The 57206-nt window shown below is 74.9% G+C and carries 57 protein-coding genes (2 of these 57 running past the window's edge); 42 read left to right on the top strand and 15 right to left on the bottom strand.

Annotation, left to right across the window (positions count from 1 at the left end; all coding sequences use genetic code 11):
* A protein-coding gene (locus EV188_RS09325) for an acetyl-CoA C-acetyltransferase (RefSeq protein WP_133825945.1) crosses the window boundary here: on the bottom strand, nt 1-904 show its 5' portion. Its footprint begins 413 nt before the window's first position; 904 of the gene's 1317 nt are visible here — the first part of the coding sequence; the start codon lies at nt 902-904; the stop codon falls past the left edge of the window.
* 112 nt (nt 905-1016) lie between these two features.
* Between EV188_RS09325 and EV188_RS09320 the strand changes: the two genes are divergently transcribed.
* The 3 genes from EV188_RS09320 to EV188_RS31485 all read left to right on the top strand — a co-directional run bounded on the left by EV188_RS09320 (nt 1017) and on the right by EV188_RS31485 (nt 4581).
* Nucleotides 1017-1721 carry a TetR family transcriptional regulator gene (locus EV188_RS09320; protein WP_133825944.1) on the top strand — a complete coding sequence of 235 codons (705 nt, stop codon included), beginning with the start codon at nt 1017-1019 and terminating at the stop codon, nt 1719-1721.
* Nucleotides 1722-1763: 42 nt separating this feature from the next.
* Nucleotides 1764-3764, top strand: coding sequence for an acyl-CoA dehydrogenase family protein (locus EV188_RS09315; RefSeq protein ID WP_133825943.1), 2001 nt, complete (start codon nt 1764-1766; stop codon nt 3762-3764).
* Nucleotides 3765-4020: 256 nt separating this feature from the next.
* Nucleotides 4021-4581: a DUF4190 domain-containing protein gene (locus EV188_RS31485; protein WP_166659799.1), complete on the top strand. Its 561-nt coding sequence runs from the start codon at nt 4021-4023 to the stop codon at nt 4579-4581.
* Between the two features lie 334 nt (nt 4582-4915).
* On the opposite strand, the gene EV188_RS09305 is transcribed toward EV188_RS31485, so the two are convergent.
* Nucleotides 4916-6118, bottom strand: a complete 1203-nt coding sequence (locus EV188_RS09305; protein WP_133825941.1) for a phosphodiester glycosidase family protein — start codon at nt 6116-6118, stop codon at nt 4916-4918.
* Nucleotides 6119-6382: 264 nt separating this feature from the next.
* Here EV188_RS09305 and EV188_RS09300 point away from each other — a divergent pair, with 264 nt between their 5' ends.
* The 6 genes from EV188_RS09300 to EV188_RS09275 all read left to right on the top strand — a co-directional run bounded on the left by EV188_RS09300 (nt 6383) and on the right by EV188_RS09275 (nt 11101).
* Nucleotides 6383-7462: a TerC family protein gene (locus tag EV188_RS09300; RefSeq protein ID WP_133825940.1), complete on the top strand. Its 1080-nt coding sequence runs from the start codon at nt 6383-6385 to the stop codon at nt 7460-7462.
* Nucleotides 7463-7471: 9 nt separating this feature from the next.
* Nucleotides 7472-7942: a DUF309 domain-containing protein gene (locus EV188_RS09295; RefSeq protein ID WP_133825939.1), complete on the top strand. Its 471-nt coding sequence runs from the start codon at nt 7472-7474 to the stop codon at nt 7940-7942.
* A 77-nt stretch (nt 7943-8019) separates the two neighbouring features.
* Nucleotides 8020-8604 carry a type 1 glutamine amidotransferase domain-containing protein gene (locus tag EV188_RS09290; RefSeq protein WP_133825938.1) on the top strand — a complete coding sequence of 195 codons (585 nt, stop codon included), beginning with the start codon at nt 8020-8022 and terminating at the stop codon, nt 8602-8604.
* A gap of 7 nt (nt 8605-8611) precedes the next feature.
* Nucleotides 8612-9931, top strand: coding sequence for a lyase family protein (locus tag EV188_RS09285; RefSeq protein WP_243741574.1), 1320 nt, complete (start codon nt 8612-8614; stop codon nt 9929-9931).
* Nucleotides 9928-10326 carry a 4-carboxymuconolactone decarboxylase gene (pcaC, locus tag EV188_RS09280; protein ID WP_133825937.1) on the top strand — a complete coding sequence of 133 codons (399 nt, stop codon included), beginning with the start codon at nt 9928-9930 and terminating at the stop codon, nt 10324-10326. Before EV188_RS09285 ends, pcaC begins: the two co-directional genes overlap by 4 nt.
* Nucleotides 10327-10414: 88 nt before the next feature.
* Nucleotides 10415-11101 (top strand): hypothetical protein, encoded by a 687-nt coding sequence (locus tag EV188_RS09275; RefSeq protein WP_133825936.1) that lies wholly within the window; start codon nt 10415-10417, stop codon nt 11099-11101.
* A gap of 18 nt (nt 11102-11119) precedes the next feature.
* Here EV188_RS09275 and EV188_RS09270 read toward each other — a convergent pair whose 3' ends face one another.
* A complete protein-coding gene (locus EV188_RS09270; protein WP_133825935.1) occupies nt 11120-11638 on the bottom strand; it encodes an FBP domain-containing protein in 519 nt (172 codons plus the stop codon).
* A 99-nt stretch (nt 11639-11737) separates the two neighbouring features.
* Here EV188_RS09270 and EV188_RS09265 point away from each other — a divergent pair, with 99 nt between their 5' ends.
* Both EV188_RS09265 and EV188_RS09260 read left to right on the top strand, forming a co-directional pair.
* Nucleotides 11738-13765 (top strand): MFS transporter, encoded by a 2028-nt coding sequence (locus tag EV188_RS09265; RefSeq protein ID WP_243741573.1) that lies wholly within the window; start codon nt 11738-11740, stop codon nt 13763-13765.
* Between the two features lie 91 nt (nt 13766-13856).
* On the top strand, nt 13857-14915 hold the full coding sequence (locus EV188_RS09260) for a DUF1275 family protein (protein ID WP_133825934.1): 1059 nt from the start codon (nt 13857-13859) through the stop codon (nt 14913-14915).
* A gap of 10 nt (nt 14916-14925) precedes the next feature.
* Here EV188_RS09260 and EV188_RS09255 read toward each other — a convergent pair whose 3' ends face one another.
* Together EV188_RS09255 and EV188_RS09250 are read right to left on the bottom strand one after the other, a co-directional pair.
* Nucleotides 14926-15765, bottom strand: a complete 840-nt coding sequence (locus EV188_RS09255; protein WP_243741572.1) for a YceI family protein — start codon at nt 15763-15765, stop codon at nt 14926-14928.
* On the bottom strand, nt 15762-16736 hold the full coding sequence (locus EV188_RS09250) for an MSCRAMM family protein (RefSeq protein ID WP_166659798.1): 975 nt from the start codon (nt 16734-16736) through the stop codon (nt 15762-15764). Before EV188_RS09250 ends, EV188_RS09255 begins: the two co-directional genes overlap by 4 nt.
* Nucleotides 16737-16924: 188 nt before the next feature.
* On the opposite strand from EV188_RS09250, the gene EV188_RS09245 reads away from it, so the two are divergent.
* A complete protein-coding gene (locus tag EV188_RS09245) occupies nt 16925-18169 on the top strand; it encodes an acyl-CoA dehydrogenase family protein (protein WP_133825932.1) in 1245 nt (414 codons plus the stop codon).
* A gap of 3 nt (nt 18170-18172) precedes the next feature.
* Nucleotides 18173-19078 carry a DMT family transporter gene (locus EV188_RS09240; protein WP_133825931.1) on the top strand — a complete coding sequence of 302 codons (906 nt, stop codon included), beginning with the start codon at nt 18173-18175 and terminating at the stop codon, nt 19076-19078.
* On the opposite strand, the gene EV188_RS09235 is transcribed toward EV188_RS09240, so the two are convergent.
* The 4 genes from EV188_RS09235 to EV188_RS09220 are packed head-to-tail and all read right to left on the bottom strand — an operon-like array spanning nt 19050 to nt 21108.
* On the bottom strand, nt 19050-19370 hold the full coding sequence (locus EV188_RS09235) for a DUF202 domain-containing protein (protein ID WP_133825930.1): 321 nt from the start codon (nt 19368-19370) through the stop codon (nt 19050-19052). The two genes, EV188_RS09240 and EV188_RS09235, sit on opposite strands and share 29 nt — an antisense overlap.
* Nucleotides 19367-19747: a YidH family protein gene (locus EV188_RS09230; RefSeq protein WP_133825929.1), complete on the bottom strand. Its 381-nt coding sequence runs from the start codon at nt 19745-19747 to the stop codon at nt 19367-19369. Before EV188_RS09230 ends, EV188_RS09235 begins: the two co-directional genes overlap by 4 nt.
* A gap of 38 nt (nt 19748-19785) precedes the next feature.
* Nucleotides 19786-19968: a hypothetical protein gene (locus EV188_RS09225; protein ID WP_133825928.1), complete on the bottom strand. Its 183-nt coding sequence runs from the start codon at nt 19966-19968 to the stop codon at nt 19786-19788.
* Nucleotides 19969-20022: 54 nt separating this feature from the next.
* On the bottom strand, nt 20023-21108 hold the full coding sequence (locus tag EV188_RS09220; protein ID WP_243741571.1) for a sulfite oxidase: 1086 nt from the start codon (nt 21106-21108) through the stop codon (nt 20023-20025).
* A 228-nt stretch (nt 21109-21336) separates the two neighbouring features.
* Between EV188_RS09220 and EV188_RS31480 the strand changes: the two genes are divergently transcribed.
* Nucleotides 21337-21507, top strand: coding sequence for a hypothetical protein (locus EV188_RS31480; RefSeq protein ID WP_166659797.1), 171 nt, complete (start codon nt 21337-21339; stop codon nt 21505-21507).
* Between the two features lie 316 nt (nt 21508-21823).
* Here the strand turns inward: EV188_RS31480 and EV188_RS09215 are convergent, their stop codons facing one another.
* The gene (locus EV188_RS09215; protein WP_133825927.1) at nt 21824-22189 is read right to left on the bottom strand and encodes a hypothetical protein; all 366 of its coding nucleotides are present in this window, start codon (nt 22187-22189) and stop codon (nt 21824-21826) included.
* Here EV188_RS09215 and EV188_RS09210 point away from each other — a divergent pair.
* Together EV188_RS09210 and EV188_RS09205 are read left to right on the top strand one after the other, a co-directional pair.
* Nucleotides 22164-23051 carry a hypothetical protein gene (locus tag EV188_RS09210; protein ID WP_133825926.1) on the top strand — a complete coding sequence of 296 codons (888 nt, stop codon included), beginning with the start codon at nt 22164-22166 and terminating at the stop codon, nt 23049-23051. The genes EV188_RS09215 and EV188_RS09210 overlap by 26 nt on opposite strands.
* Nucleotides 23052-23053: 2 nt before the next feature.
* The gene (locus EV188_RS09205; RefSeq protein ID WP_133825925.1) at nt 23054-23683 is read left to right on the top strand and encodes a flavin reductase family protein; all 630 of its coding nucleotides are present in this window, start codon (nt 23054-23056) and stop codon (nt 23681-23683) included.
* Here EV188_RS09205 and EV188_RS09200 read toward each other — a convergent pair.
* Nucleotides 23653-24081 carry an acyl-CoA thioesterase gene (locus EV188_RS09200; protein WP_133825924.1) on the bottom strand — a complete coding sequence of 143 codons (429 nt, stop codon included), beginning with the start codon at nt 24079-24081 and terminating at the stop codon, nt 23653-23655. The two genes, EV188_RS09205 and EV188_RS09200, sit on opposite strands and share 31 nt — an antisense overlap.
* A gap of 51 nt (nt 24082-24132) precedes the next feature.
* Here EV188_RS09200 and EV188_RS09195 point away from each other — a divergent pair, with 51 nt between their 5' ends.
* Genes EV188_RS09195 through EV188_RS09185 form a run of 3 tightly spaced genes read left to right on the top strand, consistent with a single transcriptional unit; the run spans nt 24133 to nt 26876 of the window.
* Nucleotides 24133-25188 carry an LLM class F420-dependent oxidoreductase gene (locus EV188_RS09195; RefSeq protein ID WP_166659796.1) on the top strand — a complete coding sequence of 352 codons (1056 nt, stop codon included), beginning with the start codon at nt 24133-24135 and terminating at the stop codon, nt 25186-25188.
* A gap of 9 nt (nt 25189-25197) precedes the next feature.
* Nucleotides 25198-25650 (top strand): MaoC family dehydratase, encoded by a 453-nt coding sequence (locus EV188_RS09190; protein ID WP_133825923.1) that lies wholly within the window; start codon nt 25198-25200, stop codon nt 25648-25650.
* A gap of 14 nt (nt 25651-25664) precedes the next feature.
* Nucleotides 25665-26876, top strand: a complete 1212-nt coding sequence (locus tag EV188_RS09185; protein ID WP_133825922.1) for an acetyl-CoA C-acetyltransferase — start codon at nt 25665-25667, stop codon at nt 26874-26876.
* A 43-nt stretch (nt 26877-26919) separates the two neighbouring features.
* Here EV188_RS09185 and EV188_RS09180 read toward each other — a convergent pair whose 3' ends face one another.
* Nucleotides 26920-27786 carry a hypothetical protein gene (locus EV188_RS09180; protein ID WP_243741570.1) on the bottom strand — a complete coding sequence of 289 codons (867 nt, stop codon included), beginning with the start codon at nt 27784-27786 and terminating at the stop codon, nt 26920-26922.
* Nucleotides 27787-27972: 186 nt separating this feature from the next.
* Nucleotides 27973-28752, bottom strand: a complete 780-nt coding sequence (locus EV188_RS09175) for an enoyl-CoA hydratase/isomerase family protein (protein ID WP_243741569.1) — start codon at nt 28750-28752, stop codon at nt 27973-27975.
* Nucleotides 28753-29045: 293 nt separating this feature from the next.
* Here EV188_RS09175 and EV188_RS09170 point away from each other — a divergent pair, with 293 nt between their 5' ends.
* Complete coding sequence (locus tag EV188_RS09170) at nt 29046-29567, top strand: MarR family winged helix-turn-helix transcriptional regulator (protein WP_133825919.1); 522 nt, start codon at nt 29046-29048, stop codon at nt 29565-29567.
* Nucleotides 29564-32155 (top strand): MFS transporter, encoded by a 2592-nt coding sequence (locus tag EV188_RS09165; RefSeq protein ID WP_133825918.1) that lies wholly within the window; start codon nt 29564-29566, stop codon nt 32153-32155. The genes EV188_RS09170 and EV188_RS09165 overlap by 4 nt, the downstream gene beginning before the upstream one ends.
* 48 nt (nt 32156-32203) lie before the next feature.
* Here EV188_RS09165 and EV188_RS09160 read toward each other — a convergent pair whose 3' ends face one another.
* Entirely contained in the window at nt 32204-32704 is a 501-nt protein-coding gene (locus EV188_RS09160) for an inorganic diphosphatase (protein ID WP_133826332.1), read from the bottom strand.
* A gap of 198 nt (nt 32705-32902) precedes the next feature.
* Between EV188_RS09160 and dacB the strand changes: the two genes are divergently transcribed.
* From dacB to EV188_RS09055, 21 genes are all read left to right on the top strand, one after another.
* Nucleotides 32903-34369: a D-alanyl-D-alanine carboxypeptidase/D-alanyl-D-alanine endopeptidase gene (gene dacB, locus EV188_RS09155; RefSeq protein ID WP_133825917.1), complete on the top strand. Its 1467-nt coding sequence runs from the start codon at nt 32903-32905 to the stop codon at nt 34367-34369.
* 59 nt (nt 34370-34428) lie between these two features.
* Nucleotides 34429-35505, top strand: a complete 1077-nt coding sequence (locus EV188_RS09150; protein WP_133825916.1) for a zinc-dependent metalloprotease — start codon at nt 34429-34431, stop codon at nt 35503-35505.
* 8 nt (nt 35506-35513) lie between these two features.
* Nucleotides 35514-36599 (top strand): tRNA lysidine(34) synthetase TilS, encoded by a 1086-nt coding sequence (gene tilS / locus EV188_RS09145; RefSeq protein WP_166659795.1) that lies wholly within the window; start codon nt 35514-35516, stop codon nt 36597-36599.
* A 14-nt stretch (nt 36600-36613) separates the two neighbouring features.
* Nucleotides 36614-37159, top strand: coding sequence for a hypoxanthine phosphoribosyltransferase (hpt, locus tag EV188_RS09140; protein ID WP_133825914.1), 546 nt, complete (start codon nt 36614-36616; stop codon nt 37157-37159).
* 78 nt (nt 37160-37237) lie between these two features.
* Entirely contained in the window at nt 37238-38959 is a 1722-nt protein-coding gene (locus EV188_RS09135) for an efflux RND transporter periplasmic adaptor subunit (RefSeq protein ID WP_133825913.1), read from the top strand.
* The gene (locus EV188_RS09130; protein WP_133825912.1) at nt 38956-39687 is read left to right on the top strand and encodes an ABC transporter ATP-binding protein; all 732 of its coding nucleotides are present in this window, start codon (nt 38956-38958) and stop codon (nt 39685-39687) included. The genes EV188_RS09135 and EV188_RS09130 overlap by 4 nt, the downstream gene beginning before the upstream one ends.
* Complete coding sequence (locus EV188_RS09125; protein WP_133825911.1) at nt 39684-40892, top strand: ABC transporter permease; 1209 nt, start codon at nt 39684-39686, stop codon at nt 40890-40892. The genes EV188_RS09130 and EV188_RS09125 overlap by 4 nt, the downstream gene beginning before the upstream one ends.
* A 22-nt stretch (nt 40893-40914) precedes the next feature.
* On the top strand, nt 40915-41499 hold the full coding sequence (locus EV188_RS09120; RefSeq protein ID WP_133825910.1) for a hypothetical protein: 585 nt from the start codon (nt 40915-40917) through the stop codon (nt 41497-41499).
* Between the two features lie 19 nt (nt 41500-41518).
* The gene (locus EV188_RS09115; RefSeq protein WP_133825909.1) at nt 41519-43090 is read left to right on the top strand and encodes a helicase HerA-like domain-containing protein; all 1572 of its coding nucleotides are present in this window, start codon (nt 41519-41521) and stop codon (nt 43088-43090) included.
* 155 nt (nt 43091-43245) lie between these two features.
* Nucleotides 43246-45846: an ATP-dependent zinc metalloprotease FtsH gene (gene ftsH / locus EV188_RS09110; protein WP_133825908.1), complete on the top strand. Its 2601-nt coding sequence runs from the start codon at nt 43246-43248 to the stop codon at nt 45844-45846.
* Between the two features lie 151 nt (nt 45847-45997).
* On the top strand, nt 45998-46594 hold the full coding sequence (gene folE, locus EV188_RS09105; RefSeq protein WP_243741615.1) for a GTP cyclohydrolase I FolE: 597 nt from the start codon (nt 45998-46000) through the stop codon (nt 46592-46594).
* Nucleotides 46595-46661: 67 nt separating this feature from the next.
* Entirely contained in the window at nt 46662-47480 is an 819-nt protein-coding gene (gene folP, locus EV188_RS09100) for a dihydropteroate synthase (RefSeq protein ID WP_133826330.1), read from the top strand.
* The gene (gene folB, locus EV188_RS09095; RefSeq protein ID WP_133825907.1) at nt 47477-47845 is read left to right on the top strand and encodes a dihydroneopterin aldolase; all 369 of its coding nucleotides are present in this window, start codon (nt 47477-47479) and stop codon (nt 47843-47845) included. Before folP ends, folB begins: the two co-directional genes overlap by 4 nt.
* Nucleotides 47842-48348 (top strand): 2-amino-4-hydroxy-6-hydroxymethyldihydropteridine diphosphokinase, encoded by a 507-nt coding sequence (gene folK, locus EV188_RS09090; protein WP_133825906.1) that lies wholly within the window; start codon nt 47842-47844, stop codon nt 48346-48348. Before folB ends, folK begins: the two co-directional genes overlap by 4 nt.
* Nucleotides 48345-48827 (top strand): DUF3180 domain-containing protein, encoded by a 483-nt coding sequence (locus EV188_RS09085; protein WP_133825905.1) that lies wholly within the window; start codon nt 48345-48347, stop codon nt 48825-48827. Before folK ends, EV188_RS09085 begins: the two co-directional genes overlap by 4 nt.
* Nucleotides 48828-48904: 77 nt before the next feature.
* Nucleotides 48905-49765 carry a DUF6779 domain-containing protein gene (locus tag EV188_RS09080; RefSeq protein WP_133825904.1) on the top strand — a complete coding sequence of 287 codons (861 nt, stop codon included), beginning with the start codon at nt 48905-48907 and terminating at the stop codon, nt 49763-49765.
* A 150-nt stretch (nt 49766-49915) separates the two neighbouring features.
* On the top strand, nt 49916-51196 hold the full coding sequence (locus EV188_RS09075; protein ID WP_133825903.1) for a PrsW family intramembrane metalloprotease: 1281 nt from the start codon (nt 49916-49918) through the stop codon (nt 51194-51196).
* 395 nt (nt 51197-51591) lie between these two features.
* Entirely contained in the window at nt 51592-52470 is an 879-nt protein-coding gene (locus EV188_RS09070) for a Rossmann-like and DUF2520 domain-containing protein (RefSeq protein WP_243741614.1), read from the top strand.
* Between the two features lie 14 nt (nt 52471-52484).
* On the top strand, nt 52485-53384 hold the full coding sequence (panC, locus tag EV188_RS09065; RefSeq protein WP_133826329.1) for a pantoate--beta-alanine ligase: 900 nt from the start codon (nt 52485-52487) through the stop codon (nt 53382-53384).
* A gap of 13 nt (nt 53385-53397) precedes the next feature.
* Nucleotides 53398-53967 (top strand): aspartate 1-decarboxylase, encoded by a 570-nt coding sequence (gene panD, locus EV188_RS09060; protein ID WP_424922921.1) that lies wholly within the window; start codon nt 53398-53400, stop codon nt 53965-53967.
* 25 nt (nt 53968-53992) lie between these two features.
* Nucleotides 53993-54817, top strand: coding sequence for a type III pantothenate kinase (locus EV188_RS09055; protein WP_133825900.1), 825 nt, complete (start codon nt 53993-53995; stop codon nt 54815-54817).
* Between the two features lie 7 nt (nt 54818-54824).
* Here EV188_RS09055 and EV188_RS09050 read toward each other — a convergent pair whose 3' ends face one another.
* Nucleotides 54825-57206, bottom strand: partial view of a Pls/PosA family non-ribosomal peptide synthetase gene (locus EV188_RS09050; protein WP_133825899.1) — the 3' portion only. Its footprint extends 1518 nt past the window's final position; only the last 2382 of its 3900 coding nucleotides appear in the window; the start codon falls outside the window, past its right edge; the stop codon is at nt 54825-54827.

Raw genomic sequence — 57206 nt, 5'->3', positions numbered from 1 at the left:
CGGTCTCGGCGTCGACGAAGTGGGCGAGCACGGGCAGGTTGCGCTCGGCGGCCCATTCGTCGCTGGCGAGCAGGACCGTCGCGGCGCCGTCGGTGAGCGGCGTGGAGTTGGCCGCCGTCATCGTGGCCTCGGTGTCGGGGTAGCCGGCCGGCCTGAACACCGGCTTGAGCTTCGCCAGGCCCTCGAGGGTCGAGTCGGCGCGCAGGTTGTTGTCCTTGGTGAGCCCCAGGTAGGGCGTCAGCAGGTCGTCGAAGAACCCGCGGTCGTAGGCGGCGGCCAGGTGCTGGTGGCTCGCGACCGTGATCTCGTCCTGCGCGGTGCGGCTGATGCCCCACGCGGCGGCGGTCTGGGCGGCGTGCTCGCCCATCGACATGCCGGTGCGCGGCTCCTTGTTGGCCGGGATCTCGGGGACGATCTGCCCGGGTCGCAGCCCCGCGAGGGCCTTGACGACGCCCGCGGTGGACTTCGCCCGGTTGGCGGCGAGCAGCACGCGGCGCAGGTCGTCGTTGACCTCGATCGGCGCGTCGCTGGTGGTGTCGACCCCCGAGGCGACGCCGCTCTCGATCTGCCCGAGGGCGATCTTGTTGGCGACCTGGAGCGTCGTCTGCAGGCTGGTGCCGCAGGCCTGCTGCAGGTCGTAGGTCGGTGTCGCGGCCGAGAGGCGGCTGCCGAGGACGGCCTCGCGGGTGAGGTTGAAGTCGCGGCTGTGCTTGAGCACCGCGCCGGACGCGACCTCGCCGAGGCGCTCGCCGGCCAGCCCGAACCGCGCGACGAGACCGTCGAGCGCGGCGGTGAGCATGTCCTGGTTCGAGGCCCGGGCGTACGCGCCGTTCGAGCGGGCGAAGGGGATGCGGTTGGCGCCGACGATGGCGGCGCGGCGCGGGGACGATGGTGCGGAGGGCACGATTCCTCCCGGAGGTATCCGGAGCTGTTCGCAGGGGTGCGGCGCGGTCACGGCGGCGTGACGCTCGCCGTGCGGCCGTAGTTACCCGAAAGTATCAGGTACCGTCGGTAACGTGAGCCGTCGTTCCACGCATCACCCCGAGAGCGGGCGTGACAGTGAGCGCGACGCGTCACGTCCGCGGCGCGACCGTCGGTCCAGCCGCTGGGACGAGCATCGCCGGGCCCGGCGCCAGGAGCTCACCGCCGCCACGATCGTGGCCATCCGCGCGCACGGGGCCGAGGTCGGCATGAGCCAGGTCGCCGCGCAGGCCCGCACCAGCAAGACCGTCGTGTATCGGCACTTCGCCGACAAGAACGACCTCTACCTCGCCGTCTGCGACTGGGTGGCGGCCGTGCTCGTCGGCCAGCTCCAGACCGCCATGCGCGACGCCACCGAGAACCCCCGCCAGACGCTGGTGTCCGGCATCGACGCCTATCTCGGGCTCATCGAGGCCGACCCCGAGGTCTACCGCTACGTCATGCGCCCCCCGAAGCTCGACCGCCCCGAGGGCGAAGACCCTGTCAGCGATCTCTGCACGGTCATCGGCGACCACATCGCGGAGATCATCTCCACCGAGCTGCGCCGCCAGAACCGCGACGCCACGCCGGCCCAGACCTGGGGCCACGCCCTCGTCGGCATGGTCCGTGCCGCGGGCGACCAGTGGCTCGCCGCCCGTCCCGACCTCGAGCGCGAGACCCTCGCGGGCCAGCTCGCGGACCTCGCCTGGTCGGGTCTCTCGCGCACCGTCACACCTTCGGCCGCGTCATCGGCCTCCTGACGGGGCACTCGGTGATCACGTACCGCCATCCGGAGGACTCTCGTGAGCACCCCATCGTCCACCGACGTCACGCCGGCCACCGTCGCCGCCGTCCAGCTGGCCCTCGACGGCCGCTGGCACGCGCTGCGTGACGAGGTCCGCGCCCGCGACGACTTCGCGCACCTGCGCGTCGACCCCGACACCGGCGTCGAGTCCTACCGCGCCGCGGTCGGCGAGATGCTCGTGCGCCTCGCCGACGAGGGCCACGCCGTGCACGGCTTCCCGGTGGCCGTCGGCGGACGCGGTGACATCGGCGGGTCGGTGGTCTCGTTCGAGATGCTGGCCTACGCCGACCTGTCGCTGCAGGTGAAGAGCGGGGTCCAGTGGGGCCTGTTCGGCGGCGCGATCCAGGCGCTGGGCAACGCCGAGCAGCACGCCCGCTACCTGCCCGGGGTCATGGACCTGTCGCTGCCCGGCTGCTTCGCGATGACCGAGACCGGCCACGGCTCGGACGTGCAGTCGGTGCACACCACGGCCACCTACGACGCCGCCACCGGCGAGCTCGTCATCGACACCCCGACCGAGTCGGCCCGCAAGGACTACATCGGCGGCGCCGCCCGCGACGCGCGGATGGCGGCGGTGTTCGTGCAGCTCTACAGCGGCGGCGAACGCCACGGGGTGCACGCGGTGCTGGTGCCGGTGCGCTCCGACGACGGCGAGGTGCTGCCGGGCGTCGAGATCGTCGACGACGGCCACAAGGAGGGCCTCAACGGCGTCGACAACGGGCGCCTGTCGTTCCACGGCGTCCGCGTCCCGCGCGAGAACCTGCTCGACCGCTACGGCACGGTCGCCGAGGACGGGACGTACTCGAGCTCGATCGAGAGCGAGAACCGGCGCTTCTTCACGATGCTGGGCGCGCTCGTGCGCGGGCGGGTCAGCGTGTCGGGCAGCGCGGTCGGGGCGGCGGCGCTGGCCCAGACGATCGCCGTGCGGTACGGCGAGGCGCGCCGGCAGTTCGCGGCGCCGGGCAGCGACGAGGAGATCACGGTCCTCGACTACCTCGCCCACCAGCGCAAACTGCTGCCCGGGCTCGCGCGCACCTACGCGATGCGGTTCGCGCAGAACGAGCTCGTCGAGATGCTCCACGACGTCCAGACCACCCGCGAGGCCGGCGGCGACGTCGACGAGAAGCGCCAGCGCGAGCTCGAGTCGCGGGCGGCGGGCACCAAGGCGCTCACGACCTGGCACGCCACCGCGACCATCCAGGCCTGCCGCGAGGCGTGCGGCGGGCAGGGCTACCTCTCGGAGAACCGGCTGGGTCAGCTGCGCGCCGACACCGACGTGTTCACGACCTTCGAGGGCGACAACACGGTCCTGCTCCAGCTCGTCGCCAAGGGACTGATCTCGGGCTACGCCGACGACTTCGGCCACCTCGACACCCTGGGCACCGTGCGCTTCGTCGCCGACCAGGTGCTCGACACCGTCGCCGAGCGCACCTCCCTGCGCCAGCTCGCCGAGCGCCTGCGCGCCGTGGCCCCCGGGCGCGACGAGGAGGACGTGCGCGACCGGTCGTGGCAGGTCAAGCTCCTCGACGACCGCGAGGAGCACACGCTCGACGGGCTCGTGCGCCGCCTGCGCCCGGCCCGCGACAAGGGGATCAGCCCCGAGCGCCAGTTCGCGATCTTCAACGGCGCCCAGGACCACCTCCTGCGCGCCGCGCGGTCCCACCTCGACGGCCTGGTGCTCGACGCGTTCGTGCGCGCGATCGACGCGTGCACCGACCCGTCGGCGCGGGCTCTGCTGGGAAAGGTCTGCGACCTCTACGCCCTGTCGCTGATCGAGGAGGACAAGGGCTGGTTCCTCGAGCACGGGCGGATCTCGGCGACGCGGTCCAAGGCGATCACGGCCGAGGTCAACCGGCTGTGCCTCGAACTGCGTCCGCACGCCCGCGCGCTCGTCGATGCGTTCGGGATCCCGGAAGCGTGGATCGGGGCGCCGATCGCGACCGGCGCCGAGCAGCGCCGCCAGGACGAGGCCCGCGCCCACGCCGCGTCCCTGGCCTGACCCGAGTACGAGCGGACCGCACCTCGCGGTGCGAGCGATGCGGCATCGCTGGCGTCTGACGCCAGGATCGCCACATGCTCGCTCGCGCGACACGCCGGCGGGGTGGATCAGCCTGGCGGCCACGCTCGCACTGGACGTCAGGAAATCCACCCGCTCGATTCGCCCGCTTCGGTGGACTCCGACGGGAACGGGTACCGGTGGCACGATGGCCGCCCCGGCGCGGGTCGGGCCGAATTCAGGGCGAGAGGACGTCGATGTGAGCACTCCGGGCGACGGGTACGGCCAGGGCCAGCAGGGCTACGGGCAACAGGGTGGCTACGGGCAGCAGCCGTACGGCGAGCCGAGCTACGCAGGGCCGGGCGGCCAGACGCCGGGCTGGGGTCAGCCGTCGGTCCCGACGAAGCCGCGCAACGGCATGGGCGTCGCCGCGCTGATCTTCGGCATCCTGGCGCTGCTGACGTGCTGGTGGCTGCCGGTCGTCGGCGGCCTGCTGGGCATCGTCGCGATCATCCTCGGCGTCGTCGGCCGGGGTCGTGCGAAGCGGCTCGAGGCGAACAACAAGGGCATGGCGACGACGGGCCTCGTGCTCGGCATCATCACCCTGATCCTCAACATCATCCTGAGCATCCTGGTGTTCGTCGCCGGGGTCGCCTTCCTCAACTTCGGCGGCGGGGCGTCGGTCCAGCAGTTCCAGGACTGCCTCTCCCAGGCCTCCAACCAGCCCAACCCCGCGGCCGTGCAGCAGGCCGTCGAGCAGTGCGGGCAGCAGTTCAACCAGCAGCTCCCCGGCACCCAGCCCGAGGGCGAGGGCGGCTGAGCCACCCCGGACGACGAACGGCCCCGCACCCATCGGGTGCGGGGCCGTTGTGCGTCAGGTGTCCGAACCGGGCGATGAGCCGCCTCGCGGCGCGTGGCACACCAGGGCTTCAGCCGAACGATCGTCCCTGGCGGCTCTTATTAATGAGACCCGGGGGCACATGGCGCCCGGTCCGGACGCCCCATTGAACCCCATGACGGCGCCGTGTGTTCCCGCGGGCGGAGACGATTCGTCCGGGCTGGCCGCGACGCGGCGTGACGGCGCGCAGAACGACAGCCGGCGAGCTGGGGGCTTTCCTGACGTTGAACGCGGGCGTGGCCGCCAGGCTTGCAGGTCAGCGGGGGAGGACGGCGAGGGAGTCGGTCACGGCGCGCAAGGGGTCGGCGGCGGGGTCGTTGACGATCGTGAGGCCCTCGTCACGCCCGCGCCGGACCATGGTCGTCGAGCCGCCGCCGTCGAGGGACGCGGCGACGGGCGCGCCGAGGTCGGTCAGCAGGCGGGCCAGCTCGGCCAGCGTGACGCCGATGCTCGCGTCCTGCCGCCCGTCGACCGTGACCAGCCACAGCCGCGAGCCGTCGCTCGACATTCCTACCGCGGTGCGCGGTGCGCGCTCGGTGTCCTGCAGGCCGGGCAGGACGTCACCGCCCCGGGCCAGCGGCAGCGCGCCGAGCGCCACGCGCAGCGGCGGGGACCCCACCGCGCCGAGCCCGTACGACAGGCGCACGGACATGCCGACCGTCAGCCCCCGCAACGACGCCGCGCCCCGATCCCGGCCGACCAGCGCCACCGTCCCGTCCGGCAGCCGCCCCGCGCCCGGCGGCCCCACGGCGACGACCTCCCCGCGCGCCACCCGCACCTCGAGCGTGTCCGCGCTGCACGGGGCGTCGGGGTCGGTGTCGGACCCGCACGTCGTCGGACCCCGCGGCGCGTCGCCCCACGCCGGGTCGAACACCCCGACGCCGTCCACGGGCACCGCGTAGCCGTCGAGGCCCGCGAGCGGCACCGTCCGGTCACGCGCCACCACCGACCCCCGGAACGCCACCCGCGCCAGGTGCGCCCGCCCCTCCCCGTCGAGGCCCACGACCGTGTCCGGTCCCTGGCCGGGCGGCGCCGGCGGCGACGGGCGGCGGCCCACCGGCACCCCGGACGTCCGCGCCGCCCCGTCGACGATCTCGGCCCCGACCGGCGCCCCGGTCCCGCCCTCGTCGAAGAACCCGCCGTTGACCGCCGCGATCGCCCCGGCCCGCCCGGCCAGCTCGGGCACCGTCGCGACGGCGGGCACGACCGGCGGGGTCAGCAGGTCGACGCGCACGGCCGGGGAGGTGAGGTCGACCTCGACGACGTCACCGCGCAGGGGACCGCCGCGCGGGTCGGACAGCGTCGTCGTGAACTCGCGGTAGGTCGTGCCCGGCAGGTCGGCGGCGGCGCCGCGGGGGACGAGGAGCTCGTCCAGTACCCGCCCGTCGGGGGAGGCGGAGGCGGCGGCCCGGCGCCCAGCGTCAGTCCGGCCACGACGGCGAGGGCCAGCGCGAACCACCGCGAACCCACCCGCGCCTCCCGTCACCCCGGACGGTCCGGCGGTCGGCGACGACACTGGACGCGGCGGCGCCGGGGCCGGACCACGACACTCAGAGGGCGGGTCGGCACCGCTCGGACGGGTGACGACCTGAGAGAAAGCGACATCAGGGAACGAAGCAGTCAGGCGTCGGTATCGTCACAGCGGGGAACCTCGGCGGTGACGAACACGTTGGCCGTCCGCGAGCTCTTGGTAAAGCGACGGCAAAGTGGTGGAGGAGCAGGCGTGACGGTCCCGTTCTGGGCATGGGCGGCCACGATCGGCGGCATCATCGTGCTCGTCGGCGTCGACATCTGGCACGCGCGGTCGCCGCACGAGGTCAGTTTCCGCGAGGCCACCCTCTGGTCGGTCATCTACGTCGTCGTCGCCGTGGTGTTCGGCGGGATCCTGCTGTTCACGATGGGCACGCAGGCCGGCACCGAGTACTTCGCCGGGTACCTGGTCGAGAAGAGCCTCTCGGTCGACAACCTGTTCATCTTCGCGGTGATCCTGGGCCAGTTCGCGGTGCCCAAGCGCCACCAGCAGAAGGTGCTGCTCTGGGGCGTCATCGGCGCCCTGGTGATGCGCGCGATCTTCATCGCGATCGGCGCCGCGGTGATCTCCGCGTTCGCGTTCGTCTTCGTCATCTTCGGCGCGTTCCTGATCTACACGGCGTACACGCTGATCCGGTCGCACAACGACGAGCCCAAGGACATGCACGACAATCGCGCGGTCAAGCTGGTCCGCCGGTTCGTGACCGTGCACGAGGAGGCCGGCGACCACGAGGGCTACAAGGACGACGGCAGGCTGCAGGCGCGCGTGAACGGCAAGTGGGGCGTCACCCCGCTGTTCATCGTCGTGGCCGTGATCCTGTCGGTCGACCTGGTGTTCGCGCTCGACTCGATCCCCGCGATCTTCGGCATCACGCAGAACGCCTACATCGTGTTCACGGCCAACGCGTTCGCGCTGCTGGGTCTGCGGGCCCTGTACTTCCTGCTCGTGGGCCTGCTCGACCGCCTCGTGCACCTGTCCTACGGCCTGGCGTTCATCCTGGCCTTCATCGGCGTCAAGCTGATCCTGCTCTACCTGCACGAGGACGTGTCCACGTCCATCCCGGAGATCCCGACCTGGCTCTCGCTGGTGGTCATCGTGGTCACGCTGGCGGTCGTCACCGTCACGAGCCTGCGGTCCACCCGGAAGAAGGCCGAGGCCGCGGGGACGTCCGAGGAGCCCGCACAGGTCGAGTCCGGGCAGGAGCCGGAGAAGACCGACGACGCCGGCGGCGACGCGCAGAGCAGCGAGCAGGAGTCCCGCTCCTCGTCCTAGGGTCGGGGCATGGCCCCAGATCGCGACCGGGACCGGGACCCCGAGGGCCGCGCCCGCAACGCGCGGCCCCGCGACGCGAGCGGACGCCCGTTGCCCTACGGGGCGACGGGCGTCGAGCGCGCCGACGAGGAGGACGAGGAGCTCTCCGCCGACGAGGTGTTCGAGCGCGCACAGGCGTTCCTCGACGAGGACCGGCCCTTCGACGCCCACGACGTCCTCGAGGGCGCGTGGAAGGCGGCGCCGGACGACGAGCGCCTGCTCTGGAAGGGCCTCGCGCAGCTCGCGGTCGGCCTGACCCACGAGCAGCGCGGCAACCCGCGCGGTGCGTCGTCGCTGCTGCGCCGGGGCGCCGAGACCGCCGCGCAGGCGCCGGAGGCGGCGTCGCGGCACCGCGTCGACCTGGACGCGCTGGCCGGCTGGGCCGCGGCCCGCGAGGCGTCCGGCCCGGAGGCGCCGGGCCTCGTGCTGCGGCGGCGCTGACCGTTTCGGGTCACCCGGCCGTCGGCAACCCGATGCGCGACACGGACTGGTGCCGACGCATCGAGGAGGAACCCGGCATGGCCGGCGCACTGAACGGACAGCGGATCGCGATCATCGCGACGAACGGTGTCGAGCAGGCGGAGCTCGAGCAGCCCCGCCAGGCGGTCGATCGGGCAGGCGCGCGTTCCACGCTCGTGTCGCTGTCGACCGACGCGATCCAGGCGATGAACTCGGACATCGACAAGGGCGACACGTTCACGCCCGACGCCGCGATCGGCGACGTCTCCGCCGACGACTACGACGCGCTGATCCTGCCCGGCGGCACGATCAACGCCGACCAGCTGCGCCAGAGCGGTGACGTCGTGGCGTTCGTGCAGGCGATCTTCGCGGCCGGCAAGCCGGTGGGCGCCATCTGCCACGCGCCGTGGACGCTGGTCGAGGCCGACCTCGTGCGCGGCCGCACGCTGACGTCGTACCCGAGCCTGCGCACCGACATCCGCAACGCCGGCGGCACCGCCGTCGACGAGGAGGTCGTGGTCGATCGCGGGCTCGTGACCAGCCGGAACCCGAACGACCTCGACGCGTTCTGCGCCAAGATCGTCGAGGAGTTCGGCGAGGGTGCCCACCCGGTCCACGACGAGGGCGCCACCGCGCAGGCATGATGCCCCGGTGACCGACCGCCCCGGCCTGTTCGACCCCGTGCTCGCCCGCGGGGACGCCCGGGCGGCGGTCGCCGACGACGCGTGGGTGGCCGCGCTGCTCGAGGTCGAGGCCGCCCTGGCCCAGGCCGGCGCGGACGTCGGCACCCTCGACCGGGCCGACGCCGACGCGATCACCGACGCCGCCCGGCTCCCCGTCGACGCCGGCGCGCTCGGCGAGGAGGCGGCGGCGTCCGGCAACCCCGTCGTCCCGCTGGTCGCGCAGCTGCGCGCGCGGCTCGACGGCAGCGCCGCGTCGGGCGTGCACCGCGGCGCCACCAGCCAGGACGTCATGGACACCGCCGGGATGCTGGTGGCCCGCCGGGCCGTCGCGGCGATCACCGCCGACCTCGCGACCGCCGCCGACGCCGCGGCCGGGCTCGCCGCCACCCACCGCGACCGCCCCGCGGCCGGGCGCACGCTGCTCCAGCAGGCGGCCCCCATCACCGCCGGGCTGCGGTTCGCGGGCTGGTGCGGCGGGCTCGACGCCGCCGTGGACGCGCTCGCGGCGTGGCGGCCCGCGGTGCAGCTCGGCGGGGCCGTCGGGAACCTCGCGGCGTTCGACGGCCACGGGCGGGCGATCCGTGCCGCGCTGGCCCGGCGCCTCGACCTCGTCGAGCCCGTCCTGCCCTGGCATACCGAGCGCGGTCGGGTGGCCGAGCTCGCCGGGCTCCTCGGACGCGCCGGCGCCGCCGTCGGCTCGGTGTCCACCGACCTCGTGCTGCTGGCGCAGACCGAGGTCGGCGAGGTCCGCGAGGACGTCCCGGGCCGCGGCGGCTCGTCGACACTCCCGCACAAGCGCAACCCCGTCGCCGCCGTGTCCGCCCGCGCCGCCGCCATCGCCGCGCCCGGCCTCGTGGCCTCGGTCCTCACGGCCGCCTCGCTGCACGAGCACGAGCGCGCCGCCGGTCCGTGGCACGCCGAGTGGCGCCCGCTCACCGAGCTGCTGCGCACCGTCGGGTCCGGCGCCGCGTGGCTCGCGGACTCGTTGCGCCACCTCGCCGTCGACACCGACCGGGTCGCGGCGTCCCTCGACGTCACGGGCGGCCTGCTGCTCGCCGAGCAGGCGACGACCGGCCTGCGCGCCCGCCTCGGACACGCGGCCGCGAAGGAGCTCGTCACCGCCGCCGCGAGCACCGCCCAGGACGAGGGGCGACCGTTCGCCGACGTGCTGACCGAGGCCGTCGGCGACGCCGACGCGGTCCGGGCCCTGCTCGACCCCGCCGGTGCGCTGGGCGAGGCGGCCGGGCTCGTCGACGACCTGTTGAACACCAGGAAGGACCGCCCTTGAGCCCCCACCCGTCGACGCAGGACTGGGACCCCGCCGGCGAGGAGGTGCGCCGGGCCGTGCTCGGCGACGAGCACGTCGACCGGGCCGTCGCGAAGACCGACGACGTCACCGCGGACTTCCAGGACTTCATCACCCGCTACGCCTGGGGCGGCATCTGGACGCGCCCGGGCCTCGAGCGGCGCGAGCGCAGCATCGTGACGCTCTCGGTGCTGGCGGCCCTGCACCACGACGGCGAGCTGGGCCTGCACGTCCGCGCCGCGCGGCGCAACGGGCTGACCCGCGAGGAGATCCAGGAGGTGCTCCTGCAGGTCGGTGTCTACGCCGGGGTCCCGGCGGCGAACCGGGCGTTCGCGGTGGCGCAGCGCGTCCTCGCCGAGCTGGACGAGGGCGACTGACCCGCGCCGCGCCGGGCCGCGGCGGGCCGCACTACCGTGGACGGCCAGTACGGTCCGGTGGGGCGAGCACGAACGACGGGCGGGGGCGATGGAGCGCGCGGGAGCGGGACCGGCGGCGAGCCGCCGGTACAGGGCATGGCGCGCGCTGGTGGCGGGCACGCTGGCCGCGACGGCGCTCGTGGCGGCCGCCTGCTCCTCGGGGCCGTCGTCGGGCACCCCGCCGATCCCCGAGTTCCCCGGACCCGGCGCCGCGCCGGCCACCAGCGCGCCGCCCCCGCGCAACAGCATCCTGCCCACCGAGTGCGACCAGGTGCTGGCGTCCGACCAGATGCCGAACTACCTGGGGATGCCGCTCGGGTCGGTGCGCGTGACGGCGCTGCGGGACGTGCCGGCCCCGTCGGTCGGGCGCCTCGAACGCGTCACCTGCAACTACACTTCGCAGGGCGGCCCGGGCGCGCCGCCGTCGAACACGCTGGTGCTCAAGATGCTGACCAGCGGCTACACGGACGCGGCGGCCGCGTCGGCGCAGTCGCGGGTGAACCGGGACGCGCAGGCGAGCGCCGGGGTGCCGGCCCAGCCGGTGCCGCTGGGCGCCGCCGAGGCCGTGTACTACCCGGACCCCGACGGCCCGGTCCTCGTCGTGGTCTACGGCCGCGTGACGGCGAGCTTCACGCTCACCCCGGGCCGGCCGATCCCCGTGGACCAGGCCCAGCCGGTGCTCGTGGACCTGGCGCTGCGGGCGCTGCCGGTGCTGGTGCCCCAGTCGGGCTCGTAGAACGGTCCGGGTCGACGGTCACGCCGAGGACCGCGCCGCGTCCTCGGTCCCGCGGATCGCGGCGAGGAACCCGTCGACACGCACGCGCAGGCCGGCGACGCGCTCGTCGACCGGCAGGCTGAGGTCGGGCACGACGCTCGGGCAGGGCTTGCGCTCGAGGCGGGTCGTGACGGGGCAGGCCAGGTCGGTGCACACGTAGGTGCCGACGCTGTTGCCCTCGCGCCCGGCGGCCCCGGCCCGCGGGGCGGTGTAGAGCGTGACCTCGCCGTCGGTGTGGGTGGTGCGGCACAGCGCGCACATCGCGGTCCGCCGGGCGCCGCCGCCGGCCGGACGCAGCAGGACCCCGGTGACCGCGCCCTCGTGGAGGGTGACGAGGTAGGCCCGCTGCGGCATGCGCGGGTCCTGCCAGCCGGCGAACTCGACCGCGTCGAGGTCGGTGCCGACGACGGCGTCGACGACCGTCATCCGCTTCGCGTCGCCCTTCGAGCAATTGATCATCGAGCGGCGCACGGCGTCGGCCGTGAGCGTGGTGGGCATGGTCGGGACGCTACCGACGACGTCACATCCCCACCGGCGTACGGGCATGCTTAGGATAGTTGCCCGAACCTAATAATCTTGGCGTGAGCCGGAGGCGACGTGGCGAGCAGTAGTGCGGTGGCGCCGGCGGTGGCGCACCTGGGCCCGCGGTACAAGTGGGTCGCGCTCACGAACACCACGCTCGGCGTGCTGATCGTGACGATCAACATGTCGATCCTGCTGATCGCGCTGCCGGACATCTTCCGCGGCATCGCGCTGGACCCGCTGCGGCCGGAGAACATCAGCTACCTGCTGTGGCTGATCATGGGCTACCTGGTGGTGACGGCGGTCCTCGTCGTCACCTTCGGCCGCGTCGGCGACATGTACGGCCGCACGCGGATGTACACGCTCGGGTTCGCGGTGTTCACCGTGTTCTCGATCCTGCTGGCCGTCACGTGGCTGCAGGGCGACGCCGGCGCGATCTGGCTGATCTCGATGCGCGTGCTGCAGGGGATCGGCGGCGCCCTGCTGCTGGCGAACTCGACGGCGATCCTCACCGACGCGTTCCCCGCCCGGCAGCGGGGTCTGGCGCTGGGCATCAACTCGATCGCTGCGATCGCCGGCTCGTTCCTGGGTCTGATCATCGGAGGCGTGCTCGCGCCGGTGGCCTGGCACCTCGTGTTCATCGTGTCCGTGCCGATCGGCGTCGTCGGGACGATCTGGGCCTCGGCGAAGCTCAAGGAGACCAGCGAGCGGCACGAGGGGCGCATCGACTGGTGGGGCAACGTCACCTTCGCCGTCGGCCTCATCGCGGTGCTCATGGGCATCACGTACGGCATCCAGCCCTACGGCGGGCACGTCATGGGCTGGACGAGCCCGACGGTGCTCGTGTGCCTCATCGGCGGCGTCGTCGTGCTCGGGATCTTCGTGGCGATCGAGCGGCGGATCCCGCACCCCATGTTCCACCTGTCGCTGTTCTCGATCCGCTCGTTCACGGCCGGGAACATCGCGAACCTGCTCTCCGCGCTCGGCCGCGGCGGGCTGCAGTTCATCCTGATCATCTGGCTGCAGGGCATCTGGCTGCCCCGTCACGGTTACGACTACGAGTCGACGCCGCTGTGGGCCGGCATCTACATGGTCCCGCTGACCATCGGCTTCCTCGTCGCCGGACCGATCTCCGGCTTCCTCTCCGACCGTCACGGCGCCCGCTGGTACGCCGCCGGCGGCATGATCGTGGCCGCCGCGAGCTTCCTGGCCATGGGCTTCCTGCCCGTCGACTTCCCGTACCCGCTGTTCGCGGTCCTGCTCGCGGTCAACGGCCTCGCGATGGGGCTGTTCTCGTCGCCCAACCGCGCCTCGATCATGAACAGCGTCCCGGCCCGCCAGCGCGGGGCGGCCGCCGGCATGACGGCGACGTTCATGAACGGCGCCACCGTGCTCTCGATCGGCATCTTCTTCTCGATGCTGATCCTCGGGCTCGCCTCGACGCTCCCGGCGGCGCTGTTCGGCGGCCTCACCGGCCAGGGCGTGCCCGCCGACGTCGCCGGCCGCATCGCCGAGCTGCCGCCGGTGAGCACCCTGTTCGCCGCGCTCCTGGGCTACAACCCGATCGAGACCCTGCTGGGTCCCGGCGTCCTGGCCCAGGTCGGACCCGAGCAGGCCGGGTTCCTCACGGGTCGCAGCTTCTTCCCGGAGCTGATCTCCGGCCCGTTCGCCGACGGCCTGTTCCTCGCCCTCGGCTTCGCCGCGGCCTGCTGCTTCGTCGCCGCGATCGCGTCGCTGTTCGACACCGCCAAGCCCTCGGTGCAGGAGGCCGAGGCGCCCGGCGAGGCGCTGGGGCACGAGGCTCCCGAGCCCGCCGTCGGGAGCCGCCCCGTGGCCGTCGCCGGCCGCATCCTGGCGCCCGACGAGGGCCCCGCGGCGGCCGTCCTGACGCTCGTGGACGCCGGCGGGCACGAGGCCGACCGGGCGACCACCGACGACGCCGGGCACTTCACGCTCAGCGCCGACGGCCGCGCCGGCGACTACCTGGTCATCGCGACGCCTCGAGGCGGCGCCGCGGCCCCCGCCGTCACGCGCGTGACGGTCAACGGCTCGCCGGTGCGGATCGACGTCGTCCTGCGGGAGCGGGCGGCCCTGCCGCGCTGACCCGCTCGGCCCTGTGGGCTGACCCACACGCACGCCTCGGCAGCACGACGGCAACGTGTTCGCAAAGGTGCTTTGCGAACGTCGGGCCTCGATGACCGGTTTCGACGACCCGGAGCGGCGCCCGCGAACGCTGAGCGCCGTGACCGTGATCCTCACCGCCGCGGCGGGCGCCATCGACGTGGTGACCTACTTCGCGTTCAACCAGGTCTTCGCCAGCACGATGACCGGCAACCTCGTGCTGCTCGGCCTCGGGCTCGGGCAGGGCGACTGGCCCCAGATCGTCGACAACGTCTGCGCGATCGCCGGCTACTGCGGCGGGCTCCTCGCCGGCACCGTCTGCTGCGGCCTCGCGATGCGCCGGTGGCCCTGGCGCAACGCGGTCGGGGCGACGCTGACGTTCGAGCTCGCGCTCCTGCTCGTGCTCGGCGCGTTCTGGTACGGCGTGGACGAGGACAGCCCGATCGTGGCGTGGAAGGTCGTCGTGCTGGTGGTCGGCGCCGGACTGGCCATGGGGGTCCAGGCGGCGGCGCTGCGCTACGTCGGCCCGGCCGGGACCCCGACGAGCTTCCTCTCGGGCACGGTCACGAACTGGGTCTCGGGGCTCGTCGAGCTGCACAGGCCGTTCGCCTGGAACTGGAACTCGCCGCTGCGCCTGCTCGCGGTGGTCGTCGCGGCCGCGGGCAACGCGGTGGTGCAGCGCTGGGCACCGGACTGGTCGTTCGTGGCGCCCGTGGTGCTCGTCGCCGTCGCGATCGTGCTCATGGCCGTCGTGACCCACGCCAACAGCGGGGGCCTGACCGCCGGGGAGCCGCAGTTCGCGCCCGACCCGCGCGAGGAGGTGCCGGACGCCGGGGAGGACGAGGAGGCCGCGACGACCGTCGGTCCCGTGCACGGCCGCGTCGTCGGCGAGGACGGCGGCGTGCGCCCGGCGGTGCTGACGCTGGTCTCGAGCGGCGGGGAGCAGGTCGGGCGCGTGCACACCGAGACGGACGGCACTTACCGCCTGGAGCCGCCCGAGTCCGGCGACTTCATGCTCATCTGCACGCCGCACCGCATGGGCGGCGGCGCCGCGCGGCCCCGGGCCGCGCTGATCTCGGTCGACGGCCACCCGGTCGTGCACGACCTGGTGCTCGGGGCGTCGACGACCTGAGCGTCGGCCCTCAGGCGGCGCGGACCGCCTCGATGTCGATCTCGATGCGCAGGGTGCGGCCGACGGCGAAGATGCCGGCGATCACCGACTGGTTCCACCGGATGTCGAAGTCGTCGCGCGAGAGCTGTGTCGTCGCATAGAACCCCGCGCGCTCGCCGCCCCAGAGGTCGGGGCCCGCGCCGTGGTAGACGACGTCGAGGTCGACGGTGTTGCGCACGCCCTTGAGGACGAGGTCGCCGGACATCGTCCAGTGGTCCGGGGTGTGGCCGGTGATCACGGTCGAGGTGAAGTCGATCCGCGGGAACGCGACGACGTCGAGGAAGTCGCCGGCGCGCAGGTGGGCGTCGCGGGTGTCGTCGTCGGTGTCGACGCTCGCCGGGTCGATGGCGGCGTGCACGCGGGTGCCCGCGAGGTCGGCGCCCATCTCGATCGCGCCGGTGAAGCTGCGCAGGCGCCCGTGCACCTTGGTGATGCCCAGGTGGAACGCCGACGCGGCGATGCGCGAGTGCACGGGGTCGATGTCCCAGCGCCCCGGCGCGGGCAGGCTCAGCGCGCCCGAGCGGGTCAGCACCACGCGGCCGATGTCGCCGGAGCCGGCCAGCGGGCGCGCCGCCGGCGTGTGCCCGACCGCCGAGGTGATCACGGTGGCCGGGCCCTCGGGGAGGTCCTCGACGAGGAACGTGCCGTCGCCGCCGACCGAGGTGCCGCCGATCTGGGCGCCGGCGGCGTCGATCACCGTCACGACGGCGAACGGCACCGGCCATCCGTCGCTCGTGACGGCGGCGCCGCGCACCCAGCCGCGGCCGCGGGACGTGTCGGTCAGGGACGAGGTGGACTCGCCCGCGCTCACCAGCGCTCGCCGCCGGACTGGGTACGCGTCTCGGCGGAGTCCTGGTCCCCGTGCTGCCCGTGGCGCCCGCCGAACCCGTTCCCGTTCACCGAGGCGCCGTCGTCCCCGCGGGGGACGTCCGGGCGCGACGGCGCGGCGTCGCTGCTGGAGGCGGGGGCGTCGACGGCCGGCGGCACCAGGCTCAGCACCACGTCCGACGGGTGGCCCGGGCCGATCTCGATCTCCGAGGCCACGGGGGCGTAGCCGCTCGCGGTGATCGTGTAGACGCCGTGGGCGACGTCGTCGAAGCGGAACGACCCGTCCTCGCCGGTGACGCGGGAGCCGACGACGTGGCCGTCCTCGCTGACCAGCGTGGCCAGGGCCTCGGCCACCGGGCGGCCCGCGCCCGCGGACCGCACGGTGCCCGAGAGCTGGGTGCGGGTGGCCAGCGCGATGTGGTGGGCGACGTGGCCCTCGTTCGGCACGCGGACGGTCTCGGCCACCGGCGCGAGGCGCGGCGCGGCGGCGGTGAGCGTGTAGGTGCCCTCGGTGAGGTCGGCGAAGCGGTAGCTGCCGTCGGCGGCCGACCGGGTCACGGCGACGACGGTGCCGCGCACGTCGGTGAGGGTGAGCACGACGTCGCCCCAGCCGCTGCTGATGCCCGTGCCGGCGCCGTTGGTGCCGCCCCCGTGGCGCACGCCGACGGTGCCGCCGAGCGACGCGCCGCCGCCGGCGAGGCCGACGTCGTGGCGCAGCGGGCGGTCGGCGACGGCCACGAGCGAGGCCTGCGGCTGGTGGGTGGACGAGGCGCAGATGACCAGGTAGGTCCCGCCGGTCGGCGGCACGAGCTGGTAGTGGCCGCCCTCGTCGGCCGCCGCGCGGTCGAGCTGGTCACCGGAGAGGTCGCACAGCGTCAGCGCCGCGCCGGGCACCGGCGCGCCGTCGCTCCGCGTCACCCGACCGAAGATCATGATCGGTTCCTGTCCGTCCACCGACGTCCACCTCTCTCGAACGCGCCGCTGCTCCGCGTCCCATCGTCCACCGAGCGCGCACCACTCGCCCGGACGGTCCCTCCACCGGGTCCGCGGGACCACTTGGTTGGATAGTACAAGCATCATCCTGGGCGGGCTCGGCGGCGACCGGTTGGCGCCCCGATGGTGGTGCGGTCCACGCTGGGGGCATGCCCGCGCTCCCGTCGGACTTCCCCGCCCTCCCGCGTCCCGCGATCGACCTCGCGGCGGACCGGGAGGCCATCGCCGACTTCTACGACTACGCCGACCTGCTGTCGGCCGCGGAGACCGCGACGCTGCGCCGCCTGCGCTCCTATCTCGCCGAGGACGTCGCGCCGGTGGTCGAGGGCGCGTGGGAGCGCGCCGAGTTCCCGATGCAGCTGGTCAAGGGCTTCGCCGACCTCGACCTCGCCGGCCTGCCCTACGGCCTGGGCGCCTCGGCCGACGAGCCCGCGCGGCGCCTCTTCCTCGGTTTCGTGGCCGCCGAGATCGCCCGCGTCGACCCGTCGGTGAACAGCTTCTTCGGTGTCCACTCCGGCCTCGCGATGGGCTCGATCTGGGCGGGCGGCACCGAGGAGCAGCGGCAGCGCTGGCTGCCCGCGATGGCGCGGATGGAGTCGATCGGGGCGTTCGGGCTCACCGAGCCGCACGGCGGTTCCGACGTCGCGGGCGGCATGGAGACCACCGCGCGCCGTGACGGTGACCACTGGGTGCTCGACGGCGACAAGCGCTGGATCGGCAACGCGACGTTCGCCGACCTGATCGTCATCTGGGCCAAGGACCTCGAGACGAACGAGGTGCGCGGGTTCGTCGTCCCGCGCGAGACCGAGGGCATGACGATCGTCAAGATCGAGGGCAAGACGGCGCTGCGGATCGTCCAGAACGCCGACATCGCCCTGCGCGGCGTGCGGGTCCCGGACGACCACCGCCTCGCCGGCGGCACCGGCACGTTCGCCGACGCGGGCGGGGTCCTGCGGGTCACGCGCGCCAACGCGTCGTGGGGCGCGACCGGCACGCAGATGGGCGCCTACGAGATGGCCCTGTCCTACGCGCAGCAGCGCGAGCAGTTCGGCCGCCCGATCGCCGGCTTCCAGCTCATGCAGGAGCTGCTCGTGCAGATGCTGGGCAACGTCACCGCCTCACTCGGGATGGCGGTGCGCAACGCCCAGCTGCTCGACGGCGGCGGCGGGTCGGACGCGCACTCGGCGCTGGCGAAGGAGTTCTGCGCCACGCGCATGCGCGAGACCGTGTCGTGGGCGCGCCAGCTCGTCGGCGGGAACGGGGTGCTGCTGGAGAACGGGGTCGCGCGCTACTTCGCCGACGCCGAGGCCCTGTACTCGTTCGAGGGCACGCGCGAGATGAACACGCTGATCGTCGGCAAGGCGATCACCGGCCACAGCGCGTTCGTGCGCTGACCCGTGACCGCCAACTCGACGATCGCGGTCGCTCTCGCCTGCTGCTCCGCCCTCGCCTACGCGCTCTCGGCGGCCCTGCAGCGCCGCGAGACGGCGCGGACCGTCGACGCCGGGGAGCGCGCGGGCGCGGGCCTGCCGTTCTTCGGCGCCCTGCTGCGCCGGCCCTGGTGGTGGGGCGGGGTCGCGTCGATGGTGGTCGGGGCGATGATCCACGTCGTCGCCCTGGGCTTCGGGTCGATCACGCTGGTCCAGCCCATCGGCGTCACCGCGCTGATCCTCGCCCTGCCGCTGGACGCCTGGCTCGAGAAGCGCCGGATCCACCGCGCGGAGTGGGTCGGCGCGGTCGTCCTGGTGATCGGGCTGGCCGGGCTCTTCGGGCTCGCCGAGCACCAGCCCTCGGAGGTGCCGCCGGACGCCGACCTCGTGCTCGGCATGATCCTCGTCGTCCTCGTGCTCGCGGCCGTCGTCACCGTGGCGAGCGGCCGCGCGCCGGCCGTGCCGCGGGCCGTGGTCCGCGCCGCGGTGTCGGGCCTGTGCGCGGGCGCGACGTCGGGGCTGGTCCGGCTGACGTTCCGGCTGGTCCAGGACGGGCGCTCACCGTGGCTCATCGCCGCCGTGGTGGGCGCGGCCATGGTCCTGCCCGTGGCCTCGATCCTGCTGCTGCAGACCGCCTACCGCGACGGCGGCCTGGACGCGGGCCTGTCGACCCAGATCACCGTCGACCAGGTCGCGGCGATGGCGATCGGCATCGTCGTGCTCGGCGAGCGGTTCTCGCTCGGGGTCTCGGGCGCGGTGCTCGCCGGGGTGAGCGCGGTCGTCGCCGTGACGGGTCTCGTCACGCTCATCCGCTCGGGGCCCACCCCCGAGCAGCGGGCCCCGGCTAGGGCAGCGACAGCACCACACCCGTGACCAGCGCCAGCAGTGCCACCGCGCCCCCGAGCAGCGGGACCGCGCGGCGAGCGGCGAGCGGCGAGGGCAGCGGGGCGTGGCTGATGCGCGCGGTGCGCCACCGCCCGTAGAGCGCGACGACCACGGCGAGGACGGCCGCCGCCGCCGCGAGCACCAGGGCCGGCGCGGACCCGTCGTGCGTGAGCTCGCGGACCGCGAGCAGCACCGCGTTCGCGCCGACGCCGAGCGACGTGCGGCTCCACGCGAGGCCCGTCCGCTCGGCCTGGAGGCCGGCGTCGGAGGGGGAGCTCACGCCCCGGCCCGCACGGCGACGAGCACGAGAGCGAACAGGGCGAGCACGACCAGCCCGCCCGCGAGCACCCACGGCAGGCGCTGGCGGGGCAGGGGCCGCCCGCGCCGGATGGCGAACTCCACCCCGCGCCAGCGCAGCACGCCACCTGCGGCGGTCACGACCGCGAGGGCGGTGAGCAGCGCGGCCACGACGCCGCGCGTGCCCGGCACGGCGAACTCGGGGAGCAGCTGCACGACGGCCACCCCGGCCGCGAGCAGCGACAACGACGTCCGCAGCCAGGCGAGGAACGTCCGCTCGTTCGCGAGGGTGAAGCGGTAGTCGGGCTCGTGCTCCTCGTCGGGCGCCTCGGCCACGGCCACCCCCGGATGTAGGGACATTTGTCCCGAGCATCGTGCCCGATCGTGCCCGCGTGTGCTCAGACGAGTCCGGGCGCGAGCATCACGACCATCCCGTTGGTCTGCGGGCTCGTGGGTGGCGCCGTGCCCTGGGCCGCCAGGAACAGCACCACGGCCAGGACGACCAGCACGGCCAACAGCACCCCGACCAGCACACCGATCGACAGGCGCCGGCCCGTCGGTCCTCCGGAGCTCGCGCTCATGGGTTCTCCTCCGACCTCGTCGACGACCCGGGCGGGTGCCCGCTGGGTCACCGGTCACCCGTCGGCGGCCGCGATCGCGTGCAGCGTCACGCGGGCCCAGGCGTTGTTCACGTAGCCCTTCGGGTTCCAGAGCTCGGCGGGGTCGGCGGGCTGCACCCCGGCCGCGGAGTCCCAGGCGCGGGCGACGACGCGGGTCGTCCCGGGCGGCAGGTCGAGGTCGGCGTGCCAGTGCCGCCAGCTCCAGCGGCTCGCCTGCGGCGCGAGGTCCGCCTCGGCCCACGTCGCGCCGTCGTCGGTGGAGACGTCGACCCGCACGACCGTCCGGTCGCCGCCGGCCAGCGCGTACCCGGTGACGTGCACCCGGCCGGCCGGGACCTCGGCGCCGTCGGCGGGGGAGAGCACGTCGGCGTTCACCGCGATCGGGCCGAGCGGGACGCCCCGCCCGCGCGCCGGGGACGCGTCGGCGGGCAGCAGGCGGTAGGCGACGGCCTGGTAGAAGCCCGAGGACGGCGCGTCCGCGACGGTGACGCGCTCGAGCCACTTGACGCTGCGGGCGCCGATCCACCCGGGCACCACGACGCGCACGGGCGCCCCGTGCTCCGCGGGCAGCGCGGCGTCGTTCATCGACCAGGCCAGCAGGACCTCCGACGCCAGGGCCTTCTCGAGCGGCACCGAGACCGCGTAGGGCTCGTCCGGCTCGTCGGCGACGTCGGCGCCGGTGAGGACGACGTCGGTGGCGGCCGGGTCGACGCCCACGTCGCGCAGCACGTCGGCGAGCCGGGCCCCGGCCCACCGGGCGGTCCCGGTCGCGCCCGGTCCCCACGGGGTCTCGCCCGGCAGGTCGGCGACCTCGATGAGCCCCGATCGGCGGTTGCCCGCGCACTGCAGCGTCACGACCTCGGTGTGCTCGGCGAAGCGCTCGCGCAGCGCGCCGAGCGAGAACGTCGCCGGCCGCTCGACCATCCCGTCCACGCGCAGCGACCACGTCGCGGGGTCGATCCGCGGCTGCTCGGTCGCGTGGTTGCGGTGGTAGAAGGCGTCGAGCGGGGTGAGGTCGCGTCCCGCCAGGACGGTGCGGGCGGGCTCGGCGTTGTACGGCTGCGCCGAGTGGACGGTCATCTCCGCCGGCTGGGTGGCCATGCTGCTCCAGGGTTCGGCGACACCGGGTGAGGGCCGCGCCGGGCCGATTGATCCGACCGGGTGGACCTCGGATCCGGGTATGTGATCGACCCTTCCGAACCCCGGGAACCTGATCTCCGCGCCGCAGTGCTCGGTGGTGTGTTCCCAGCTCAGGGGCCGAATCACACGCATGGCAGTGAAATCGGTGTGCCCGTCGGCACCCCCGGACGGAGTCGTAGGGTGCCGCACATGTCGCAGACGCCGATCTACGAGGAAGTCCGCCGGGCGTTCGGTCGTACCGACCGCGGCTTCGAACGGCGTGCGTTCCGCGAGGACGGGGCGGGCGGGAGCGAGGAGCGCCCCTCCCGGCCGGTGATGCTGCGCGGCAACGGCGGTCGGCACCGGCGCTCGGGCGACTGAGCACAGACGGTCGTCCGCTCCCGGACGGTCCCCCTCCCGGTGGCCTCCCGGGGCCCCGACCGCGTGCCGTCGGGGCCGTGGGGCAGGGTTGAGGGCGCCCCGCCCGCTGCGGCGGGGCGATCGCCGAGGTCAGCGAGGGCAGGATGAGCGAGCAGTCCGGACCCCCCGGGCCCCGCGGGCGACACGCCGCGCCCGGGACGGATCCCGACGACGCCGCCGTGTCGCGCCACGGTGCGGATCCCGAGGCGCCCGACGCGCCCGCCCGGCCGGGACCGCCCGGCACGCCGCCCGGCTCCCCGGGTCCGATGCCGCCCCGTCACGCCGGCCCGCCGCCGCCCGGTGCCGGCCCGCAGGGGCCGCCGCCCGGAGGCCCGCAGGCCCCGCCGCCCGGGGCGTACGGCCCGCCCGGCCCGGCTCGCCCCGGCCCGCCGCCCGGCCCGCCCGGTCGCCCGCCGGCCGGTCCACCCGGTCCGTACGGCCCGCCCGGCCCGAGCACCCAGAACGCCCCGAACGGCTGGACCAGCCCGCCACCGCCCGGGAGCCGCCCGCCGGCCGACGCCCCCACGCGCCACGCCGCGCCGGCCGAGGCGCCGACCAGCCACACGTCGGCGGGCCACGCCCCGTCCGAGGCCGCCACGACCCACGCCGCGTCGCCGATGAAGTCGCAGCTGTCGGTCGTCAAGCTCAGCGGCGGCGCCGCCGCGGCCGTGACCACGGCCGGCGTGGGCTCCTTCGTCGGCGGCGCGATGGGCACGGTCGCCGGCGCGGGGATCGCTGCCGTCATCACCACCGTCGGCGACGCCGTGTACCAGCGCTCGATCGAGCGGACCCGTGACACCGTCCGGCGCCGGCTGCGCACCCGCGACCCGAGGACCGGCGCGCCGGGGGCGGACGACCGCACCGTCGTCGCGAGCACGGTCGGCCGCGGCGAGGGTGCCGCCGCCGACCGGACGCGGGTCACGGGCATGCCGCCGGTCGGTGCCGGGCAGAGCCCCGACGACACCCCGACCATGGTGATCGGCCCCGACGCCCCCGCCACCCAGGCGCTCGGCAACGGCCCGGGCGACGACCGCACCCAGGTGGTCGGGTCCGGGACGCGGGTGATGTCCGGCGACGACGAGGCGACCGCCTTGGTCGGGTCGCCCGGCGGGCCCGACGACCCGGACGACCCGGACGGCCCCGACGACGGCGAGGAGGCCCGGCGCCCACCGTGGAAGCGCTACGCCCTGCTCGCGGCCACCGCGCTCCTGATCTTCCTGATCGCCATGCTGGCCATCACGGGCATCGAGCGGGTCAAGGGCTCGCCGCTCTCGGGCGGCGAGTCGGGCACCAGCGTCGGCTCGGTGATCGGCACGGCCCCGACCACCTCGGAGACCTCGGCGCCGGAGACCTCGTCGACCGCCCCGGAGGGCGGCGCGGAGCAGACCACGACCTCCGAGGCCCCGTCAGGCGGCACCGAGGAGACCAGCGAGCCCGAGTCGACGACCACCACGTCGCGCGCCCCACAGTTGGTCCCGAGCGGGCTGCTGCCGGGTAACAACTGATCGTGCGCACCGACTTCGACCCGGACGCCGTGGGAGCCCGCGGCGTCTACAAGCTCCTGACCGCGGTGATCGTGCCGCGCGCGATCGCCTGGGTGGTGTCGCGCTCGGCCGAGGGCGTCGACAACCTCGCACCGCACTCGTTCTTCACCGTGGCGAGCACCGACCCGCCGATCGTGCAGTTCACGTCGGTGGGGGAGAAGGACTCGCTGCGCAACGTCCAGGCCACCGAGGAGTTCACGGTCTGCCTGACGCCCGAGCCGCTGCTCGAGCACATCAACGCGACCGCCACCGACTTCCCGTCGCACGAGAGCGAGATCGACGCGACCGGCCTGACCCGCGAGCCGTCGCTGCACGTGAAGACGCCGCGGATCGCCGAGTCACCGGTGGCGTTGGAATGCCGTCTCGAGCGCACCCTCGAGGTGGGCAACTGCACGCTCGTGCTCGGCCGGGTCGTGCACGTCGCGGTGTCCGACGACGTGCTCGTCGACGGGAAGCCCGACGCCCGGCGGCTCGCGCCGCTCGCGCGTCTCGGGGGCGACGAGTGGTCGACGATCGGCGAGGTCGTCGCGACCCCGCGGATCCGCTACAGCGACTGGCCCGGTCACTTCTCCGGCGAGTCGTCCAGCAGCTGAGCCCCTGCCGGGGAGGCGAGGGCCTGCAGGCGCCCGCGTGGGTCGGCGACGAGGCGCCGGGTGGTGTGGTCGAGCAGGCCCATCGTCCCGGTGATCGTCGCGGCGACGACGTCCCCGCGGCGCAGCTCGATGTCCATCCGGAACGTCTTGCCCTGCCCGAAGCGCAGGTCGAGCAGGACGTCGACCTCGTCGCCGGCACGCAGTTCGGCGAGGAACCGCACGGTCGTCTCGAGGATGACCGGCCCGAGGCCGGCGTTCGTCAGGTCGGCGATCTCGATGCCGAGGTCGCGCAGGGTCTCGGTGCGGCCGTGCTCGCCGTACTGGTGGTAGACGGCGTGGTTGACGTGCCCGTTGGCGTCGCACTCGTAGCCGCGCACCGTCACCGTCGTCGAGAACACCCGGTCTCCTCCTGCCGCCCGTGATCGTCGCGATCGTGGCAGGGTGCCCCCGTGCGCATCGGGATGGGGTTGAACTACAGCGGCGGGTTCGAGGAGACGGTCGCGGAGCTCGCCGAGCACGAGGCGGCGGGGCTCGACATCGCGTTCGTGCCCGAGGCGTACAGCTTCGACGCGGTGAGCCAGCTCGGCTTCGTCGCCGCGCGCACGAGCCGGCTCGAGATCGCCTCGGGCATCCTGCAGATCTACACCCGCACGCCGTCGCTGACGGCCATGACCGCCGCGGGCCTCGACTACGTCTCCGGCGGGCGCTTCACGCTCGGCATCGGGGCGTCGGGGCCGCAGGTCATCGAGGGCTTCCACGGCGTGCGCTACGACGCCCCGCTGGGCCGCACCCGCGAGATCGTCGACATCTGCCGGCAGGTCTGGCGCCGCGAGAAGGTGCAGCACTCGGGGAAGTACTACGACATCCCCCTGCCCGCCGACCAGGGCACCGGGCTGGGCAAGCCGCTGAAGATCATCAATCACCCGGTGCGCGACCGGATCCCGATCGTCCTCGCCGCGATCGGCCCGAAGAACGTGGCGCTGACCGCCGAGATCGCCGAGGGCTGGCTGCCGATCCTCTTCGTGCCCGAGCGCGCCCACGAGGTGTGGGGCGAGTCGCTGGAGGCCGGCACGGCGAAGCGCGACCCCGCGCTCGGCCCGCTGCAGACCTACCTGCAGGCCTCCCTGTGCATCACCGAGGACGCCGACACCGCGCAGCAGATGCTCGACGGCATGCGCCCGTTCGTCGCGCTCTACGTCGGTGGCATGGGCGCCAAGGGCAAAAACTTCTACAACGAGCTCGCCCAGCGCTACGGCTACGAGGAGGAGGCCGCGAAGGTCCAGGACCTCTACCTCGACGGCAAGAAGGACGAGGCCGCCGCGGCCGTGCCCGAGGACCTCGTCAAGGCGATGTCGCTGATCGGGCCGCGCTCCTACGTCGCCGAGCGTCTGCAGGCCTTCGCGGACGCGGGCGTCACGACGATCAACGTCACGCCCCTGGCGGGGACACCGGCGGAGCGGGTGTCGTTGGTGGGGCAGGTCAAGGAACTCGCCGCCGATCTGTAGGGGTGCCCGATGCGTGTGTTCGCCGACGTCGATGAGCTGCGGGCTGCCGTGGGGGAGGATCTCGGCACGAGCGAGTGGGTCACCGTCGACCAGCACCGCGTCGACATCTTCGCCGACGCCACCGACGACCATCAGTGGATCCACGTCGACCCCGAGGCCGCCGCGCAGGGCCCGTTCGGGAAGACCGTCGCGCACGGCTTCCTCACCGTCGCCCTCATGCCGAAGTTCGGCTGGGACACCTTCGAGGTGAAGGGGGTGTCGATGACCGTGAACTACGGCCTGAACAAGGTGCGGTTCCCGGCGCCCGTCCCCGTGCCCAGCCGTGTGCGAGGTCACTGCCGCCTGGTGGACGTCACCGACGTGCCGAACGGTGTGCAGGCCACCATCGGGGGGACGGTGGAGATCGAGGGGTGGCCCAAGCCGGCGTGCGTCGCCGAGGTCATCCTGCGGTACGCGCTCTAGAGGAGGTCCTTGCCGTGGTCGATGCGGTGATCTGTGAGCCCCTGCGGACGCCGGTGGGCGGGTTCGGGGGTGCGCTGCGCGACGTGGCGCCCCAGGAACTGGGGGCGACGGTGATCCGCGAGCTCGTGGCGCGGACCGGTCTGAACGCCGAGGACGTCGACGACGTCGCGTTCGGGCACTGCTACCCGACGATGGACGCGCCGGCGATCGGCCGCGTGGCGGCGCTGGACGCGGGCCTCGAGGTGACGGTGCCGGGCATCCAGGTGGACCGGCGCTGCGGGTCGGGGCTGCAGGCGGTGCTCTACGCGGCGATGGCGGTGCAGACCGGCGGGGCGTCGCTGGTGCTCGCCGGGGGCGCGGAGTCGATGTCCGGCGCGACCTACTACAGCCAGGCGCCCCGGTGGGGGACCAAGGCCGGTGGGTTCTCGATGAAGGACGCTCTCGCCGAAGGGCGTGTGCACGCCGGCGGGCGGAACCACCCGGTGTGGGGCGGGATGATCGAGACCGCCGAGAACGTGCGCCAGCGGTACTCGATCGGCCGCGAGGAGCAGGACCGCCTCGCGGTGCGCTCGCACGAGAAGGCGACCGCGGCGGTCAAGGACGGCCGGTTCGCCGACGAGCTGGTGCCGGTGACGGTGCCGGGGCGCAAGTCGGACACGATCGTCGACGCCGACGAGCACATCCGCCCGGACGCGTCGCTGGAGTCGCTGGAGAAGCTGCGCCCGATCATGGGCAAGCAGGACCCGGACGCGACGGTCACGGCGGGCAACGCCTCGGGGCAGAACGACGGCGCCGCGGTGTGCATCGTGACGACGCCGGAGAAGGCCGCGGAGCTCGGGCTGCTGCCCCTGGCGCGGCTGGTGTCGTGGGGCCTGGCGGGTGTGGGGCCCGAGGTGATGGGGATCGGGCCGGTGCCGGCTTCCGAAGCTGCTCTGTCGCGGGCGGGCCTGACGCTGGCCGACCTGGACATCATCGAGCTGAACGAGGCGTTCGCCGCCCAGGCGCTCGGGGTCGGCCGGGAGTGGGGGATCGACCTCGTCACCGACGAGCGCGTGAACCCGAACGGCTCGGGCATCAGCCTGGGGCACCCGGTCGGCGCCACGGGGGTGCGGATCCTGACGACGATGGTGCGCGAGATGGACCGCCGCGAGGCGCGCTACGGCCTCGAGACGATGTGCATCGGCGGCGGCCAGGGCCTCGCGGCGGTGTTCGAGCGGGTGCGCTGACGCGCAGGTGAGCAGTATGGACGGCTATCGCCGTCCATACTGCTCACGAGCACCTCGTGCACCGCTGGACCTCGCCGTCCCAGCCGAGCTCGCGCATCCGCACGGCGACGAGCGCCGTCGTGGTGCACGGCTCGTGGTGGACCTCCTCCCAGCCGAACACCATGCGAGCACGGTGGGCGAGCTCGGCGGCGTTGTCGCGGGCGCGGTCGATCCGCGCCGTGCGGCTGTCCGCGTGGGCGCGCCACCCGTCGAGACGGACCACCAGGACGCCGAGCGGCAGCGCATAGAGGAGGTCCTCGAAGCGCCACCGTCCCTCCACGATGACGGGGAACTGTCTCGTCGGTGCCGGGAGTCCGTGCGCCCGCTCGACGTCGAGCGCCCAGTCCGTCTCGAGGATCGACCCGACACCGTCGCGCAGGAGCGCGACCGCATCGCGGAGCGGGCGCCGGTAGCGACGGGGACGGCGGAGCTCGATGGCCTTCTCGAGGTCCTCGGCGGCCACCCGGTGGCCCGCGGCCAGGGCGGTGAAGGTGCGCATCGCCTGCCGCGCCGAAGAGGCCTCGACGGCGAGGTCGACGATGGTGTGCGCCTTGCTCACGAGTGGCGGGTCGTCGTCGACGACGATGTGACCGAAGGCGCGGGACCGGTGGATCACCACCCCGTCGCATCCCCGGGCCGACGAGCCGTAGGGCACGGCGACGTGCACCGGCCCCGTCTCGTCCTCACGCCGCAGGCCCAGCACCGCAGCGGCCGACGCGTGACTCAGAGCCGCTGGCCCGGGCACGAACAGCAGCGCCGCCCGCCTCCGCGCCGCGGGCGTCAGCGGGCCGGTGAACGTCGCCAGCACGCCGGGCTTGCGCAGGTTCCAGCGACCACCGGCGATGTGCGCGGCGATCTGGTGGTCTGTCACTCCGTGCTCGTGTGCCTGCCGACGCGTCACTAGGCCGTCCTGCGCCCGCACGAGACGCACCCAGTCCTCGGGATCCTCCATACCGGGTTCGACGCAGCGCCCGGCCCGCCGGATCCGGTGCCTTCGGCAGGTGAGCAGTTTGGACGGCTATAGCCGTCCAAACTGCTCACCTGCGCGCAGCGCACCTCACTTGCCCTGCCAGCGGGGCTCGCGCTTCTCCCGCGCGGCCGCCGCGCCTTCGGCGGCGTCTTCGGTCGCTCCGGCGACGCGGCGCATGGTCTCGCCGAACCGGATCGCCTCGGTCTGGCCGAGGTCCGGGGCCCGGCGCGCCATCTCCTTGATGGCGCGCTGGGCCAACGGTGCGCCGGCGAGCAGACGGTCGGCCAGCGCGCGGGCCTCGGGCATGAGGTCGTCGTGCGCCACGACCCGCGAGACCAGGCCCATCTCGCGCGCCCGCTCGGCGTCGACCCGCTCGCCGGTCAGCAGCAGCTCCATCGCCGGCTGCCAGCCGATGCGCTGCGGCAGGCGGATCGCGCCGACGATCGTCGGGATGCCGAGCCGGACCTCGGGGAAGCCGAACGTGGCGTTCTCGCTGGCGATGACCAGGTCGCACCAGGTCACGAGCGTCAGCCCGTAGCCCAGACAGTGCCCGTTCACCGCGGCGATCACCGGCTTGTAGATCTCCCAGCCGCTCTCGAAGGAGTTCACGGTCGGGCGCTCCCAGAACGAGCCGGGGAAGTCGCCGGCCGGGTTGCCCTCGCCGCGGGCGTCCGCGCCGACGCAGAACGCGCGCCCCTCGCCGGTCACGATCCCGACCCACGCCTCGTCGTCGGCGCGGAACTCGTCGAACGCCTCGTTGAGCCCGGCGCGCATCGCCCCGTCGATGGCGTTGAGCTTCTCCGGGCGGGAGTAGGTGATCGTCGCGACGTGCCCGTCGCGCTCGTAGGTGACGCGCTCGCTCTCCACGACCCGACACCGTAGGGCTCGCGGGACGGAGATCTGTGTTCGTGGAGCGATCGTTCCGCTCAGCGGAGCGCACGCTCCACGCATCCAGATCTTGCGCTCGGCGTTCCGGCGAGGGGCGCCCGCCGCCCGTCTATCCGAGCCAAGGTGCCCTTCGCTCAGAACAGCAAGGACCGGCGCGGACCCCGGGCGGGTGACCCGGCGAGTGTGACGTGCTCGTCGGGGGGACCCGGCTGGCGTTCGTTGCTGTCGCGGGCGCATGCTTGTACGCAGCAACCGATTGTACGGAGCATGCAATGGAATCACCCCGGCTCCCGGCGCCCCCGGGGGTGGACGACCGCTGGCTCGTGTCCGACCGCCTCGGGCACCAGCTCATCCGCGTCATGCGCGCGGTCGAGCGGGCGAAGGCCGGGAAGTCCGTCGGCCCCGACGGGGTCGAGCGCGCCGCGTACGTGCTGCTCGCCCGCCTCGTGCTCGAGGGCCCGCGCCGGTCGAACGCGCTCGCCGAGTCCGTGCACTCGGACCCCTCCACGGTCAGCCGGCAGGTCGCCGGCCTGGTCCGCGCCGGGCTGGTCGAGCGCCGCCCCGATCCCGAGGACGGCCGCGCGACCCTGCTGGCGCCCACCGACGAGGGCCTGCGCGTGTTCCACGCCAACCGCGACCGCCGCAACCGCGAGATCGGCGCCATGACCGAGTACTGGGACGAGGCCGACCGCGTCCGCCTCGTCGAACTGCTCGAGCAGCTGGCCGGCGACCTCGAGGACCACCACGCCCCCACCCCGCCGTCGGCCGCCGTGCGCGGCCAGGAGGCCTCATGAGCACGCCCGCCACCGCGGCGCCCCCCACCACCAGCAGCTCCGGCTTCACCCACCGCCAGATCCTGGTGATCCTGAGCGGGCTGATGCTCGGCATGTTCCTGGCCGCGCTGGACCAGAACATCGTCTCGACGTCGATCCGCACCATCGCCGACGACCTGCAGGGCCTGAACCTCCAGGCGTGGGCGACCACCGCGTACCTGATCACCGCGACGATCACGACGCCGCTCTACGGCAAGCTCTCCGACCTCTACGGGCGCCGACCTTTCTTCCTCATCGCGATCGCGCTGTTCGTCGTCGGCTCGGTGCTGTGCACGATCTCGACGTCGATGTACGAGCTCGCGGCCTTCCGCGCCGTGCAGGGCCTCGGCGCCGGCGGTCTCATGTCGCTGGCCCTGACGATCATCGGCGACATCGTCCCGCCGCGCGAACGTGCCCGCTACCAGGGCTTCTTCCTCGCGGTGTTCGGCACGTCGAGCGTCATCGGCCCGGTCGTCGGCGGCTTCCTGGCCGGTCAGGACGAGATCCTCGGCATCACCGGGTGGCGCTGGGTCTTCCTCGTCAACGTCCCGATCGGCGCCATCGCGTTCCTCGTCGTCTGGAACGTGCTGCGCTTGCCCCACACCCGCCGTGAGCACCGGCTCGACTTCCCCGGCGCCGCCGCGCTGGCCGTCGCCCTGGTGCCGCTGCTGATCGTCGCCGAGCAGGGCCGCGAGTGGGGCTGGGACTCCACCTCGGCGATCGTCTGCTACGCCGTCGGCGCCGTCGGCCTCGTCGCCTTCTACCTCGCCGAGCGGGCGTACGGCGACGACGCGCTGCTGCCGCTGCGCCTGTTCCGCAACGGCGTGTTCAGCCTGACCTCGATCATCGCGATCATCACCGGCATCGGGATGTTCGGCGGTATCGCGATCGTCCCGCAGTACCTGCAGATCGTCACCGGCGCCGACCCGACGCAGGCCGGCCTCCAGATGATCCCGCTGGTCGGCGGGATCATGGTCGCCTCGATCGTCTCCGGTCAGCTGACCAGCCGGACGGGCCGCTACAAGATCTTCCCGGTGATCGGCCTGTTCCTGATGACCGTCGGCATGCTGCTGTTCCACTTCCGGCTGCACGCCGACACCCCGTACTGGGAGATCGCGCTGCTGATGGTCGTGTTCGGCCTCGGGCTCGGGAACTGCATGCAGACCCTCGTGCTCGCGGTGCAGAATGCCGTCCCGGCCAAGGACATGGGCGTCGCGACGGCGTCGGCGACCTTCTTCCGGCAGATGGGCGGCACGCTCGGCGTCGCCGTCTTCCTCTCGGTGCTCTTCTCCACCGTCGGCGACGACATCCGCGACGCCTTCGCCGCCATCGCCCCGACCCCGGGGTTCCGCGCGGCCCTGACCGACCCCGCAGCGCTGGCGAACCCGGCCAACCAGGTCGCGTTCGACCCGGTCACCGGGGCGGCGCAGGTCGCCCAGGACTCGTCGGTCCTGCAGCGGATGGACCCGCGCCTGGCCGAGCCGTACCTGGTCGGGTTCTCGAACGCGATGAACCTCGTGTTCCTCATCGCCGGCTGCGTGATCGCCGTCGGGTTCGTGCTGGTGCTGTTCCTGCGCGAGGTCCCGCTGCGCACGCAGTCAGGCATCCAGGCCCGCGACGCCGAGAGCGCGGCGAGCGACGCCGCCGCACTGAACGCGCCGGCCTCGGCGGCACCCGTGGCCGCCGCCGACTGGGGTCCCCCGGACACCGCGCAGCCCGCGCACGCGGCACCACCGACCGGCCCCACCGTCCGCGGCCGGATCACCGGCACGGGCGGCAGCCCGGTCACCGCGCAGGACGAGGTGACGGTCTCCCTGCACGGGCTCGACGGCGCCCCGGTGCAGCGCACGGGTCTCGGCGACCACGGCGACTACACCCTCGTCGCCCCCGCCTCCGGCACCTACGTGCTCATCGCCGCGTCCCCGCGCCGGCGGCCGTTCGCCGAGCTCGTCACCGTCGACGGCGTGCCCGTGCGCCGCGACGTCGCGCTGGCCCGCGTCGCCACGCTGGTCGGGCGCATCACCGAGGTCGACGGGACGCCCGTGGGCGGCGCCACGGTGACCGTCACCGACGGGGCGGGCGGGGTGGTCGGCGTCCGCCGCAGCGACGCCGACGGCCTCTGGGACGCCGGGGAGATCCAGCCCGGCGGCTACACGCTCACCGTCCTCGCGACCGGCCGGGCGCCGCACGCCACGCGCGTCGAGGTCGGCGACGAGGGCGCCCGCGCCGACGTCACGGTGCCGGCGGCGCGCTACTCGCTCGCCGGCGTGGTCCGCGCCGCGGGCGGGGCGCCGGTGCCGGAGTCGCTGGTGGTGCTCGTCGGCCGCGACGGTGCCGTGGTGGCCTCGGCCGTCACGGGGCCCGACGGCCGGTTCCGCTTCGACGACCTCGCGCCGGGCCGGCACATGCTCACCGCGAGCGGGTTCGCGCCGGTCAGCACGCAGGTCGTCGTCGACGGCAGCGGCACGCCGGGCGTCGACCTGACGGTGACGCCGCCGAGCCCGGCCACGGCGCCGGGGCGCCACGAGGAGCGCAGGGAAGACGCCGACCTCACCCGCACGGCGCGCTGAGGCCGTACGGCCGCCGGAACCGAGGGGTCCCGGCGGCCGGCGGACGTCCTAGCCGACGGTGGCGTTCTTGAGGTCCCCGGCGCGCTTCAGCGACGCCTGGATCTCGGCCTCGGCGTCCGCACGCCCGACCCACGAGGCGCCCTCGACGCTCTTGCCGGGCTCGAGGTCCTTGTAGACCTCGAAGAAGTGCTGGATCTCGAGGCGGTCGTACTCGGAGAGGTGGTGGATGTCGCGCAGGTGCTCCTGGCGGGGGTCGCCCGCCGGCACGCAGAGCACCTTGTCGTCGCCGCCGGCCTCGTCGGTCATGCGGAACATGCCGATCGCGCGCGCCGAGACGAGGCAGCCCGGGAACGTCGGCTCCTGGATGAGGACCAGCGCGTCGAGCGGGTCGCCGTCCTGGCCGAGCGTCTCCTCGATGTAGCCGTAGTCGGCCGGGTACTGCGTGGCCGTGAACAAGGTCCGGTCCAGCCGCAGGCGGCCGGAGGTCTTGTCCATCTCGTACTTGTTGCGGACCCCCTTGGGGATCTCGATCAGTACGTCGAACTCCACGGTGTCGTTCACCGCTCCCTGTGCTCGGTCGTCCGTGTCCGTCGGCCGCGAGTGCTCGGGCGGACCGCCCCGTGGGTCGGCCGAAGGTCCTCGCCCTTCTCTAGTGTGGGGCACCGGCCCGGGTGACCCGGCACACCACCGGGTGACCCGGCTCTCGTCCGGGTGAGGTGAACTGCAGGTGAGGAGGGGTGCGGGGTCGTGAGCGGCGAAGGACACCGCGCGGTCCCCGACGCGCCATCCGCTGTTCGCCGGTGGGGTCTGCGTCTCCTCGGCGTCGCGGTGGTGCTGGCGCTGCTCGCCGGCCTCGTCGTCGGCGTGACGCTGACGACGCCCTCGTTCGCCCGCACCGTGGGCCTGCCCGTGTCGCTGCTCGGCGGCGAGGCCGCCGACCCGCCCGACCCGTCGACCCCGCAGCTCCGGCTCGCGGCGGTGGGTGCCGACGCCCCGGTGCCGACGCAGGCCGGCCTCGCGTCGACGCTCGACGCGCGCGCCGCGGCGCTCGGCGACCTCACCGGCGCCGTCCTCGACCCGGCCACCGGCACCGCGCTCTGGAGCCGCCGCCCCGACGACCCCCAGGTGCCGGCGTCGGTGACCAAGCTGCTCACCAGCTCGGCGGCCCTGCTGCGGCTCGACCCGACGATGCGCCTGACGACGTCGGTCGTCGCCGGCCCGACCCCGGACACGATCGTGCTCGTCGGCGGCGGCGACCCGACGCTGTCGTCGCTGCCCGCCGGGCGCCAGACCGTCTACCCCGACGCCGCCCGGCTCGACGACCTCGTCGCCGCCGTCAACGCCTCGCGGGCCGGTCAGCCGCCGGTCACGCGGGTGCTCGTCGACGTCTCGCACTACGAGAACGGCGGCGGCAACGGCGTCGCCCCCGGCTGGGACCCCACCGACGTCGCCAGCGGCTTCGTCGCGCCGATCGTGCCGGTGATGCTCGACGGCGGGCGCAGCGACCCGACCCTCCTCGACGTGCCCCGCACCGCCACGCCGGCCTCGGACGCCGCCCGCGAGCTCGGCGCCCGCCTCGACCCGGGCGGCGCCGCGCCGACCGTCGCCGTCGGTGTCGCGCCGCCGAACGCGCCGGTACTGGGCCAGGTGCAGTCGCCGCCGGTCACCGAGCTGGTCCGCACGGCGCTGCAGAACTCCGACAACGTGCTCGCCGAGGCCCTCGGCCGCGAGGTCGCGCGTGCCGTCGGGGAGCCCACGACGTTCGACGGCGCCGCGCGGGCGGTCACCCGTGTGCTGGGCGAGGCCCAGATCAACACCACCGGCGTCACGCTCGCCGACACCAGCGGGCTCTCGGTGAACGACCGCGTCCCCGCCACCGCGCTGTCCGGGGTGCTCGCGCCCGCCGCCGCCCCGACCGGCACCGACCCGCGCACCGCCGCCCTGCGCCCCCTGCTCGACGGGCTGCCCGTCGCGGGCGGGGGTGGCACCCTCGCCGAGCGCTACGCCGCCGGCACCCCCAGCGCCGACGGCCGGGGCTGGGTGCGGGCGAAGACCGGGACGCTGACGGCCGCGAACGCGCTCGCCGGCGTGGTCGAGACCGCCGACGGCCGGACGCTCGTCTTCTCGTTCATGAGCAACGGCGTCGACCCGGGCACGGCCCGCCCGAAGCTCGACGCCCTGGCGGCGGCGCTGCACGACTGCGGGTGCCGCTGAGGCCGGCCCTCCCGGGTCGAGCTCCGCAGCCTCCGTCGCCCGCGACGTACGGTGGAGCGGTGTCCGTCGACCTGACCTCCGCGCCCCGCGGCACGGGGCTGCCCGTCGACCGGGACCTCGCGATCGCCACCGGCACGCGCCTAGTGCCCGCGGGGCCCGTGGTCTCGCCCGCGGAGGCCGCCGCCGAGGTGGCCCGCCTGCGCGACGGCGCCCGGATCTCCGAGCAGCACGTCCGCGCGCTCACCGGGATGGGCGCCGGGCTGCCGGTCCCCGAGGCCGACGTCGTCGACCGTCCCGGGTGGATCCGCTCCGCCGTGGACGGCATCTCCGCGCTGCTGGCCGACGCACCGCTGCCCGGGCCGCCCGACGGGATCGTCGGGAGCACGGTCGGGCGCGTGACGCGCTCGGCGGCCGGGCTGCAGATGGGCACGCTGCTGGCGTTCCTCGGCAGCCGGGTGCTCGGGCAGTACGACCCGTTCGGGGGCCCGGAGCAGGCCGGTCGCCTGCTGCTCGTGGCGCCCAACGTCGTCGCCGCGCGCCAGGCGCTCGACGTCGACGGCGACGACTTCGCGCTCTGGGTGTGCCTGCACGAGGCCACCCACCGGCTGCAGTTCACCGCCGTCGACTGGCTGCGCGACCACTTCCAGAGCGAGGTCGCGGCCTTCGCCGGTGGGTTCGACCGGTCCGCCTCCGGGACCGTCGACCGCCTCCCCGAGATCCTCAAGGCGATCCGCCGGGAGCCGCCGCGTGACGGGATGGCGCTGGTCGAGATGTTCCAGGGCCCCGAGCAGCGCGCCGTCCTCGACCGCCTGCTCGCCCTGACCACCCTGCTCGAGGGCCACGCCGAGCACGTCATGGACGAGGTCGGGCCGGGCGTCGTGCCGTCGGTCGCGACGATCCGGGCGCGCTTCACCCACCGCCGTCGCGGCGGGAGCCTCGTCGACCGGCTCCTGCGCACACTGCTCGGCGTCGACGCGAAGATCCGCCAGTACGAGCAGGGCCGCGTGTTCGTCGACCACGTCGTCGCCCGCGTCGGCCTCGACGGGCTCAACGCGGTGTGGACGTCGCCGGACACCCTGCCCCTGCGCGCCGAGATCACCGACCCGGACGCCTGGCTCGCCCGCGTCCACGGCTGAGGACCGCGGTGCGCGCGCCGGAACCGGTCGCCGAGGTCCGGCGCGCGGTGCGCGAGGCGTTGGAGGCTCGCCCCGAGGGAACGAACGGAGCTTTCGCTGCTTCCGAGGCAGCGACAGCGCCGTTCGTTCGTCACGGGAGCGGCGGTGAGGGCGGCGACGCGGTGATCGTCGCGTGCTCCGGCGGCGCGGACTCCCTCGCGCTCGCCGCGGCGACGGTGCACGTCGCGCCCGGTGAGGTGCACGCGGTCGTCGTCGACCACCGCCTGCAGGACGGCTCCGCGGAGCGCGCGCAGCGGGTGGCGGAGCAGCTGCGCGGGCTCGGTGTGACGAGCGCCGAGGTCGTCGCCGTCGGGGTCGGGACCGCGGGCGGGCCCGAGGCGGCCGCGCGCTCGGCCCGGTACGCGGCGCTGCGGACGGCGTCGGGGGCCCATGGCGGCGCGCCGGTGCTGCTCGGGCACACGCTCGACGACCAGGCGGAGACGGTGCTGCTCGGGCTCGGCCGCGGCTCGGGGGCGCGCTCGCTCGCGGGCATGGCGTGCTGGGACCCGCCGTGGTGCCGCCCGCTGCTCGGGGTGCGGCGGGCGACGACCCGGGCGGCGTGCGCGGCGCTCGGACTCGCGGTGTGGGACGACCCTCACAACGCCGATCCGCGTTACGCCCGCGTGCGCCTGCGCCACGAGGTCCTGCCGGTGCTCGAGGACGCGCTCGGCGGCGGTGTCGCACCCGCCCTCGCGCGCACGGCGGCCCAGCTCGCCGACGACGACGCGGCGCTCTCCGCGCTGGCCGAGGGCCGTCTGGAGGTGCTCACCGACGCCGACGGGTCGCTCGACGCGGTGGTCCTCGCCGGGGATCCGCCGGCCGTGCGCCGGCGGGTGCTGCGCGCCTGGCTGACCGCCGCGGGGGCCCGGGAGCTCTCCGACGCCCATGTTCGTGCTGTGGACAGCGTCGTCGCCCAGTGGCGCGGGCAGGGGGTGCCACCCCTCCCCGGCGAGTTGGTGGTGGTGCGGGACCGTGGCAGGCTCCGGGTGCTCGTGGGCCCCCGCAACGACCAGAGGGCCCCGGCCCGTCCCGCCGGGCCGTCCCCGATCCGGTGAGGAGCTCGACAACGGTGTACGACGGCGACATCGCGTCGGTACTGATCACCGAGGAGCAGATCCAGGACAAGATCGCCGAGCTCGCCGAGGAGATCGGCGCGAAGTACGGCGACGACGACTCGGATCTCGTCCTCGTCGGCGTCCTCAAGGGCGCCGTGATGTTCATGACGGACCTCGCCCGTCGGCTGCCGATGCCGACGCAGCTCGAGTTCATGGCGGTCAGCTCGTACGGGTCCTCGACGTCGTCCTCGGGGGTCGTGCGCATCCTCAAGGACCTCGACCGCGACATCTCCGGGCGCCGCGTCCTGATCGTCGAGGACATCATCGACTCCGGGCTCACGCTCTCGTGGCTGCGCAAGAACCTCGAGTCGCGCGGGCCGGCCTCCCTCGACGTCGTGACGCTCCTGCGCAAGCCGGAGGCCGCCAAGCTCGACGTGGACGTCGCGTACGTGGGCTTCGACATCCCGAACGAGTTCGTCGTCGGCTTCGGCCTCGACTACGCCGAGCGCTACCGGGACCTGCCCTACATCGGCACGCTGGACCCGCGCGTCTACGCCTGAGCGAGGTCGCTGAACGATCACTCAGTCGGAGGGACCCCGGCCGAGGGTCTCCGGCGACGGGTGGATACCGTCCGCCACATGGCGGGTGCGCGTCGCTCTCTGTGGCTCGTCAACGGGGCCATTGCTCTCGTGGTGCTCCTGGCCGCGGGCGGCACGGTCGTCGCGCTCACGGCGAGCGGCGGCTCCGACGACGCGGGTCTGCGGACCACGCCGGTCGGCCGGGGCACGGTCGCCGAGACCGTCACCGCGTCCGGCGCGGTCACCAGCGCTCGCAGCTCCACCCTGAACTTCGCGGCCGGCGGGCGCGTCGAGGACGTGCGCGTCGCGGTCGGCGACCGCGTCGAGGCGGGCGAGGTCGTCGCCACCCTCGACCCCGAGTACGCCGAGGCCAACCTCGAGGCCGCCCGCGCCCAGCGCGACTCCGCGCGCCAGCAGCTCCGCGACGCCCGCGCGGCGCGCGACAACCCGACGACCAGCGCGGCGGCGCCCGCACCCGCGGCGCAGCAGCCGGCGGCCCCGGCGGCCGGCGCGGCGGCTCCGGGCGCTGTGGCACCCGCACCCGCGCCCGCCCCGGCACCCGCTCCGGCCGGCGCGGGCGGTGCCGGCGGCGCCGGGGGCACCGGCGGACAGGGCGGTCCCGGCCTCATCGGCGGCAACGGTGGCCACGGCGGGCAGGGCGGTGCCGGCGGCGCCGGTGGCCCGCAGGCGCCGGCGCCGGCCGCCCCCCAGCAGCGATCGCAGCCCCTCGTCGGCGTCAACGGGCTGCGCAGCATGCCCGCTGCCGACCCGAAGGCCGCGGCCGCACCGGCCCCCACGCCGACACCGACCCCCGGCGCCGGCGCCTCGTCGGGCAGCTCGTCCGGCGCCGGGGCCGGCGGTGCGGCCGGCGGTGGCGGTGCCGCCGCCACGACGCCCGAGGGTCAGGTGGCGTCCGCGGAGGCGGCGCTGGCCCAGGCCGAGGCGCAGGTGGTGCAGGCCGAGCAGTCCGCCGACGACCTCGAGCTCTCCTCGCCGCAGGACGGCACGGTCGTCAGCCTCGACATCGGGCCCGGCCAGCTCGTCCCGGCCGGCGGCACGACGACGAGCTCGACGTCGTCGGGCAACCCGACCGGCGGCACGCTGCCCGACGGCACGGCCGGGGGCACCGGCGCCGCGGCCGGCGCGGCGTCGGCCGGGGCCTCCGGGGCCAGCAATGCCGGGGGCGGCGGGGCCACCGGGGGTGGCGGGTCCTCGGTCACCGGGTCGCCGAGCACGCCGGCCGCGATGACCGTCCTCGACCTCACCTCCCTGCAGATCCGCGCCGACGTCCCCGAGCTCGACGTCGGGCGGCTCCTGGTCGGCCAGCCGGTCGAGGTATCCGTGAACGCGCTGCCGGGTCAGGCGCTGCCGGGCACGGTCACCGCGATCGACCTCCTGCCCGGCGCCGGCACGTCGGTGCAGTACGGCACGGTCGTCACGCTCACCGGGCCGCCGCCGAACCTGCGGCCCGGGATGTCGGCGAGCATCGCGGTCACCGTGGCGCAGTCGCCGAACGTCGCGTTCCTGCCGTCGGTGGCGGTCACCCCGATCGGCGGCGAGGGCGCGCGGGAGGGCACGGTCCAGGTGCTCGGGCCCGACGGCGCCCCGCAGCCGCGCACCGTGGGCCTGGGCCTGAGCTCCGACACGCTCACCGAGGTCCGCTCCGGTCTCGCGCCGGGCGAGCTCGTCGTGCTGCCCGATCCCGACACGAGCAACCCGTTCGGTCCCGGCCAGGGGCCGCCGCCGAGCACCCAGGGCGGTCAGGGCGGCGGCGGAGGATGACCGGGCGGGACGCGGAGCGCAGCGGAGCCGGACCCATCAACGGGGTCGAGCACGTCCTCGACGTCCGGAAGCTCTCGAAGGTCTACGGCGCGGGCGAGACGGCGGTCCACGCGCTGCGCGACGTCGACCTGACCGTGCGGCGCGGCGAGTACGTGGCGGTGATCGGCCAGTCGGGATCCGGCAAGTCGACGCTGCTCAACATGCTCGGCTGCCTCGACGCCCCGACCTCCGGGCGCTACCTGCTCGAGGGCCTCGACGTCGCGTACCTCGACGAGCGCCAGCAGGCCGTCCTGCGCAACCGGCAGATCGGGTTCGTGTTCCAGGCGTTCAACCTCATCCCGCGCACCACGGCGCTCGCGAACGTCGAGCTGCCGCTGGTCTACGCGGGGGTCGGCCGGCGGGTCCGCCGGGACCGGGCGATGGCCGCGCTCGCGCTCGTCGGGCTGCAGGGCCGCGAGGACCACCGCCCCAACCAGCTCTCCGGCGGCCAGCAGCAGCGCGTCGCCGTCGCGCGCGCCCTCGTCACCGGCCCGGCCCTGCTGCTCGCCGACGAGCCCACCGGCAACCTCGACTCCCGGAGCACCGCCGACGCGCTCGCCCTGTTCGACCGCCTGCACGCGAGCGGCCGGACGATCGTGCTGATCACCCACGACGACGAGGTCGCCGCCCGCGCGGAGCGGGTCGTGGTGGTCAGCGACGGGCGCCTCTCGGAGACGGCCCGCCGGTGAGCGTCGTCGAGATCGTCCGCTTCGCGGTCCGCGGCCTCGTCGCGAACCGGCTGCGCTCGCTGCTGACGATGCTCGGGATCATCATCGGCATCGCGGCGGTCATCCTGCTCACGGCGCTGGGCAACGGGGCGTCGCAGTACATCCAGGGCCAGATCGCGGGCCTGGGCGCCAACAGCATCACGATCCTGCCGCGCCAGCCCCCCGAGAGCGCCGGTACCAGCGGGCGCCCGCTGACCACCGGCGACGTGCGCGCCCTCGCCGACCCGCAGGGAGCCCCGGACGTCGCGTCGGTCTCGCCGGTGGCGCAGCTGTCGGCCTCGGTCGACGCGGGACGCTCGCGCACCGACGCCACGGTCGTGGGCAGCACCCCGACCTACTTCCCGGGCGCCAACGTCCAGATCGGCACCGGCCGCGCCTACACCGACGCGGACGTCGAGGCGGGGCGCAAGGTCATCCTGCTCGGCCGCACGGTCGCCGACGACCTCTTCGGCGTCGGCTCGGACCCCGTCGGCCGGGACGTGCTGGTGCGCGGGGTGCCGTTCGACGTCATCGGCACGCTCGCGCCCGCCGGCCAGGGGCAGGGCCTGTCGAACCCCGACGAGAACGTGCTCGCGCCGATCACGGCGGTGCAGGGCTCGCTGACCGGGTTCGGCGACCTCAGCCAGATCGTCGTGCAGGCGCGCTCGACCGAGGCCCAGGCCGCCGCCGAGAGCGAGATCAACTCGATCCTGGACCGCCGGCACGGCATCGAGGAGCCGGACAACCGCGACTACCAGGTGCTGTCCGCCCGCCAGCTCGCCGACGTCCTCGACGACACCCTCGGCGCGTTCACGCTGCTGCTGGCGGCCATCGCGGCGATCTCGCTGGTGGTCGGCGGCATCGGCATCACGAACATCATGCTGGTGTCGGTGACCGAGCGGACCCGGGAGATCGGCATCCGCAAGGCCCTGGGCGCGCCGCCGTCGGCGATCCTCGGCCAGTTCCTCGTCGAGTCGATCATCCTGTCCGTGGTCGGCGGCATGCTCGGCGTCGCGGTCGGCTACGCGGGCACGCTCGTGCCGCTCGGTGACTTCCGGCCGGTCGTGCTGCCCTCCGCCGTCGTCGCCGCGGTCGCCGTGTCGGCCGCCATCGGCATCTTCTTCGGTGCCTATCCCGCCCGCCGCGCCGCGCGTCTGCGGCCCATCGAAGCGCTGCGCCGTGAGTGAGGCGCGCTCCCGGGAGGATCTCGTGACCCAGCCGTCCGACGGCGACCGCCCGACCGACTCGTCCCCGGCCACCGAGCAGATCGCGGTGCCGCCGGCGGCCCGGCGCTCCGACCCGCCGCCGGGCAGCACCCGCACGGCCGAGCAGGAGCGCCCGGATCCGGACGCCGAGCAGACCCGGCAGGACCACGCGGCGGCGGTGCTCGACGAGCCGGTCGACAACGTCGACCTCGCGACCCGCCTGCGCCGTCCCGGCCTGGCGCGCTCGACCCGGATCCTGCTGCTGGTGCTGGGCGCGATCGTCTTCCTCGCGCTCGGCGCGCTCATCGGGCGCGCGACCGCCCCGGACACCGGGCCCGGGTCGGTGCCCGACCTGCTCGGCGTCGTCGAATCCGTGCAGCCCACGGGCGGCGGCTTCCCGATCGTCACGGTCCGCTCGGGCGACGGCACGCAGACCGCGCTGCGCACGACGGCCGGGACGAGCGTCGCCGTGCCCCGCCCCGACGGGCCCGCGGGCCTGCGCGTCGGGCAGCAGGTCACGGTGCACGCCGAGCGCGGTACCGACGGCGCGATCACCGCCGTGCGCGTCGACGTCCCCGCGGGGCCCTGAGCACCGCTAGCCTGCCCCCGTGGCCGACCAGGGAGCTGCTGCAGAGATCGCCGCCGGGTACGCGACCGAGGGCGCGGCCCTCGAGATCGGGGCCGTCGTCGTCGACGGGACCGTCGACCCCGGCGCCCGGGTCCGGATCCCGTTCGCGACGCTGAACCGCCACGGGCTGGTGGCGGGCGCGACGGGCACCGGCAAGACCAAGACGCTGCAGAACCTCGCCGAGCAGTGCTCCGGCAACGGTGTGCCGGTGCTGCTCGCCGACATCAAGGGCGACCTCTCGGGTCTCGCCCGCGCGGGGGAGAGCAACGACCGCGTCACCCAGCGCGCCACCGACACCGGCGACGACTGGACGCCGACCGCGTACCCCGTGCAGTTCCTCTCGCTCGGCGAGGGGATCGGCGTCCCGGTCCGCGCGACGATCACGGGCTTCGGGCCGATCCTGCTGTCGAAGGTGCTGGGGCTCAACGACACCCAGGAGTCGACGCTCGGCCTGATCTTCCACTGGGCCGACCAGCAGGGCCTCGCGCTGCTCGACACCAAGGACCTGCGCTCGGTCATCCAGCACCTCCTGTCCGACGAGGGCAAGGAGGCGCTCAAGGGCATCGGCGGGGTCTCGACGTCGACGGCCGGCGTGATCCTGCGGGCGCTGGTCAACCTCGAGGCCCGCGGCGGCGACAAGTTCTTCGGCGAGCCCGAGTTCGACCCGGCCGACCTGCTCGCCGTCGAGGGCGACGGCAAGGGCAGGGTGACGCTGCTGGAGCTCGCCGACCAGCAGGCCGACCCGATGCTCTACTCCACGTTCCTCATGTGGCTGCTCGCCGAGCTCTTCGAGGACCTCCCCGAGGCCGGCGACATCGACAAGCCCAAGCTCGTCTTCTTCTTCGACGAGGCGCACCTGCTCTTCGCCGACGCGTCGAAGGCGTTCCTCGACCGCATCGAGCAGACGGTGAAGCTCATCCGCTCCAAGGGCGTCGGCGTCTTCTTCTGCACCCAGCAGCCCACCGACGTCCCCAACGACGTCCTCTCGCAGCTCGGCGCCCGGGTACAGCACGCGCTGCGCGCCTTCACCCCGGACGACCAGAAGGCGCTCTCGCGCACCGCGCGCACCTACCCGAAGTCCTTGGTCTACGACATCGAGACCTCGCTGACCTCGCTCGGCACCGGCGAGGCGATCGTCACCGTCCTCTCCGAGCGCGGGGCGCCGACGCCGGTGGCCTGGACGCGGGTGCGGGCGCCGCGCTCGCTGATGGCCGCGATCGGCGAGCCGGCCGTCACCGAGGCGGCGAAGGCGTCGCCGCTGTGGGGCAAGTACGGCGTGCCGCTGGACCGCGAGTCGGCCTACGAGAAGCTCTCGGCCGCGACGGGGGCCACGGGCGCGCCCGCCGCCCCGCCCGCCGCGCCGGTGCCCGAGGGGCAGCCCCCGCAGCCGGCGCCGCCCCAGGCGCCGCCGCCGTCGCAGGACGAGGAGCCGGGGATGGTCGAGAAGGCGATGGCGAACCCGGCCGTGAAGTCCTTCGTGCGCTCGCTGGCGAGCCAGCTCGGCCGCGAGATCACCCGCGGGCTGTTCGGGACGTCGCGCCGACGGCGCTGAGTCGCGCCCGGACCGGTGTCGTGACCGGGGGGTACATTGAGCAGATCAGGGCCCCACGGACGTCCGTGCGTGCGCGGACCCGGAGCCGAGACGACTGACACCGACCGCAGGGTCCACCCGGGGAGGGTCGAGGGCCGCCTGGAGGCCGCAACCGCATGGACCGCAAGCGCCTTCTCCGCAATCCACTCATCTGGATCGTGGTGTTCTTCCTGGTCTACCTCGGGATCTCGTCGCTGCTCAGCGACACCCGCGGCTACACCGAGGCCCCGACGTCGCTCGCCCTGCAGCAGGTCGAGGCGCGCAACGCGTCCGAGATCACGATCGAGGACAAGGAACAGCGCCTCCGGCTGACGCTCACCAACCCGGTGCAGGTCCCGGGCGTCGAGGGTGCCCAGCCGACGACGACCAACCAGATCTACGCGCAGTACCCGGCGGCCGCGACCGACCAGGTGTTCGCCCTGGTCCGCGACAACCCGGCCCCCTCGGGCTTCGACACCCGGGTCACGCAGGACTCGTTCCTGACCCAGATGTTGATCTACCTCATCCCGCTGGGCCTGGTCCTGCTGCTGCTGTTCTGGATGATGAACTCCCAGGGCGGGGGCAACCGCGTCCTGTCCTTCGGCAAGTCCAAGGCCAAGCAGCTCAACAAGGACATGCCGAAGACGACCTTCTCCGACGTCGCGGGCGCGAACGAGGCGGTGGAGGAGCTCTACGAGATCAAGGACTTCCTCCAGAACCCCACGCGTTACCAGCAGCTCGGCGCGAAGATCCCCAAGGGCGTCCTGCTCTACGGCCCGCCCGGCACCGGCAAGACGCTGCTGGCCCGGGCGGTCGCCGGCGAGGCGGGCGTGCCGTTCTACACGATCTCCGGCTCGGACTTCGTCGAGATGTTCGTCGGCGTCGGCGCCTCCCGGGTGCGCGACCTGTTCGAGCAGGCCAAGCAGAACTCGCCCTGCATCGTGTTCGTCGACGAGATCGACGCCGTCGGCCGCCACCGCGGCGCCGGCATGGGCGGCGGCCACGACGAGCGCGAGCAGACGCTCAACCAGCTGCTCGTCGAGATGGACGGGTTCGACTCCCGCGGCGGGATCATCCTCATCGCGGCCACCAACCGGCCCGACATCCTCGACCCGGCGCTGCTGCGTCCCGGCCGGTTCGACCGCCAGATTCCCGTGGCGGCGCCCGACCTCGCGGGCCGGCGCGCGATCCTGCAGGTCCACTCCGCGGGCAAGCCGCTCGCGCCCGACGCCGACCTCGACGGGCTCGCCAAGCGCACCGTCGGCTTCTCCGGCGCCGACCTCGCGAACGTCATCAACGAGGCCGCGCTGCTGACCGCCCGTCTCGGGCAGACGCAGATCACCGGGTCGGCGCTCGAGGAGTCGGTCGACCGCGTCATCGGCGGCCCGGCGCGCAAGAGCCGCATCATCTCCGAGCAGGAGAAGAAGGTCGCGGCCTACCACGAGGCGGGCCACGCGCTGGCCGCGTGGGCGATGCCCGACATCGAGCCGGTCTACAAGGTCACGATCCTGCCGCGTGGCCGCACCGGCGGGCACGCGCTCGTCGTCCCCGAGGACGACAAGGAGCTCATGACCCGCTCGGAGATGCTGGCCCGGCTGGTGTTCGCCATGGGCGGGCGCTCGGCCGAGGAGCTGGTGTTCCACGAGCCGACCACCGGCGCGTCGTCCGACATCGAGCAGGCGACCAAGATCGCCCGCGCGATGGTCACCGAGTACGGCATGAGCGCGAAGCTCGGCGCCGTGAAGTACGGCCAGGAGCAGGGCGAGCCGTTCCTCGGCCGCTCAGCGGGGCGCCAGCCCGACTACTCGCTCGAGGTGGCCCACGAGATCGACGAGGAGGTGCGCAAGCTCATCGAGGCGGCGCACACCGAGGCGTGGGACATCCTCAACACCCACCGCGACGCGCTCGACGCGCTGACCGGCGAGCTGATCGAGCACGAGACGCTGCAGCGCCGCGACCTCGAGCGCGTGTTCGCGTCGGTCACCAAGCGGCCGCGCATCACCGCGTTCAACGACTTCGGCGAGCGCCTGCCGTCGGACCGCCCGCCGATCAAGACGCGGCGCGAGCTCGCCACCGAGCGCGGCGAGCCGTGGCCGCCGCCCGGCGAGGCGGCCGACCCGGAGCGCACCGAGCGCACCACGGTCGGCTCGGTCGCGGGCAGCAACGGCAACGGCCACGTCGCGCACGGCGCCGAGAGCGGCTACGCGGGCGCCCACGCGGGCGGCAACGGTCACAACGCCGGCTACGACGCCGGCTACGGCTCGGGCCAGCAGGGGCACGACGGCGGCTCGTCGCCGACGCCCCCGGCGGGCATGCCGGCGACGGGCATCCCGGACGTCTACCGCACGGGCGCCAACGGGCGGCGTGCCGGCGAGAGCGGCGACAAGCCGTCGTCGGTCGCGCCGAACTACGGCGCCCCGCCCGGGTGGACCCCGGCCACCGTCCCGCACGGCACCACCTGGAACCCTGGCGGCGCCGGGCGCTCCGGGAACGCCGGCCCCTACGGGGAGTCCGGGCACGGCGACGGCGCGACCAGCCCGTACGGCACGTCACGCTCGACTGGCGACGCCGCCGCGAACCCGTACGGTGACCCGGATGGCCGTACCCGGGAGGGCCGGTCGGAGGGCCGCCACACGGGGACGTCCCCGAGCTGGGGCCACGACGGCACCGGCTCCGACGGCGGCACCGGGTCGAGCGGCGCCTCCGGCCCCGAGGGCCGGGACACCCCGCGCGGCTGACGGCCGAGGCTGAGATGGCCGGCGCCGCCCGGACGGGCGCGCCGGTCGGGTCGAGGGAGACCGCGAGGGAGACGTGACGACCAGTCAGGAGCTGGACGGCGATCTGGGTGACACCCGGGTGCGCCCCACCGACGACGGCGCCGGGGGCCCGGTGGGCGACGTCCTGGCCCCGGAGTGGGAGGGCTTCGACGCCCCGCGCGCCGAGGCCGCCGTGCGCGAGCTGCTCCTCGCCATCGGCGAGGACCCGGACCGCGAGGGCCTGCGCGACACCCCGGCGCGGGTGGCGCGCTCGTACCGCGAGCTCTTCGCCGGCCTCCGGACCGACCCGTCGCTGGTCCTCGAGCGCACGTTCTCCGAGGACCACGAGGAGCTCGTGCTCGTCCGCGACATCCCGATGTTCTCGATGTGCGAGCACCACCTGCTGCCCTTTCACGGGGTCGCGCACGTCGCCTACATCCCGGGTCCGCAGGGCCACGTCACCGGGCTGAGCAAGCTCGCCCGGCTCGTCGACCTCTACGCCCGCCGCCCGCAGGTCCAGGAGCGCCTGACCAGCCAGGTGGCCGACGCCCTCGACACCAAGCTCGACACCCGGGGCGCGCTCGTGGTGATCGACGCCGAGCACCAGTGCATGTCGGCGCGCGGCGTCCGCAAGCCCGGCGCCCGCACCACGACGTCCGCGGTCCGCGGCATCTTCAAGACCTCGGCCAGCACGCGGGCGGAGGCCCTCAACCTCATCCGGAGCGGCTGACGTGGGCGGTCCGCCCGACCCGACAGCCCGCGCCCACCGCCTCCCGGAGCCGGGGCGCTGCGTCGTCATGGGCGTGCTCAACGTGACGCCCGACTCGTTCTCCGACGGCGGTCGCTGGCTCGACCGCGACCACGCCGTGGGCCACGGCATCGAGCTGCACCGCCGCGGCGCCGACCTCGTCGACGTCGGCGGCGAGTCGACGCGCCCGGGGGCCGAGCGGATCGACGCCGCGACCGAGACGGAGCGCGTGGTGCCGGTGATCCGCGAGCTGGTCGCGGACGGCGTGCGGGTCAGCGTCGACACCACGCGCGCGGCGGTCGCGGCGGCGGCGGTCGAGGCCGGCGCCACGATGATCAACGACGTGTCCGGGGGCCTCGCCGACCCGCACATGGCCCGCACGGTCGCCGAGACCGGCGTGCCGTGGGTGATCATGCACTGGCGCGGGCCCAGCAACCGGATGACAGCCCTCGCCTCCTACGAGGACGTGGTCGGCGAGGTGCGCGCCGAGATGGTCGAGCAGGTCGACCGGGCGGTGCTCGCGGGCGTCGACCCGTCGCTGCTGGTCCTCGACCCGGGGCTGGGCTTCGCCAAGACCGCGGCGCACAACTGGCAGCTGCTGCGCAAGCTCCCGGTGTTCACCGGGCTCGGCTTCCCGGTGCTGATCGGGGCGTCGCGCAAGCGGTTCCTCGGGGCGCTGCTCGCCGACGACGACGGCACCCCCCGCCCGCCCGACGGGCGCGAGATCGCCACCGCGGCGGTCTCCGCGCTCGCGGCGGCGAACGGCGCGTGGGGCGTGCGCGTGCACGAGGTGGGGCCGTCGCTGGACGCGGTCGCGGTCGCCGCGGCCTGGTCGTGGGGGACGTCGCCGGCGGAGATCGAGCCGTGAGCGACCGCATCGAGGTGAAGGGCCTGCGGGTGCGCGGACACCACGGGGTGTTCGAGCACGAGCGCCGCGACGGCCAGGACTTCGTCCTCGACCTGGCGCTCGACGTCGACCTCACCGCGGCCGCGGCCTCGGACGACCTCGTCGACACCGTCGACTACGGCGCGCTGGCCGAGGGTGCGGCGGCGATCGTGGGCGGCCCGCCGCGGCGGCTGATCGAGGCGGTGGCCGGCGAGGTCGCCGACCGGGTGCTCGAGGACGACCGGGTGGCGGCCGTCGAGGTCACGCTGCACAAGCCGCAGGCGCCGATCACGGTGCCGTTCGACGACGTCGCGGTGGTGCTGCGGCGCGAGCGGCGGCTCCCGTGAGCCGCGCCGTCCTCTCGTTGGGCTCCAACATCGGCGACCGGGCCGCGAACCTGCGCGGCGCCCTCGCCACCCTGCGCGCGGCCGGGGCGCGGGTGGTCGCGGTGTCGCCGGTGTACGCGACGGCGCCGTGGGGTGGGGTCGAGCAGGACGACTTCCTCAACGCGGTCGTCGTCGTCGAGGACCCGGCGTCGCGTCCCCGCGACTGGCTGACCCGCGCCCGCGCCGCCGAGAGCCGCGCCGGGCGGACCCGCGACGTGCGCTGGGGCCCGCGCACGCTCGACGTCGACGTCCTCGACGTGGACGGCACCACCGACGACGACCCCGAGCTGACGCTCCCGCACCCGCGCGCCCACGAGCGGGCGTTCGTGCTGGTCCCGTGGCTGGACGTCGACCCGAACGCCGAGGTCGCCGGGCGGGGGCGGGTCGCGGACCTGCTCGCCGCGCTCCCGGCCGACGAGCGCGACGGGGTGCGCCGCGACGGAGAGCTCGAGGCGGCGCGGTGAGGACCAGCACGAGCCCGTCACTGCTGATCGTGGCCGCGGTCGCCGCCGGCCTCGCGGTCAACGTGCTGCTGCAGGCGGCCTACGGCGAGTTCCCGCGCCTGCCCCTGCTCGCCGGGCTGACCCCGCTGGTGCTCGGGCTGGCCGAGCTCGTGCTCGCCGTCGTCCTGCGCGCGCGCATCCGCCGCCGGCCGGGCGCGCGGCCGGTCGACGCGCTCGCCGCCGCCCGCGCCGTCGCGCTGGCCAAGGCGTCGTCGCTCGCCGGGTCCCTGATCGGCGGCGCGTGGCTCGGCGTCCTGGCCTACGTGCTCCCGCTGCGCGACCGCGTCGACGCCGCCGGCGCGGACACCGCGAGCGCGGTGGTCGGCGTGGTCGGGTCGGCAGTGCTCGTCGGGGCGGGGCTGTGGCTGGAGCACAGCCTGCGCACGCCCGACGACCCGCGCAGCGACGACCCCCGCGACTCGGCCCGGGGACGATCGTGACCGCCGGCGCGGTGTCACCCCTCTGGCGTCTCCGCGGGGGGAACAGGACGGACGAGGCGGCTCGGTACGCTGCAGCGATGAGCACCCCGGACGGGGAGCAGCGCGGACGCGCCGGCCCCGACCGCCGACGCGTCGCGCTGGTGGCCGCCGCGGCCGTGCTCGCCGCCCTCGCCGGGGGGACGGTGCTCCTCTCCGACGACGCCCGCCTGCTGCGCCTGGCCGTGGTGGCCGCGCTGTGGGCCGCGGTGCTCGCGGGCGTGGTGCTGGCGCGCCGGGCCCGCACCGAGGCCGCCCTCGCCGCCCAGGCCCGCGAGACCGCCGACGAGCTGGCCGCCGCCGAGGAGGACGCCGAGGAGCGGATCGCCGCCCTCGAGCGCGACGCCGACGAGCGCCTGGCCCGCGAGGTCGCCGCGCGCGAGGAGGCCGAGAAGCTCGCCGTCCGGGTCCGCGAGGACGTCGCGTCGCTGCGCGACGAGCTCGACCGCGCCCGCAGCGGCGCCGACGCCGTGACCCTGCAGGGCGTCGGGCTCCCGGCCTTCGCGCCGCCCCCGCGCGCCCCGCGGCTGCGCGTCGTCGGCGACTCCGGGCCGCAGCCGGGCCTCCCGCCCGTCCCGCCGCCCGCGCCGCGTCGGCCGTCCGCGCCCACCGCCCCGGCGCCACGGGCGCCCGCCCCGGTGCACGCGGTGCGCCCGGTGTCCCCGCCGCCCGAGGTCCCGCAGGCCGACCCGTCGGTGCTCGCCGCGGGGTCGTTCGTCGACCAGTACGTCCGCTCCGCCGGCTACCAGCGCCCCGTCGACCCGCCGCCCGACGAGCCCGAGGACCGCCGCCCCCGCCGGGCGCCCGCCGACTCGGCGACCTCGGGCCGCACGGTCGCCGAGCTCCTCGCCGCGCACGCGGCCTCCGGCGGCACCGTCGGCCGGCGCCGACGCGACCCGTAGCGGGCACTCCCCGGTGGCAGCGAACGGCCCGTTCGCTGCTTCTACGTGCACGAACGCCACGTTCGCTGCGACGCGACCGGGTGCCGGCGTCGTGATCCGGACACCCCTGGGGCAGGCCGGACGCCGCAGGGGTCGTTACCCTTCGGCAGGGTGATCGCCCCTCCCGTCCGCCTGGCGCCGCAACAGCGTCGGACGCTCGTCTGGCCGGTGGTCGGCCTGATCGTCCTCGGGATCTGCGCGCTGATCACCATCGGGCTCGCGAGCAGCGAGATCGGGGCCGTCGGCGTCGTCATCGGCGTGGTGCTCGCGCTGCTGCCGGTGGCGCTGGTCGTCGCGACGTTCCTGTGGATCGACCGGTTCGAGCCCGAGCCCCCGCGCCTGCTGCTCGGGGCGTTCCTCTGGGGCGCGGGGCTGTCGGCGCTGGTCGCCGTCATCATCAACTCCAGCGCGATCATCGCCGCGGAGCTGCTGCTCGGGCGGGGTCAGGGCGACGTCATCGGCGCGGTGATCTCGGCGCCGCTCGTCGAGGAGTTCGTCAAGGGCGCCTTCGTGGTCGGCCTGCTGCTGGTCCGGCGCCGCGAGTTCGACGGGATCGTCGACGGCGTCGTCTACGCGGGGATCACGGCCGCCGGGTTCGCGTTCACCGAGAACATCATCTACTTCGGCCGCGCCTTCGCCGACGCCGAGGGCGCCGTGGGCCCCGCGGTGCTCGCGACGTTCGTGCTGCGCGGAGTGCTCTCCCCGTTCGCGCACCCGCTCTTCACGTCGATGATCGGGATCGGCGTCGGCATCGCCTCGCAGGCCCGGTCGCGGGTCGTCGGGACGCTCGCGGTCCTCGGCGGCTACGTGCTCGCGGTGGTCCTGCACGCGCTGTGGAACTCGTCGACCCAGCTCGGGGCCGGCTTCTTCGGCGTCTACGTGCTGATCATGCTGCCGCTGTTCGGCGGGATGATCGGTCTCGTCGTGTGGCAACGACGCCGCGAGGCCGACGTCCTCGCCCGCCAGATGCCGGGGTTCGCCGCCGCGGGGTGGATCGCGCCGAGCGAGGTGCCGCTGCTCTCGAGCCTCGCCGGTCGCCGCCGCTGGCGCACCGCCGTGCACCGGCGCGCCGGCGGCCAGGCGGCCCGCGCCGTCGAGGACTACCAGCACGCCGTCACCGAGCTCGCCTTCCTGCGCGCCCGCGCCGAGAAGGGGGCGCTCCCGCCGCGCGCCGACTGGCACGCCGAGCTGCTCGACAACGTCGTGCGCACCCGCCTCGCCGCCGTCAACGCGCCGGGCGTCCAGGGCCCCACCGGCCCGCCGCCGGGAGCCGGCGGTCCGCCGCAGGCGTCGTGGCCGGGGTCGCCGCAGGGACCGCACGGGCCCGGGATGCCGCCGGGCCCCGCCGGACCCCACTCGCACGGCGGCGCCCACCGTCCGCCCGGCACCTGAGGCGACGCTCCCGAGGCGACGGGCGAGAGATCACGGGCGACCTCACGCACCCGGGAGCCCGCCCGCGGTGCGTGGCGTCGCCCCTGATCACGGCACCGGGGTGGCCACGATCACCGCGCCGGGAGCGAGGGACCCCCCGCCCGGCGTGGCAGGCAGCGAGGGAGTCCCTCGCTGCCCCGCCACCCGCGGCGTGAACCCGCTCACCGCGCCTGCCGCCGGGCCCCCGGACGGTTACCGTGGGCGTCAGTGATCGTCCGGTACCCGCGGGAGCGGGACGGGAACGAGCCGAACGAGTGAGGTGGCGCGTGGGCACCGACGGCGAGGGCGCCGGGCGGTGGGACGAGGGCGGCGGGTCCGCTCCGCACCCCACCCCGCGCGAAGGCTCGCGGCTCGCGATCGGCGTCGTCTCCGCCGGGCGGGTCGGCGCGGTGCTGGGCGCCGCGCTCGCGAACGCCGGCCACACGGTCGTCGCCGCCTCGGCGGTCTCCCGCGCCTCGCGCGCCCGCGCCGAGGAGCTGCTGCCCGGCGCCGAGATCCTCCCGCCCGACGAGGTCGTGCGGCGCGCGGACCTCGCGATCCTGGCGGTCCCCGACGACGTGCTGCCGGGCCTCGTGCGCGGGCTCGCCGCGTCGGAGTGCCTGCGCCCCGGCCAGATCGTCGTGCACACCTGCGGCGCGGCCGGGGTCGGCGTGCTGGCGCCCGCCGCCGAGCACGCCGTGCTGCCGATCGCGCTGCACCCGGCGATGACGGTCACCGGGCGCGTCGAGGACGTCGCGCGCCTGTCCGGTGCCTGCGTCGGCGTCACCGGCCCCGAGGGGCCGGGGGAGGACGCCGACGCGGCCTGGCTCGTCGGCGAGGCGCTGGTCGTCGAGATGGGCGCCGAGCCCGTCCGCATCCCCGAGGCGATGCGCCCGCTGTACCACGCGGCGCTCGCCCACGGCGCGAACCACCTGGTCACGCTCGTGCGCGAGGCCGCCGACATCCTCTCCGGCGCCGGCATCGAGCCCGCCGAGCGCGTGCTCGCCCCGCTGCTGTCGGCGGCGCTCGACAACGCGCTGCGCCACGGCGACCGCGCGCTGACCGGGCCCGTGGTCCGCGGCGACGCCGGCACGGTGGCGACGCATCTGCGTCACCTCGACGAGCGCGCGCCCGACGCCGCCCCGCTCTACCGGGCCCTGGCCCGGCGCACCGCCGAGCGCGCCCGCGCCGGCGGACTGGTCGACCCGGCCGCCGCGGACGACGTGGTGGCCGCCCTCGAGAGGCCCCGACCGTGACCCGACCCTCCAGCCTGCGCACGAACGACCTCGTCGGGCGTGCGCGGCCGCAGTACAGCGCCGACAGGCTGACCGTGCACCGCGACCCCGCCGGCCTGCGCCGGGTCACCCGCGCGCTGCGCACGAGCGGGCGGCGCGTGACGCTCGTGCCGACCATGGGCGCCCTGCACGAGGGCCATCGCGAGCTGATGCGCCGTGCCCGCGGCGTCCCCGGCGCCACGACCGTCGTGTCGATCTTCGTGAACCCGCGGCAGTTCGGGCCGAACGAGGACTTCGACCGCTACCCGCGCGCCTTCGAGGCCGACCTCGAGATCTGCCGCGAGGAGGGCGTGGAGCTGGTCTTCGCGCCGTCGGTCGAGGACATGTACCCCGACGGCTTCGCCACCTCGATCCACCCCGGTCCGCTCGGTGACGAGCTCGAGGGCGCGCTGCGTCCGGGGCACTTCGCCGGGATGCTCACGGTGGTCAACAAGCTCTTCGCGATCACCGTCGCGGACGTCGCGTTCTTCGGCGAGAAGGACTACCAGCAGCTCACGCTGATCCGCCGCATGGCGCGCGACCTCGACATCGACATCCACGTCGTCGGCGTCCCGACCGTCCGCGAGCCCGACGGCCTCGCCCTGTCGAGCCGCAACGCCTACCTCGGCGAGACCGAGCGCCAGGCCGCGGTCGTGCTGTCCGCCGCGCTCGCGGCCGGGCAGTACGCCGGCGAGCAGGGTCCGCAGGCGGTCCTCGACGCCGCTCGCGAGGTCCTCGCCACCGAGCCGTCCCTGCAGGTCGACTACCTCGAGCTGCGCGACGAGGACCTCGGCCCGACCCCCGACATCGGCCCCGCGCGGCTCCTGGTCGCCGCCCGGGCCGGCACCACCCACCTGATCGACAACGCCGCGGTGTCCCTCGTGAGGAGAGTCTGACGTGCAGCGCACGATGCTGAAGTCCAAGATCCACCGCGCGACGGTGACGGACGCGAACCTGCACTACGTCGGGTCGGTGACCGTCGACGAGGACCTGATGCGTGCCGCCGACCTGCTGCCCGGGGAGCAGGTCGCGATCGTCGACGTCACCAACGGCGCGCGCCTCGAGACCTACGTGATCACCGGTCCGGCCGGCTCCGGCGTGATCGGGATCAACGGCGCCGCCGCGCACCTCGTCTCGCCCGGCGACCTCGTCATCCTCATCTCCTACGGGGTCATGGACGACGCCGAGGCCCGCACGTACCAGCCCCGGGTGGTGTTCGTCGACGACGCCAACCGCGTCCTCGACCGCGGCACCGACCCGACGCACGTGCCCGACGCCGCCCCCACGACCTCGCTGCTGCGCCCCGGCACCGAGGCCCGCCCGGCCCGGCGGCACGGGGCGTCCGCGGGCCCGGCGATGACGACGGTGGGCGGGAGCTGGGGTGCGGAGCAGCCGCAGGACGAGCGTCCCCGGCGCCGGGGCAGCGCCGAGACCACCGACGCCCGGCGCCTCGACGCGCTGCTCTCCGCGGACCACTGAGGACGCTGACCCCGCGGACGAGACAGTGCTCCTCTGCATCGACGTCGGGAACACGCAGACCGCGCTCGCCCTCTACCCCGACGACGGACCCGCGGTCTGGGACGCCCGGCTGCGCACCGAGCCCCGCGCCACCGGGGACGAGATGGCGCTGCTGGTGCGCGGTGTCCTCGGGACCCGGGTCGGCGACGTGACGGCGGTGGCGGCGCTGTCGACCGTCCCGGCGCTGCTGCGTGAGCTGCGCGGCATGGTGACCCGGCACTTCGCGGGCCTCGACCACCTGCTCGTCGAGCCGGGGGTGCGCACCGGCGTGCCCCTGCTCGTCGACAACCCCAAGGAGGTCGGCGCCGACCGGGTCGTCCAGGTCCTCGCCGCCTTCGAGCGCCACGGCGGGCCCTGCGTCGTCGTGACGTTCGGGACCTCGACGACGGTGGACGGGGTGTCGGCGCGCGGGGAGTTCCTCGGCGGGGCGATCGCCGCGGGCGTCGCCGTGTCCGCCGAGGCCCTCGCGGTCCGGGCCGCGGCGCTGCGCCCGGTCGAGCTCGTCGTGCCGCGCTCGGTGCTCGGGCGCAACACCGTCGAGAGCATGCAGGCGGGCCTCGTCCTCGGCGCCGCGGCGCAGGTCGACGGGCTCGTCGCCCGGGTCAGCCGGGAGATCACCGCCCGCGACCCCGAGGGCCGGGCCCCGGTCGCCGTCGTCGCGTCCGGCGGCCTCGCGCCCGTGGTCGTCGACGAGTGCGCGACGATCACCGAGCACGTCCCGGACCTGACCCTGCTGGGCCTGCGCACCGTGCACCGGCGCTGGATCGAGCGACGCGACGAGCGTGCCGTCCGCCGCGCCGCCCGCTCCTGACGGCTCCTCACACCTGCGCCGGCACGCCCCGCCAACGCGTGCCGTCGGCGAGGCGCTCGCCCTTCATGACGAGCGAGAGCCCGCCGAGCTCGGTGCCGTCTCCGACCGCGGCGTCGTAGAGGACCACCGAGCGGTCGCCGACGGTGGCGCCGTGCCCGATGCGCACGTGCGACATCTTCATCACGCGGTCCTCGAACAGGTGCGTCTGCAGGGACACGCCCCGCCCGACCGCGGCGTCGTCGCCGACGTGGACGAGGTCGAACTCGGTGAGGTGCGTCGTGCCCACCCAGGTCCGGCGGCCCAGGCTCGCGCCGAGCAGGCGCAGCACCCACGGCAGCATCGGCGTGCTGACGAGCGCCCCGGCCGCGACGGGCACGGCGGCGCCCTCCCAGACGCCGGTGACGAACTCGGTGCGGCGGACGAACAGGTCCCACAGCGGCTCGGTGCGCGGGCGGTAGCGCCCGACGACGAGCCACTTCAGTGCGACGACGGCGAGCACCACCGCGAGCGCGGACCCCGCGAGCACCAGCGGCGCGAGCAGGACCGCCGGCAGGACGCCGAGCGTCGTGGCCAGCAGGAACAGGACGTACGTCCCGGCGGTCGCCGCAGCACCGAGCACCGTCGCCGGCAGCACCGCCCGGACGAGCTCGATCGCGAGCCGGCCCGCGACGCGACCCCGCGAGGGCCGGAACGTCAGCGACGCGTCGTGGTCGCCGGAGTCCTCGCGGCGCGGCAGGTGGATGGCGGGCGAGCCGAGCCACGAGCTGTCCGCGGGGACGTCGGCCGGCGGCACGGTGTGCACGCCGACGAGCGACCCTGCGCCCGTCTGCGTCCCGGCCGGGGCGACGGCGGCGTTGCCGACGAACGCGCGGTCGCCGACGCGGGTCGGACGCAGGCGGATGCGCCCGCGGACGACCGTGGCGCTGCCGACCGTGGCCATGTCGGCGACGAAGGCCTCCTCGCCGATCTCGAGCAGGTCGGGGTCGAGGTTGGAGACCGTCGAGACCTCCGAGCGGCGCCCGACCTCCGCGCCGAGGACCCGCAGCCACGCGGGCGTGTAGAGCGTGGCGTAGAGGGTGTTGGTGGTGGCGAGGCTGCGGGCGAACAGGCGGTCGGCGATCCACTTGCGCAGGCCGAAGCCCGAGCGCAGCGGGTGCACGCCCGCCGGGGTGCGCGGGAGCACCGCCCGCCGCCCGACCGCGACCACGGCGCAGGTCGCGAGCACGAACACCGGCCCGGCCACCACGGCGGCGACGAGCGCGAGCCCGATCCCGCCGACCGCGTAGCCGGCGAGCACCAGCGCGAGCGTCGGCACGGCGGGCAGCAGCGTCGCGACCTCCAGGCCGACGAACCCGGCGACCGCGGCCGCGTGGTGCCGTGCGCGCCATCCGGGCAGCGCGGGCGCCGTGCGGAGCTCGTCGACGTGCCCCGGCGCGTCCTCGGCCTGCGCGGGGGAGCCCGCGCGGCTGGCACCCTTGGCGACGTCCTCGCCCGCGGCGAGCACCGACTGCTCGCCGAGGTAGCCGTCCGCGCCGAGCGTGGCGCCGGCCTCGAGCACGGCCGCGGTGCCGACCGCCGCGCGGTCGCCGACCACGATCGGCGCGACGACGACGCGCCCGCCCGTGACGTGCCAGGGATGCAGGTGCGCGCCGTAGCCGATCGCCGCCTCGTCGCCGAGGGTCAGCAGCCGGGGGAGACCGACGTCGGCGCTCGCGAGGTGGACGTCCCGCCCCACGCGCGCGCCGAGCAGGCGCAGGTACGGCCCGGCCAGCGGCGACCCGGCGAGCGCCTCGAGCGGCGAGAGGCGCACCAGCCCCTCGGCGGCCCAGAGCCGCAGGTGGGTGAGGCCCCAGAGCGGGTACCGGCCCGCCCCGATCCCGGCGGCCAGGGGCCGCGCGGCGAGCGGGAGGACGCCGCGCACCAGCACCCAGCTCCCGACCGCGGCCCCGACGACGCCGGCGATGTAGCCGGGCGTCAGGGCGCCGGTCCACCGGCTCCAGGCGACCGCCAGCGGCGCGGCGACGACCAGCAGCAGGACCGCGATCAGCAGGGCCTGGACGGTGCCCGCGGCCGCGACCCGGCGGGTGGGGTGACGGAGCGGCTCCTCCGCCGCGGGCGCCTCGGCACCGCCGGTCAGGCCCGCGAGCCCGCGGACGGTCGGGTGGGCGTAGAGGTCGCGGACGGCGACGGGCACGCCCGCCTCGCGCAGGGCGCTGACGACGCGGGCGGCGGCGAGCGAGTGCCCGCCGAGCTCGTCGAAGAAGTCGGCGGTCACCGACACCTCGTCGAGCCCCAGTGTCGTGGCGACGACCTCGGCCACCCGCTCCTCGGCGGGCCCGTCCGGGCGTACGACCGGCCCGTCGGCGGACACCAGCCGGCACCCCCGGGG

Origin of the sequence: Actinomycetospora succinea (genome assembly GCF_004363095.1) — a bacterium.
Classification (GTDB): domain Bacteria; phylum Actinomycetota; class Actinomycetes; order Mycobacteriales; family Pseudonocardiaceae; genus Actinomycetospora; species Actinomycetospora succinea.
The sequence above is the reverse complement of the archived record's forward strand: the minus strand, read 5'-3'. Positions and strand labels throughout refer to the sequence as shown.

Bases quoted from the DNA above. Each gene is read 5' to 3' on its own strand.
- EV188_RS09295 (WP_133825939.1), top strand. From the start codon at position 7,472: ATGGCCCCAGATCGCGACCGGGACCGGGACCCCGAGGGCCGCGCCCGC.
- EV188_RS09290 (WP_133825938.1), top strand. From the start codon at position 8,020: ATGGCCGGCGCACTGAACGGACAGCGGATCGCGATCATCGCGACGAAC.
- EV188_RS09275 (WP_133825936.1), top strand. From the start codon at position 10,415: ATGGAGCGCGCGGGAGCGGGACCGGCGGCGAGCCGCCGGTACAGGGCA.
- EV188_RS09270 (WP_133825935.1), bottom strand. From the start codon at position 11,638: ATGCCCACCACGCTCACGGCCGACGCCGTGCGCCGCTCGATGATCAAT.
- EV188_RS09260 (WP_133825934.1), top strand. From the start codon at position 13,857: ATGACCGGTTTCGACGACCCGGAGCGGCGCCCGCGAACGCTGAGCGCC.
- EV188_RS09245 (WP_133825932.1), top strand. From the start codon at position 16,925: ATGCCCGCGCTCCCGTCGGACTTCCCCGCCCTCCCGCGTCCCGCGATC.
- EV188_RS09230 (WP_133825929.1), bottom strand. From the start codon at position 19,747: ATGTCCCTACATCCGGGGGTGGCCGTGGCCGAGGCGCCCGACGAGGAG.
- EV188_RS09225 (WP_133825928.1), bottom strand. From the start codon at position 19,968: ATGAGCGCGAGCTCCGGAGGACCGACGGGCCGGCGCCTGTCGATCGGT.
- EV188_RS09220 (WP_243741571.1), bottom strand. From the start codon at position 21,108: ATGGCCACCCAGCCGGCGGAGATGACCGTCCACTCGGCGCAGCCGTAC.
- EV188_RS31480 (WP_166659797.1), top strand. From the start codon at position 21,337: ATGTCGCAGACGCCGATCTACGAGGAAGTCCGCCGGGCGTTCGGTCGT.
- EV188_RS09210 (WP_133825926.1), top strand. From the start codon at position 22,164: ATGAAGTCGCAGCTGTCGGTCGTCAAGCTCAGCGGCGGCGCCGCCGCG.
- EV188_RS09190 (WP_133825923.1), top strand. From the start codon at position 25,198: ATGCGTGTGTTCGCCGACGTCGATGAGCTGCGGGCTGCCGTGGGGGAG.
- EV188_RS09170 (WP_133825919.1), top strand. From the start codon at position 29,046: ATGGAATCACCCCGGCTCCCGGCGCCCCCGGGGGTGGACGACCGCTGG.
- EV188_RS09165 (WP_133825918.1), top strand. From the start codon at position 29,564: ATGAGCACGCCCGCCACCGCGGCGCCCCCCACCACCAGCAGCTCCGGC.
- EV188_RS09135 (WP_133825913.1), top strand. From the start codon at position 37,238: ATGGCGGGTGCGCGTCGCTCTCTGTGGCTCGTCAACGGGGCCATTGCT.
- EV188_RS09130 (WP_133825912.1), top strand. From the start codon at position 38,956: ATGACCGGGCGGGACGCGGAGCGCAGCGGAGCCGGACCCATCAACGGG.
- ftsH (WP_133825908.1), top strand. From the start codon at position 43,246: ATGGACCGCAAGCGCCTTCTCCGCAATCCACTCATCTGGATCGTGGTG.
- folP (WP_133826330.1), top strand. From the start codon at position 46,662: ATGGGCGTGCTCAACGTGACGCCCGACTCGTTCTCCGACGGCGGTCGC.
- EV188_RS09080 (WP_133825904.1), top strand. From the start codon at position 48,905: ATGAGCACCCCGGACGGGGAGCAGCGCGGACGCGCCGGCCCCGACCGC.
- panD (WP_424922921.1), top strand. From the start codon at position 53,398: ATGCTGAAGTCCAAGATCCACCGCGCGACGGTGACGGACGCGAACCTG.